Origin of the sequence: Pseudomonas shirazensis (assembly GCF_050496565.1) — a bacterium.
In the GTDB taxonomy this organism is placed as follows: Bacteria; Pseudomonadota; Gammaproteobacteria; order Pseudomonadales; family Pseudomonadaceae; genus Aquipseudomonas; species Aquipseudomonas shirazensis_A.
The window spans coordinates 56,220-112,790 of the sequence record NZ_JBNWAE010000016.1 but is presented as its reverse complement, the minus strand read 5'-3'; the positions used below and the strand labels follow the sequence as shown (position 1 = coordinate 112,790).

Here is a 56,571-nt window from a genome sequence, read left to right as displayed (position 1 = left end):
TTATCCACATCATTCTCAAAGGTTGCGGCATCCAACTGCCTGCCTGACCCGGACTTATGCCATCTACCCTGCTCGACCTCTGCGAGTTTCGCGAAGAAATCCGCAAGAGCCGCTTCATCACCCTCGCCGGCCCGATCAACAGCCCTGCCGAAGCGCAGAGCTTCATCGAGCGCCACAGCGATCTCGCCGCCACCCACAACTGCTGGGCCTGGAAAATCGGCGGGCAATACCGCAGCAATGACGACGGCGAACCCGGCGGCACTGCGGGCCGGCCGATCCTCGCCGCGATCGAGGCGCAGGACTGCGATCAGGTGGTGGTACTGGTGATCCGCTGGTACGGCGGTATCCAGTTAGGCACCGGCGGCCTCGCCCGGGCCTATGGCGGCGGCGCCAACAAATGCCTGCAACAGGCGCCCAAGCGCCTGCTGGTGCAGCGCAGCGTATACACCTGCAGCTGTAGTTTCAGCGAATTGGCCTTGGTCAAACTGCGCCTGGCTGAGGTTGACGGGTTGGTCGTGGATGAACAGTTCACCGCCAATGGCGTGGACCTGAAACTTGCATTTGGCCCTGCCCATCTGCCAGCACTGCAGCAGCAACTGGCCGACCTGAGCCGCGGCAGAATTATCCTCAGCGCGTGACCGGCTAAACGTGCGTGACCTGCTGAAACTGTAGGAGCGGCCTTGTGTCGCGAAAGGCCAGCGCAGCCGGCCCGGCAATATTGGCTGCGAAGCTGAGAATTTGGCGCCGCTACGCAGCCCTTTCGCGACACAAGGCCGCTCCTACAGGGACCGCGTGATTGCCCACAAGTACTGTGGGCCTGCCTGTGGATAAGCTTGGGGCAGTCCGATCCAGGCCACGAATTACAAGGCGCTCAGAGCATTGATCATATTTTGATCACAGTTTGTGTCATAGCGCTGAAAAGCACCGCATTACAGTAAGTTATCCCCAGCCTGCGATGAAAATTTGGCCTCCAGCAGGCAAGACCTGCCCCGCCCGCTTGCGCACAAATACTGTGGAGCAGCCTGTGGATAAACCGTTAGCCACTGGCTCGGGCCCTGACGGCGCAAGGCCCGCAGCCTGCTGATCATTTTTTGCACAACCGTGCATCGGCTGCCACACGCTGGCAAACTGCAGCGACTACGCTGGCAGCTCTGGTGATGGCTGCCCCAGCACGCGCTACCTCTGAAGGAGTACAGGAATGACCGCAACCAAGACCGCCCTGATCATTGGCGCCTCGCGAGGCCTGGGCCTTGGCCTGGTGCAGCGCCTGCACGAAGATGGCTGGAAGGTAATCGCCACCGTACGCGACAAGGCCAACCCGGGCGACCTGGGCAGCATCGTCGGTGTGCACATCGAAACCCTCGAGATCAACAACACCGCCCAACTCGACAGCCTCAAGCAGCGCCTGCACGGCGAGACGCTGGACCTGCTGTTCGTCAACGCCGGGGTCATGGGGCCGCTGCCGCAGGATCTGGAAGCGGTCAGCGAAAACGACATCGGCGCCTTGTTCATGACCAATGCCGTGGCACCGATCCGCATCGCCCGCCGCCTGGCCGGGCAACTGCGCGAAGGCAGCGGCGTGCTGGCCTTCATGAGTTCGGTACTGGGCAGCGTGAGCATCCCTGATGGCGGCGAGATTCCGTTGTACAAGGCCAGCAAGGCCGCCTTGAACTCGATGATCAACAGCTACGTCGGCGAACTGCAGCGCCCCGACCTCGCCGTGCTGGCCATGCACCCTGGCTGGGTAAAAACTGCAATGGGCGGCGAAAACGCCGAAATCGACGTGTTCACCAGCACCAGCGGCATGCTCAAGCAGATCAAGGCGCACAGCGGCAATGGCGGCCTGCGCTTCATCAATTACAAGGGCGAACCACTGGTCTGGTGAATTGAAAGCTGCGGGGCGAGGCAGTAGACTCGACGCCTCGCCCCCGCGGCGAACCTGGATCAGCAGACAGGGCAAAACTGAGCTGGCTTACCTGAACCCACTTTCAGAGGAGCCGGCACCATGCCTGCGACCCGTACCTGGTTGAAATCCCCCCTTGCCATCTTCACCGCCAACGACAGCGACGCGCGCGGCGGGCTGGTTATCGAAGACGGCAAAATCGTGCAACTGCTCGCCCTTGGCGAAAGCCCTAGCGCACCCTGCGATCAGGTGTTCGACGCCCGCGAGCACGTGCTCCTGCCTGGCCTGATCAACACCCATCATCACTTCTATCAAACCCTGACCCGCGCCTGGGCGCCGGTGGTCAACCAGCCGCTGTTCCCCTGGCTCAAGACCTTGTACCCAGTCTGGGCACGCCTGACTCCAGCCAAGCTCGAGCTGGCCAGCAAGGTGGCCCTGGCCGAGCTGCTGCTGTCGGGCTGCACCACCGCCGCCGACCACCACTACCTGTTCCCCCAGGGCCTGGACAACGCCATCGATGTACAAGTCGAAGCCGTACGCGGGCTGGGCATGCGCGCGATGCTGACCCGCGGCTCGATGAGCCTGGGCGAAGACGACGGCGGCCTGCCGCCACAGCAGACCGTGCAACAGGGGGAGGTGATCCTGGCCGACAGCCAGCGACTTATCCACAGCTACCACGAACGTGGCGAAGGTGCGCAGATCCAGATCGCCCTGGCGCCCTGCTCACCGTTCTCGGTAACCCCGCAAATCATGCGCGCCAGTGCCGAATTGGCCGCAGAGCTGGACGTGCGCCTGCACACCCACCTGGCCGAAACCCTCGATGAAGAGGAGTTCTGCCTGCAGCGCTTTGGCCTGCGCACTGTGGATTACCTGGACAGCGTCGGCTGGCTGGGCCCGCGTACCTGGCTGGCGCACGGCATTCACTTCAACCCCGACGAAATCGCCCGCCTCGGCGCTGCCGGTACCGGCATCTGCCATTGCCCAAGCTCGAACATGCGTCTTGCTTCGGGGATTGCACCCACGGTGGATCTGGAAGCTGCCGGCGCCACGGTTGGCCTCGGCGTCGATGGCTCGGCCTCCAACGATGCCTCGAACATGATCCTCGAGGCGCGTCAGGCGCTGTATCTGCAACGGCTGCGCTATGGCGCCGAACAGATCACCCCGGAGCGGGCCCTGGGCTGGGCCACCCGTGGCTCGGCGCACTTGCTGGGGCGCAGCGACATTGGCCAGTTGGCGGTTGGCAAACAGGCCGATCTGGCCCTGTTCAAGCTCGATGAGCTGCGCTTCTCGGGCAGCCACGATCCGCTGTCGGCCCTGCTGCTGTGCGGCGCCGACCGTGCCGACCGGGTCATGATCGGCGGCAAATGGCGCGTGATTGACGGCCAGATCGAAGGCCTCGACGTCAAAGGCCTGATCGCCGACCACCGCCAGGCCGCAGCGCAACTGATCGCCGGTTGATATCTACAGGGCCAGGCCGGGCGCATTGCCCGGCCTGGCCCTGTAGAATGGCGGCAACCGTTCCTGATCGAGATCACACACATGTACGACTGGCTGAACGCCTTGCCCAAGGCGGAACTGCATATGCACCTGGAAGGCTCGCTCGAGCCCGAGCTGCTGTTCGCCCTGGCCGAACGCAACAAGATCGCCCTGCCCTGGGCGGATGTAGAAACCCTGCGCGGCGCCTATGCCTTCAACAACCTGCAGGAGTTTCTCGACCTCTATTACCAGGGCGCCGATGTCCTGCGTACCGAGCAGGACTTCTACGACCTGACCTGGGCCTACCTGCAACGCTGCAAGGCGCAGAACGTTATCCACACCGAACCGTTCTTCGACCCGCAGACCCACACCGACCGGGGCATCCCCTTCGAAGTGGTCATGGCCGGCCTGAGCAAAGCACTGAAGGATGGCCGTGAACAACTTGGCATCAGCAGCGGGCTGATCCTCAGCTTCCTGCGCCACCTCAGTGAAGAAGAAGCGCAAAAAACCCTCGACCAAGCGCTGCCGTTCCGCGATGCATTCATTGCCGTGGGCCTCGACAGCTCGGAGAAAGGCCACCCGCCGAGCAAGTTCCAGCGCGTCTTCGAACGCGCCCGCAGCGAAGGCTTCGAAGCCGTCGCCCACGCCGGCGAAGAAGGCCCGCCCGAGTACATCTGGGAAGCCCTCGACCTGCTCAAGATCAAGCGCATCGACCATGGCGTACGCGCCATCGAAGATGAACGGCTGATGCAGCGCATCATCGATGAGCAGATCCCGCTTACGGTGTGCCCGCTGTCCAATACCAAACTCTGTGTATTCGAACACATGGGCCAGCACAACATCCTCGAGATGCTCGAGCGTGGCGTCAAAGTCACGGTCAACTCCGACGACCCAGCCTACTTCGGCGGTTATGTCACCGAGAACTTCCACGCGCTGCACACCCACCTGGGCATGACCGAAGATCAAGCCCGACGCCTGGCGCAGAACAGCCTGGACGCTCGCCTGGCCTGACCGGCAACGGTTGCCGCCAGCTCAACCCACCAGCAAGGACGGCTCTGCGCGAGCGATACGGTTGATCTGCTGGATACCCAGCGGTGAAATCTGCAGCCCGCGCGCACCGTCCTGTTCCTGCAGCCAGCCAGACTGCAGGAACAACGTCAGCAAGGCCTGCCCCAGGCTGCCGCCCAAATGCGGCCCCTGATCGCTCCACTCATTGCAGTGACAAATCACACAGTTGCTCAGTGGCCGCTGGGCCAAAGCCTCGATATACACGCCGACATTGGCCAACTGCGTGCGGCCTGCAAAACTCACCCGCAGCTCACCGTCGTACCCTTCCAGCCAGCCGGCAGTGACCATTCGTTGCAGCAATTCAGCCGCCAGCTCACCGCCCATATGCCCATTGCACAGGCGCGCACGGCGCATCGACAGCGGCACCTGCAGCGGTTTGACCTGGGTTACCCGCGGGCGCAACTCATTCAGATGCAGGCTGGCCAACGCCTCGACCGCCGCCCCCACAGCAGGCGTCGCCAGACGGAAATAGCGTTTGCGCCCACGGGCTTCCAGCCGCAGCAAGCCTGCCGAGGAGAGCAGGGACAAGTGCGCACACGCTGAAGACGAACTCACGCCGGTCATCACCGCCAGCTCGTCGGCGGGGCGGGGCGTGCCATCGATCAACGCCCATAACATGGCGCTGCGCTTGGGATCGGCCATCAGGCTGGCGATCTGGCTGATACTGCTGACTGCTTTCATAAGGTAACTCCCTGCTGAATCATGTCTGGGTCCATTGGCCAAACACGCCAGCGCGCCGACCTGCTCATGGTCTTGGCATAGCATTCCCTGGCAGGGAAGTCCCTCTCGCTGGCGCTGGCTGCTGGGGCCAGTATAAGCCGGGCAAAGTCCCGCGATAGCGCTTCCCGGTTCCTCTACAGACGGGATAGGGCGGTGGGTGGGGCGACCCTCGACGCATTCACCAGCAGTCCAGTCCTGGCCAGCCAGATCCACCCAGCAGGGTCGGGCCAGTCTGGCCAAGGCCACAAGCGCCCTTAACGCGAGCTGAAAAGAGAAATATCCTCAGACGCTGCCGACAGCGCCTTTCCGCAAATATGGCAAACAAAAGCGAAGGATCCACTGTGGTTGCGCGTCAGCACAACTAGACACGACTTGTGGGAAAGGTCTACAGGCGACCATCAGTCCGGAGCGACCCAAGGTTTGGTGGCACCTGGGGGCAGCAGCGCTAGACTGAACCGACACCTGTTCTGAGGAGGTATGCGATGAAGATCGTCGTCAGTACATCTGAGCGTCACCCCAACTGCCCCTGGCAGGTTCGGCTCGACCAGCACGTGGTGAGCTTTCGCAGTGAGAGTGAAGCGCGGGCCTTTGTCGCAACATTGCGCAAGCGCCTGCAGGCCCCGCACTCGTTCAGCCTTGACGCCTGGCCTGCAAGCGCCGAGTCAGCGTCGCAACACTGACCACCAGAGCCCCGCACAAGCTGATGACCATGGCCATCGGCACCGCACTGCCATCGTGCAACAAGCTGACCAGCGCCGCCGCGCCTGCGGCGACGCTGAACTGCAGGCAGCCCATCAATGCCGACGCGCTGCCTGCGCGGTTGCCCTGACCACTCATGGCCAGTGCCGAGGCGTTGGGGATGATGCAGCCCAGGCTGGCAATACACACGAACAACGGCAGTAACAGTGGCCACAGCTGCGTTGGTTGCAACGCTGCCACGCCGAGCAGGGTCAGCGCCGCCGCCAGGTACAGCCACACCGCTCGCCCAAGCAATACTGACGGGCCGCGCTTGGCCAACAACCGTGCATTGACCTGAGCAACAAGAATGAAACCCGCCGCGTTGGCACCGAACAGCCAGCCGTAATGCTCTGCCGGTACCCCATACAGCTTGATGAACACGAACGGCGAGCCAGCAATGTAGGCAAACATGCCTGCAATGGCGGTGCCGCCGGTCAACGCGTGGCCGATGAATACTCGGTCAGTAAACAGCCGCAGGTACTGACGAAACGCCCCCGACAGCGGCTGGCGCGGCATGTCCGCCGGCATGCTCTCGGGCAAGCCGAAGCTGATCGCCAGCAGGCAGCCTGCGCTGAACAGGCTCAAGGCCAGGAAGATCGACTGCCAGCCCGCGAGATTGACCAATACGCCGCCCAGCATCGGCGCAAGAATTGGCGCCAGGCCCATCACCAGCATCAACTGCGAGAAGACCTTGGCCGAGGCAACCGGGTCGCACTTGTCACTGACAATCGCCCGTGCCAGCACCATCCCGGCGCAGCCACCCAAGGCCTGGACGAAGCGCGCGACAATCAAGGTATCGAGGTTGGGCGCATAAGCGCAGGCCAGTGAGGCCAGGGTGAACAAGGTCACCCCGAACAGCAGCGGGATGCGCCGACCAAAGCGATCGGCTACCGGGCCATAGGCCAGCTGGCCCAGCGACAGGCCAAGAAAATACGCAGCCAGAGTGGTCTGGATGTGTTTTTCGTCGGTCAGAAACGCCTGGGCCATGGCCGGAAACGCAGGCAGGTAAAAGTCGATCGCCAGCGGCCCGAACGCACTCAAGGCGCCGAGAATCAGCACGTAACGCAGGTTCATCAGGAATCCATTAGCAGGCTAAGCAAGCTGCCAAGTCTACCTGCAAAGGCGGATTCTGGCGAAAACCTTTGTGACAATTCCCTGCCCAGACGCGGCACCGGTGACACTCAGCTGCAAACTCGATCATCGGCACCGCAACACGCCAGCGTCGTCAGGCCGGCTGCGCCTCGTAACCTTCCAAACGGATGGCGGCAAGAATCTGTTCGCTGGACAACTGGCTGTCGACAGTCACTTGCTTGGCAGCCAGATCCACCTTCACCTCGGCCTTGGCATCCTGCCCCTGCACCGCCGAAGTTACTGCTTTGACACAGTGGCCACAGGTCATGCCTTGTACATTGAATACTTGCATTGGTGAGTCTCCTTTGTGGGTTTGCCACAGTTTCAAGCTTGCCATCGGGTCAAGGTCAAGTTCTGCCGCCATCGGCCGGACTGGCAATCCGCGCCTGGCTCAGCCAAGCTGCGCCTTTGACGGTTTATCAAGCAGGAGATTGTTCATGATCAGGCCAGCATTGAGCCTTGTCGGCTTGCTCGCCGCGTTGACCGTGGTGCCTGCGGCCAGCGCCGCTGGCAACTCGGACTACAGCGTGCTGATTATTTCGCGCGAGCGGCTCGAGGTGGCGACCACCTGCGAGATCGGCGTTTACCTCAATGACCAGCTGTCCGGGCGCGTGTTCCAGGAACAGTCGACCTCGTTCAACCTGCCGCCCGGCCCGGTGGATATCCGCTTGCGCCTGTTGCCGGGACAAGCCCCGGGTTGCAACCCCGGCCTGGAGAACCAGCACAATCAGCGCCTGAACCTGCAGGCCGGACAGATCAACAAATACCGCATCGCCATGGACCACAGCGGCCTGCACCTGACCCGAGCCAGCCTGGACTATTGACCTTGACCCTGTGGCAGGGTTGATGCTGCAGGCCTGTCCAAGGAGGCGAGCCATGTCTGCATCCACTGTTTTTGACCTGCCCATCAGCGGCATGACCTGCGCCAGCTGCGCCGGACGTGTCGAGCGCGCCCTGCGCAAGGTGCCCGGCGCGGCGCAGGTTAGCGTCAACCTGGCGACCGAGACCGCCCGTGTCGAAGCTCCAGCGCAAGCCCTGCCTGCGCTGGTCGAGGCTGTACGTCAGGCCGGCTACGAAGCATCCATGCCGGATGCCGCTGCGCCCGACCCTGATGATGCCCAGCGCCATTTGCGCAATGAGCGCCTGGCCGTAGCCGCTGCAGTGCTGCTGGCGCTGCCACTGGTATTGCCGATGCTCCTGCAGCCGTTCGGCATACACTGGATGCTGCCGGCCTGGGTGCAGTTCGCCTTGGCTACGCCGGTGCAGTTCATCCTCGGCGCACGTTTTTATAAAGCGGCCTGGAAAGCCGTGCGCGCAGCCGCCGGCAACATGGACCTGTTGGTAGCGCTCGGCACAAGCGCCGGTTACGGCCTGAGCCTGTACCAATGGGCAACGGCCCCTGCCGGCGTCGAGCCGCACCTGTACTTCGAGGCCTCGGCAGTTGTCATCGCCCTGGTGCTGCTCGGCAAATACCTCGAAAGCCGTGCCAAGCGCCAGACCGCCAGCGCCATCCGCGCCCTCGAGGCGCTGCGCCCGGAGCGTGCCCTGCGCGTGCTCGATGGGCGTGAGGAGGACGTGCCGATCAGCCAACTGCGCCTGCACGATCTGGTCCGGGTCAAACCCGGCGAGCGCTTTCCGGTCGACGGCGAAGTCATCGAAGGCAGCAGCCACGCAGACGAGGCGCTGATCAGCGGCGAGAGCCTGCCGGTACCCAAGCACCCCGGCGACCCGGTCACCGGCGGCGCCATCAATGGCGAAGGCCAACTGCTGGTACGCACCCTGGCACTGGGCACCGAAACGGTCTTGGCGCGGATCATTCGCCTGGTCGAGGATGCCCAGGCAGCCAAGGCGCCGATTCAGAAACTGGTCGACCGGGTCAGCCAGGTGTTCGTCCCGGCGGTGCTGGTGATCGCCCTGATCACCCTGCTCGGCTGGTGCTGGTATGGCGCGCCGCTGGAAACCGCGCTGATCAACGCCGTCGCCGTACTGGTCATCGCCTGCCCGTGCGCGCTCGGTCTGGCGACGCCTGCAGCGATCATGGCCGGCACTGGCGTGGCCGCCCGCCACGGTATTCTGATCAAGGATGCCGAAGCGCTGGAGCGCGCCCATGCCGTCAACCGCGTGGTGTTCGACAAGACCGGCACGCTGACCTCAGGCAGCCCGCGCATCGTCCACAGTCAGGCCGCCGTTGCCGATGAAGCGCAATTGTTGCGCCTGGCCGGGGCACTGCAACGAGGCAGTGAGCACCCGCTGGCCAAAGCGGTGCTCAGCGCCTGCAGCGAACAAGGCCTGGACGTGCCACCCGTCAGCGACAGCCAGTCTCTGACCGGGCGCGGCATCGCCGGCGTGGTCGAGCAACGCCAGTTGGCCCTCGGCAACCGGCGCTTGCTCGAGGACAGCCAGTTGCAACCCGGCGAGCTTGCAGACAAAGCGCACGCCTGGGAAGCCGAAGGCCGCACCCTGTCGTGGCTGATCGAACAGGCACCGCAGCCGCAGGTGCTCGGTCTGCTGGCCTTTGGCGACAGCCTCAAACCCGGTGCCGCAGAGGCCGTCCACAGCCTGCGCGCGCGCGGCGTCAGCAGCCACCTGCTGACCGGCGACAACCGCGGCAGTGCCAAGGTGGTCGGCGACGCGCTGGGCATCGAGGATGTCTACGCTGAAGTACTGCCGGCCGACAAAGCCGCTACCGTGACCACGCTAAAACGCGACGGCGTGGTGGCGATGGTCGGTGACGGCATCAACGATGCCCCGGCCCTGGCCGCCGCCGACATCGGCATCGCCATGGGCGGTGGCACCGATGTGGCCATGCAGGCCGCCGGCATTACCTTGATGCGCGGTGACCCACGGCTAGTGCCGGCAGCCCTGGAAATCAGCCGCAAGACCTACGCCAAGATCCGCCAGAATCTATTCTGGGCGTTTATCTACAACCTGGTCGGCATCCCGCTGGCCGCGTTCGGCCTGCTCAATCCAGTGCTGGCAGGCGCGGCCATGGCCTTGTCGAGCGTCAGCGTTGTGAGCAATGCGCTGTGGCTGAAAACCTGGAAACCCGACGACGATCAGCAGGAGGCACCATGAATATCGGCCAGGCTGCCCGCCTCAGCGGGCTGAGCAGCAAGATGATCCGTTATTACGAGTCGATCGGCCTGCTCAAACCGGCGCAACGCAGCGACAGCGGCTATCGCCTCTACCAACAGCAGGACCTGCACAGCCTGGCCTTCATCAAGCGCTCACGCGATCTTGGCTTTTCTCTGGAGGAAGTCGCCAGGCTGCTGACCTTGTGGCAAGACCGTGAACGCGCCAGCGCCGATGTCAAAGCCCTGGCCAGCCAACACATCGATGCGCTGAACACGCGCATCGAAGAGCTGGTCAGCCTGCGCGACACCCTCAGCCAGCTGGTTGCCGATTGCCACGGCGATGACCGCCCCGACTGCCCGATCCTCAAGGACTTGGCCAGCGGCAAGGCCTGCTGTAGCTGACAACACCCTGCCCTGCCCAGTTTTGGTATGCCGTATTAGCCCAATCACGACCGAATCGTCGCCAAACGCGACGCCAGCCAATAAATACAGGGATTTGACCTCTATAAATCACCCACGCTGCCGATGCCCTGAAGTGCCTGTTTCATGCGTCGATAACAAATACTCCGGGAGCGTGGATGAACATCAAACAAAAACTGACTTGGGCGTTTGCCGTGATCGCCGGCTTGCCCATCGTCCTCGTGGCTACCCTGGTAGTGGTCAACCTGCGCGGCGAGGCCCGCGATGATTTTCTCGACAACAGCAGCCGAGAGATTCGCCAGGTCAGCAATGCGATGAACATCTTCTTCCAGGGCATCGACCAGAACGTCAACTACATGGCCGCGCAGCCAATGGTTGCCGCCACCGGCAGCGAGCTGAACAAGTACACCAGCGCCAACCCGTCCTACACCCTGGGCGAGCAGGACGCCAAGGTGCTCGACTTCTTCACCCGCCTGGCCGACGCCCACCCGGCTTACGCCTACCTGTCCTACGGGGTCGCCGACGGCGGCTACGTCGGCTGGCCTGCCGGGCAGAAGTTCGTCAATTACGACCCGCGCCAGCGTCCCTGGTACCAACTGGCCATGGCCAACCCCGGCAAGACCATCCGCACCGGCGCCTATTACTGGGCCGCCGATGACGCCGTACTGGTCAGCACCGTGCGCACGGTAACCAACCAGCTGGGCAACCCCGGCGGTGTGGTCAACATCGACGTGTCGCTGAACGGCCTCACCGAAATCGTCAAGAAGATCAAGCTGGGCGAAAGCGGCTACCTGATCCTCATGGAAAACAACGGCAACGTGATGGTCGACCCGCGCGACGCCAGCCACAACTTCAAGCAACTGAGCAGCTTTGGCGGCGGTTACGCCGAGCTGGCCAAGGCCGGCAAGGGTTTGGTTGAAGTCGAGATCAATGGCGAGCGCTACATGGCCAACATCTACCCGGATGAAACCCTCGGTTGGACCTTCATTGGCCTGATCCAGGAAGGCGAAGTGATGCAGACCACCACTCGCCTGACCTGGCTGATCGGCACCATTGCGCTGGTCCTGGCCGCGTTGTTCGCAATCGTCGGTGCCGCGTTCGCCAAGCTCATCGTGCGCCCGATCAACAGCGTCAGCAGCGGCCTGGAAGACATCGCCCAGGGCGAAGGCGACCTGACCCGCAGCCTGGAAGTACGCGGCCGCGACGAAACCGCGCAACTGGCCGGTTGGTTCAACCAGTTCCTCGGCGCGATTCGCAGCCTGATCCAGCATATCGGCGCTGCCGCCGGCAAGATTCTCAGCACCTCCAGCAGCTCGACCCGCGTCTCCAACGACATGGCCGAAGCGGCCGGGCGTCAGCGCGAAGCGGTGGACATGGTGTCTACCGCCTTCCATGAAATGGTCGCCACCGCCAACGAAGTCGCCCGTTCCTGCAGCCAGGCGGCGCAGTCGGCCGATAGCGGCCAGCAGCAGGCGCGTGAAGGTCAGCAGCAGATCGATGCCGCGGTGCAGAGCGTTGATCGCCTGAGCCAGGAGATCGAGCAATCAGCCCAGTCGATCCAGCAACTGGAGCGTGACAGCAACGCCATTCAGTCGATTCTGGGCACCATTCGCTCGATTGCCGAGCAGACCAACCTGCTCGCGCTCAACGCTGCCATCGAAGCCGCCCGGGCCGGGGAACAAGGCCGCGGCTTTGCTGTGGTGGCCGACGAAGTCCGCGCGCTGGCCAAGCGCACGGCCGACTCCACCGCCGAAATCGATGGCCTGCTTGGCAACCTCGCCAGCCGCACCGCTGAAGTGGCCCAGCAGATGCACGCCAGCCTGGATGTCTCGCAGCAGTCGGTCAGCCGGATTGGCCTGGCCCGCGATAGCTTCGGCCAGATCCGTGAGTCGGTCGACGTGATCCGCGACATGAACACGCAGATCGCCACCGCCGCCGAAGAGCAGCATCAGGTCGCGGAAGACATCAACCGGCACATCAGCCAGATCCACGGTGATGCGCAGTTGGTGGCAGAACTGGCCCAGGCCGCGCGGCAGGACTCGGAGAGCCTGGCCGGCCTGTCGAACGAACTGGACAGCCTGGTCCGGCGCTTCCGCACCTGATCAGCCGGCCCGCGCCTGCTCGCCGTCAGAGCAGGCGCAGTTCGCCTGGAGTGAAGCCGAACATCTGCTTGAACGCGGCGATGTAAGCTGAGGTCGAGTCATAACCACAGCCCAGCGCCGCTTCGGTGACATTCTCCCCCGCCTCCAGCAACGCCAGGGATGACAGCAGGCGCATGCGCTGCCGCCATACCCGAAAACTCAGGCCGGTCTCGCGCTGCAGCAAGCGCATCACGGTCTTCTCCGAACAGCCCAACTGCAGCGCCCAGTCTTGCAGGGTCTGCGCCTGATCCGGCGCGGCAATCAGCTGATTGCACAAGCGCAGCAGGCCGGAATGACGCGGCAGCGGCAAACTGAAGCCGACTTCCGGCAGCCCGCGCAACTGATCGAGCAGCACCGCCACCAGGCGCGCCTCTGCGCTGTCACCCTCTGGATAATGCGCGGGCAACAGGCAGAACTGCTTGATCAGCTCACGCGCCAGTGGCGTGACTTCAAGTACCCGGCATTGCTCGCTGGCCCACGGGCAGGCATCGCGGCGCACATACAGGCTGCGCATCTCGGCTTGCATCGAGGTGGCGACATCGTGCTCAAGGTCAGCCGGGATCCACACGCCCCACTGCGGCGGCGCGAAGTAGCTGCCGTCGCTGGTATAGACGCTCAAGACTCCACTGATGGCGTAGGAAAACTGCACCCAGTCATGCCGATGGCGAGTGGTCCACGAGCCGGCGCCGAGGCTCTCGGCGCGGGCATACACAGGGCGTGGCAGGCGCTCCAGAGTGGGAATGGGGCGCGGGGCAGTTAGTTGTCCGTTGCTCGGCATGGCGTAGATCTTTTTGTTCTGATCAGACAAGCCTAACAGGTTTGCCCGAGCAGACAGCCCCGCCTCAACGCTCGACAATCATGGTCACGCCCTGGCCGCCCGCCGCGCAGATCGAGATCAGGCCGCGGCCCTTGCCGGCCGTTGCCAGCAGCTTGGCCATATTGGCCAGCACCCGGCCGCCGGTCGCGGCAAACGGATGCCCCGCTGCCAGCGAGCTGCCTTTAACATTCAGTTTGCTGCGGTCGATTGGTCCCAGCGCCGCGTCCAGCCCCAACCGCGTGCGGCAGTACTCGTCGTCTTCCCAGGCCTTGAGCGTGCACAGCACCTGCGCGGCAAATGCCTCGTGGATTTCGTAGTAGTCAAAGTCCTGCAAGCTCAGACCATTACGCGCCAGCAGGCGCGGTACGGCATACACCGGCGCCATCAACAGGCCTTCCTGACCTTTGACGAAGTCGACCGCCGCGCTCTCGCCATCGACCACATAGGCCAGCACCGACAGGCCTTGCTCGGCAGCCCATTGCTCGCTGCCCAGCAGCACCAGCGAGGCGCCGTCGGTCAACGGCGTCGAGTTGCCGGCAGTGAGCGTGCCGAGGCCGCTGCGATCAAACGCCGGCTTCAATTTGGCCAACTGCTGCAGGCTCAGCTCCGGGCGCAGATTGTTGTCACGGCTCAGGCCCAGGTATGGCGTGAGCAGGTCGTCGTGCCAACCTTCAGCGTAAGCCGCAGCCAGCTTCTGATGACTGTGCAGGGCCAACTCGTCCTGTGCCTCGCGGCTGATCTGCCAGGTCTGCGCCATGCGCTCGCAATGCTCACCCATCGACAACCCGGTGCGCGCCTCGCCCATGCTTGGCAATGCTGGCTTGAGGTCGGCCGGGCGCAATTGCAGAAACGGTTTCAGGCGCTCGGCCAGGTTTTTGCCACGATTGGCCTGCAGGAGAATTCGCCGCAAGCCTTCACTGACCGCGATCGGCGCATCCGAGGTGGTGTCGACGCCACCGGCAATGCCACTTTCGATCTGCCCAAGAGCGATCTTGTTGGCCACCAGCAAAGCAGCCTCAAGGCCGGTGCCACAGGCTTGCTGGATATCGTAGGCCGGGGTTTGCGCCGACAAGCGTGAGCCGAGCACACATTCGCGGGTCAGGTTCATGTCGCGTGAATGCTTGAGCACCGCCCCGGCGACCACTTCACCCAGGCGCAGCCCGTGCAAACGGTAGCGCTCAAGCAGGCCTTCGAGGGCAGCGGTTAGCATCGCCTGGTTGCTGGCCTTGGCATAGGCGCCATTGGAGCGGGCGAACGGGATTCGATTGCCACCCAGAATTGCGACCCGGCGAGATGAACGCATGCGGTTATTCCTCCTGAAACAATTTGATCCGTACAGACTAGGTGTTTTTAACCCGGTCGAACGACCGTTACATAAACTTGGTCCACACTTGCATGCTTGCCTTACGGGAGACCTGCAATGACTGACCGCTACCTCGGCTTCGCCAACTCCAACCTGGGCCGTCGCCTGGTCGACGCTCTCGGCCTGCCGCAACCAGCACCGCTGGAACGCTGGCAGGCTGGCCGCCTGCGCCCCGTCGAAGGCGCGCTGGTGTTGGGCGGCGGGCCGCTGGCCAATCGGGTCGAAGCCATTGCCGCTCGGCTCACTGACGAACTCTACAGCTTTGCCGGCGATGGGCTGCAAGCGCAGCCTTGGGTGGCGGGCCTGGGGCCCAAGCTCAAGGCTGTGGTATTCGACGCCAGCCATTTGTCCGACAGCGATCAGCTCTGCCAGTTGCGCGAGTTTTTCCAGCCGCTGCTGCGTAGCCTGGCGCCCAGTGCCCATGTGGTGATTCTGGGTCGCGCTCCGGAGAGCCTCAGCGATCCGCTGGCCAGCGTCGCCCAACGCGCACTGGAGGGCTTCAGCCGTTCGCTGGGCAAAGAGCTGCGCAACGGCGCCACCGCGCAGTTGCTGTATGTCAGCGAAGAGGCCGACGAGCAGTTGGAAGGCGCGTTGCGGTTCTTCCTGTCGCCCAAGAGCGCCTTTATTTCTGGCCAGGTGTTGCGCCTGCAAGGCTGCGCCAGCCAGGTGCAAGACTGGACCCGCCCGCTGGCCGGGCGCCGCGCCCTGGTCACCGGCGCTGCCCGTGGCATCGGCGCGGCGATTGCGCAAACCCTGGCTCGGGATGGTGCTGAAGTAATCCTGCTCGACGTTCCGCAGGCCCGTCAGGACCTCGAAGCACTCGCTGCGCGCCTGGGTGGCCGCGCCCTGGCGCTGGATATCTGCGCCAGTGACGCCGCCGAGCAGTTGCTGGCAGGCTTGCCCGAGGGTATCGACATCGTCGTGCACAACGCTGGCATCACCCGCGACAAGACCCTGGCCAACATGACCCCGGATTACTGGGATGCAGTCATGGCTGTCAATCTCAAGGCACCGCAAGTGCTGACCCAGGCGCTGCTGGACGTCGGCGCGCTGGGCGACAACGCCCGGATCATCCTGCTCGCCTCGGTCAGCGGCATCGCCGGCAACCGTGGCCAGTCCAACTACGCCGCCAGCAAGGCCGGCCTGATCGGCCTGGCCCAGGCCTGGGCACCGATCCTGGCCAGCAGCGGCGCCAGCATCAATGCCGTAGCGCCCGGGTTTATCGAAACGCACATGACCGCCTCCATGCCGATGGGCCTGCGCGAGGCTGGCCGGCGGCTGAGTTCGCTGGGCCAGGGCGGGCGCCCGGAAGACGTTGCCGAAGCGGTTGCCTGGCTCAGCCAGCCCGGCTCCGGCGCAGTCACCGGCCAGGCCCTGCGGGTATGTGGCCAGGCCTTGATGGGAGCATGAGCATGACGCGCCAATGGCAAGACCTGCACAGCCCCGATTCCAGCGCCAGCCTGTACCTGCGGGCCTTGAGCAAGCGCAAGATCAGCGGCGACCAGTTACCCACCAGCGGCTTGCGCTGCTGGTTGCGGGTGCAGCCTGACAATCTCGCGGCCTATCGCCGGCTGTGTCACTTCACCGACAACGGCCGCTTGCCGGCCACCTATCCGCATGTGATGGCCTTCACCCTGCAACTGCAACTGCTGACTGCGGCAGATTTCCCCTTCCCGCTGCTGGGGCTGGTTCACCTGCACAACAGCATTCAGGTGCTGCGCCCGCTGGGCGGCATCGACGGCCTGCACTTCGCGGTGTATGCCGACAACCTGCAGCCCCACCCCAAGGGCGGCACCTTCGACCTGATCACCGAAGCCGAAGACGGCCTCGGCCTGCTCTGGCGCGAAACCAGCCGCATGCTGGTGCGTGGCCTCAAGCTTGAAGCAGCCGCCAGTGAGACGGTCGAGGCCGAGCCTGCCAGTGAGCTTGTCGAGGTCAGCCGCTGGTACGCCGACAGCGATATCGGCCGGCGCTACGCCAAGGTCTGTGGCGACTACAACCCGATCCACCTGAGTGCGCCAACCGCCAAGCTGTTTGGCTTCCCCAAGGCGATTGCCCACGGCATGTGGAGCAAGGCCATGGCCATGGCGGCGTTGGCCGGGCATCTGCCGGCGGCCGGCTATGCGTTCGACGTGGACTTTCTCAAGCCGGTGCGCTTGCCTTCGGAGGTGGTGCTCAGCGCCAGTGGTGCGGGCGCGCAAGGCGAGTTACGTTTGGATGGCCACGCCGGGCTGCTGCATATGCTTGGCCGCTGGCGGCCGATTGCGCCGAACTGATCGGCAAACTTGCTTTACGTCGGGGCTGGCCGGAAGCTATGCGCCATTAGGAGAGCCCCGATGAACTTGCAAGAACTGACCGCACGCCTGCACCAGATCCGCGACAACAACGACTGGCGCGGCTTTCACAGCCCGAAAAACCTGGCCATGGCCGCCAGCGTGGAAATGGCCGAGCTGGTAGAAATCTTCCAGTGGCTAACTGAAGACCAGTCGCGCCAGCTCGCCCCTGAGCAACTCGCCCATGCCGGCCAAGAGGTCGGCGATGTGGTCCTCTATCTGCTGTTGCTGTGCAGCGAGCTGGGCCTGGACATGGAGCAGGTGGTGCGGGCCAAGCTGGCTGACAGCGAAAGGCGCTTCGCCCGATGAACGACCGCCATTTCGATCACCTGGCCACGCGCTTCGCGGAAAAAATCTACGGCGGTGCCAAAGGTGCCATCCGCTTGGCTGTGCTGCAGGCCGACCTCGCCGAAGCCTTGCCGGATCGCCCGCTGCGCATCCTCGACATCGGCGCCGGGCTTGGCCATATGGCGCTGTGGCTGGCTGAGCGCGGGCATCAGGTGACCCTCGCCGAGCCGGCGGCACCGATGCTCGATGGCGCCAGGGCCCGCTTTGCCGAAGCCGGACAGACCGCGACTTTCATCCAGGCCCCCTGGCAAGATCTGCTCGGCCAGTTGACCGAGCCTTATGACCTGGTGCTGTGCCATGCTGTGCTCGAGTGGCTGGCCGAACCCGACACCATCTTGCCGGTGCTGCATCAACTGACGGCGCCGGGTGGCTGGCTGTCGCTGGCCTTCTACAACCGCGATGCACTGGTTTACCGCAACCTGCTCAAGGGCCATTTCCGCAAGCTGCGCAGCAATCACCTGGCTGGCGAAAAGCAGAGCCTGACCCCGCAAAAACCGCTTGATCCGCGCGAATTGCGAGCGCAACTTGAAGACCTGTGGACGGTCGAAACTGAAAGCGGCGTCCGTGTGTTCCACGACTACATGCCCAAGGACTTCCAGGACAAGGCCGAGCTGCTCGACCTGCTCGAGATGGAGCTGGCTCACCGCCGCCACCCAAGCTTCGCCGGCCTGGGCCGCTACCTGCATTGGGTGTGCCGCCCGCTCTGACTGCACCGCGCCAGGAGGAACCATGTTCAACCGTCTCGTCTGCCTGGCCCTGGTTTCCTTAGCCCTGGCCGCCTGCCAGGGCAGCAACCCTTATGTGGCCAGCGGCAAGCCGATCCCGCCCGCCCCGGCCAGTGCAGCAACCACCTTTGATCGCAGCGCCTACCCAAGCGCGCCGCGCGACTACGGCCGCTACCGCAGCTGGGGCTGGCGCAATGGTCAGTTGCCCAGCGGCACAGCCAACGCCGATCCGGCACAACTGGCCGATGCCGTCAGCGGCGCGCTCGATCAACACGGGCTGCGCCCGGCGCACAATGGCCAGGCGGATCTGTTGGTCAGCGCTGACCTGCGCCTGGAGCGACGCCTGCGCCAGGTCCGCGATTACGACTACGATCCTTACTACGGTGGCGCGTCGTATGGCGGTATCGGTTATGGCGGTTACCGCAACGGCTACGGCGCCTACGGCAGCGTGCCGATCGTGCGCACCTACCAGGTCGAGGTGATGGTGGTGCACATCGCCTTTTTCGATGCCCGCGACGGCCAGCCAGTCTGGAGCGCCAGCGCCGAAAGCGGCGCCGACAAGGACTCACCACGTGACCGCGAGAGTGCCCTGCGCGAATCCGTGCACAAGGCACTCAACGGCTATCCTCCCAGTTAACGCTTAACGGAGTAACCACCATGCTGCGCCGTCTCGTTGTGTTGTCCCTGGCGTTGCTGCTCGGCGCCTGTTCGAGCAATAACGTTCAGCAGGATTTCGATGCCAGTCGCGATTTTGCCGGCTATCGCACCTGGGCCTGGCAGGAACCGGCCCTGCAATATCGCCCGGATGATCCACGGATTAAGAGCGACCTTACCGAGCAGCGGATTCGCCAGGCGGTCGAGCAGCAGCTCGATCAACGCGGCCTGCGCCTGGCCCAGGGCAACGCTCGCGCAGACCTCAAGCTGCGCGCCTACCTGATCGTCGAGCAGCGCCAGCAGCAGATCACCACCAATTATGGCGGTGGCTGGGGCGGTTACTGGGGTGGCTATTGGGGCGGGCCGATGTACAACGAAACGCGTAACGTCGACTACAAGGTCGCGACCATTCAGGTCGACATGTTCGACGGCCGCGATGGCAAACTGGTCTGGCGCGGCAGCGCCGAGCAGATCATGAACCGCTACCCGCCGAGCCCGGAAGAGCGTAACCAGGCGATTCAGAAGACCGTCGACCAGGTCCTCAGCCAGTACCCACCAGGTCGCGCCAAATAGCCCTGATCGCCACAACCTCGCCTGGCCGCTCCTACAAGGACCTGTAAAGTCAGTGGCTGCGTTGTTCACCTTGACTACACTCCTGACACCGCCGCCACGCTGCATGGCTGAAGGTCGGCAAAGGAGTGCCTGTGGGTACGCGTTCTGCCCTGCGCCAACGCGGCGCAATCGGCCTGATGGCGGCGATGACGCTCGGCCTGGCGTTGCTGTTTCTGTTGTTGGTGGTCGACAGCGGCAGGCTCTATCTTGAACAACGCAAGTTGCAGCGAATTGCCGACATGGCCGCGCTGGAAGCCGCCGGCCAATCTGCCGTGTGCACGGGCAACGGGCCAAAAGCCACCGCGATCGCTCGCGCTGCCGCAACCCGCAACGGCCACTTGCCGGCGGACCCACTGCAGGCCCTCTGTGGTTACCTGCAGACCGGCGCCAACAGCGTGCGGGCCTTTACCAGCAACAATGCCCGGGCCGAAGTGATCAAGGTCGATGTCAGCCATACCGCCACCACCAGCATTGCCGGCGGCGTGTTCGCGCTGGTGCGTAATGGGCAGCTGCCGGCCACCTCGACCTTGCGCGCCAGCGCCGTGGCGGCCAAGCCCCTCCCCGCGCAGGCCATGCTGCGCATTCGCACTACCCTGGTTTACCTGGATTCGCGTCAGTCGAGCTTGCTCAATGGCCTGTTGAGTGCGCTTGGCAGTACTGCGCAACTCAGCCTCGCCGGCTGGCAGGGCATCGCCGACACCAACATCAACCTGCTCAAATACCTCGACCAGTTGGCCATCGACCTGCAGGTCAAGGCCGGCGACTACCAGCAACTGATCAACGCCGACGCCACCTTGAGTCAATTGCTCAAGGCCGCCGCCAAGGTCTTGCAGCAAGGCGGCGCTGCAGCGGATGTAGTGACCAATCTGGGCAATCTGGCGGCCGGCAGCGCCAACGGTACCCTGCTCAATCTGGGCGAGTTGCTGAACATTCAGAACGGCACCGCCCAAGCCGGACTGGATGCCAACGTCCAGCTGTTGCAGCTGGTGCAGGGGGTGATCCAGCTGGCCGCCAAGGACAGTGCGGTAACCGCCGACCTGCCGCTCAGCGTGCTGGGGCTGGTCAATGGGCGCGTGCGCATCAAGGTAATCGAGCCGCAGCAGATCTCGTCCATCGGCGACCCGAGCAAGGATCAGCTCGCCGTGCATACCGCGCAGGTGCACGCGCTTATCTCGCTAGACCTGCCACTGCTCAGTGGCATCGCCGGGCTGCTCAATGCAGTGCTCGACTTGGCCGCGCCACTGACCAATATCCTCAACAACCTGCTCAGCCTCAATCTGTCTGGCACGCTGCAATCGGTTGGCTGCGCGCTCGGGATACCGTGCAAGGTCAGCGACATCAAACTGCTCGACGACAAGCTGCACATCGACATCGGCCTGGAAGTGGCCGAGGCCAGCGCAATGCTCACGCCCACTGCGGCTGATGCGTTCAGTTGCTCACCCAAGAGCCTGAAAACAGCGTCGCGCAAATCAGCGGTAAAAATCGCGGTCGGCAAGTTCGATACCCCTGAGACCTTCTTCACCCAAGGCACCACAGCAGTCAAGGCGCTGCCGCTGATTGACATCGGCACCAACAATTGCAGCCGCCTGCTGGTCTTGCCGCCGTCGTGCGGCACCCGCGTGCCGTATGCCGGTGGCGGCATCGGCGTGCGGGTCAACAGCAAGGTCCTCGGCAGCGGCCCGCTGGACCTGCCATTACTGTTCAAAGGCAGCAGCGAACCGCCAAACATCGGCCTGCCGCCGGCCTATCTGCCGTTGGCGGACACCCAGGTGGTCGCCAGCCTCAGCGACACCCTGATGGGGGTTCATCTGGAGGCCTACAAGCCCACCAGCAACAGCGGCCTGGGCGACATTCTGGTGCTGACCGCCGGCCTGCTCGACGGCGTCAAGCTGCTGCTGGAGCCGGTGATCAAAGGCCTGCTCAGCCCCCTTCTCGATCCGTTGGTCAACGCCCTGCTGAAGGTACTCGGGATCGACCTCAACAACGCGGCCGTGGGCGCCAACCTGACCTGCGCCGGGGGCCGCGCTCAGCTGATGCTGTGACATGGCAAGCGAATACAGAAGCAGGCACCATCGCCTTGGTTGCTCACCTGCAGACTACCGCCCATGGCGCTGACGATGCCATGACTGACCGACAGGCCAAGGCCGGTACCGACGCCGGCAGGTTTGGTGGTGAAGAACGGTTCGAAGATGCGCTCATGCAACTGGGGATCGATGCCGCCGCCGTTATCCTGCACCCACAGCACCACGCTGCCCGGTTCAAGGCTCTGGCGCAGGCTGATCGTCGCGTCGCGTCGCCCCAGCCCAAGCAAGGCATCGCGGGCGTTGACCAGCAGGTTGATCAACACTTGTTCGAGCTGGTCCTGATGGCCGAGCACCTGCGGCTGTTCATCTGGCAGGCTGACCTGCACGCTCACGCCTTTGCTGCGCAGGCCTTCATCGAGCAACGCCACCGCTGCGGTCACTGCGGCCCAGGCCGGGAACCAAGCACGCTCTACCTCCGAGCGCCGGCCGAACACGCGCATATGGTCAACCAGCCGCGCCACGCGATCGGTCTGCGCTTCGATCCGGCGCAGCTTCTCCAACAGGTAGTCGGTTTCAGCGAGGCCGTTTTCCACTCGCTTGATGGTGTTGACGGTGGCCATGCGGATGACATTGAGCGGCTGATTGATCTCGTGCAGCAGGCCGGTCGCCAGTTCACCCAAGGTCGCCATCTTGGCCCCTTGCAGCAGTTGCTGCTGGCTGCGCCGCACTTCGGTGTTGTCGCGCCCGACGGCCTGGACTTCCAGCAACTGGCCGTGCTCATCGAACAGACCACGGTCGGCCCAGATCCACCAGGCGTGCTCGCGGCCGGGCAGTTGCAGGCAGATTTCGCTGCTGCTCAGCGGCTGCTCCGGGGTCAGCTGCCGCAGCCGCTCGACAAACGCTGCACGCTGCGCCGGTGACAACCACTGCCCCAGATCCATCCCTGCCAGTTGCTCCGGCGTGCATTGCAGGTAGTCGGCCAGTGGCCGGTTGCCGAACATCAGGCTCAGGTCAGGCCGGTAGCGGCAGATCATCGCAGGGGAGTCTTCCACCAGCACCCGATAGCGCTCTTCGCTCTGGCGCACGCGCTCAGCCGCTTCGGTGGCCTCGCTGACATCCAGCCACAGGCCGACCACCTCAAGCGGCTGGCCGAGGTCATCACGCAGCAAACGTGCTTCATCGAGAATCCAGTGATAACCGCCGCGGCTGTCGCGCAGGCGCACGCGGCAGCGGGCCTGGCCCTCGCGCAGCAGGTCGCGGGTGCGTTGCAACCACAGCGCATGATCATCCGGGTGCACGGCCAGGCCAGGCTGACGCGCCTGCTCGCTGTCGGCTGCCCAGCCGAGCATGGGCTGCAAGCTGGCGCTGAAGAATTCGCTGTGCAGCGCGCCGTCGCTGCAGCGCTGTACATAGATCACTGCCGGCGAGCTGGCTATCAGGTTTTCCAGGCGTGCCCGCGCGGCGCTGGTTTGCAGCTCCTGGGCCTTGAGCGCACTGATGTCGAGGATGAAGCCGCGCAACTGGCGGCCTTGGAGTTGCCCTGCCCAATGCAACCAACGTGGCGCGTCAGGGCCCAGCAGGCGCAGGCTAATGCTCAGCTCGCGGCCAGCCCAGGCTTGCTCAAGCGCCAACTGCACCGGCTCGCGGTCGGCAGGATGCAGCCGCGCCAGCCATTGCTCCAGGCTCACTTGCGCAGGCAGCTCAAGGCTGGCGGCAAGGCTTGGGTCGAACTGCAGCGGGCCATTCAGCGACCACTCCCACCAACCTGCGCCCAACTGCTGCTGCAGCTGCTGCAGATGCCGCGCCTGATGCACACTGCGCGCGTGGTGCAGGTGGCCCAGCAGCGGTTGCAGCAACGCCTGCACCAGCGCCTGTGCTGGCTCACCGTGCAGCGGCGTGGCGACGCCTGCGCACAGCAGCCAGGCTTGCACCTGTGGCCCTTGCCGATAGGGCAGCAGGCATAAGCCGGGGTCGGCACACAGCGACTGCAATTCGGCAGACGCAGGGCCATCGAGCAAGCCCAGCGCAGGCAACTGCGCCAGCCATGGCTGCAAGCGGCTGGTCTCGGGCCAGGGCCAGGTTGCGTCGCTGCGAGCGTAGCTGCGCCACTGCTGATCGTCGCGCAGCAGCAGTTGCAGTGAGGCCGCCTGCCAGTGCTCGGCCAAGCGCTGTAGTTGCTCACTGACGGTTTGCTGCAGATGCGCTTCACTGCAGTCGCGCAGGGCACGGCTGATGTCGGCTGCAAGCTGCTGCTCGACCTGTTGCTGCTGCGTGCTGGCATGTTCGTGCAGCAGGTCACCGATATCGAACAGCTGCAGCATCCAGCCCTCGCTCTGGCGCAGCAGCCAGCCGCGGGTGTGCAATGGCTGGCCAAGCACGCCATGAAAATCCAGGTCCAGTGGCTGCCCCTGCCAATCGGCCGGCGCCCCTTCGATCACCAGCCAGCTGCGCCGCTGCAGGTAATCGTGCAGCCGCCCAGCGCCCGGCGCGGGCAAGGCGAGCACGCTGCGCAGCGGGCCGGCCAGGCGCAACACCCGCGCTTGGTCGTCCAGCCACACCTGCAGGCCGATCGGCATCGGTGGGTGATAGTCTGCGGCCGGCTCGGCCGCCGTGCGCCAACGATCGAACAGGCCGCTCATAATTGCAAGCTCGCTTCGGCCTTGAGCCGCGTCGGCAGGCGCGGCACCTCGCCGATCAAGGGCAAGCGCAGCACCGGCACCAGTGCGGTGAGGCGCTCCCGGGGATAGTCGATGGTCACCGTCAGCAGCTTGTTCGCCGCCAGGCTCACCTGGGCATCGGTGGCCGAGCGAAAGCCCAGTGCCGCCGGCATCCACGCCAGCTGCTGGTCGATGGCCTGCCGGGCAACGTTTTGCACATCACTGGCATACGAGGCACTGGTAGGGTCGAGGGCCACACAGCGGCGTACCGCCTCGCTGCTGGCCTGATTGAACGATTGCAGCATGAGCATCGGCAGCGCATAGCTGACCAGCCCGTAGAACACTGCAAAAAACACCATGAATACAGCGACAAATTCGATGGCTGCTGCGCCTTTTTGCCGTCCCGCCGGGCCTGCTTGCATGTTCGCGTCTACCCTGACTATGAAACCTGCCTCTGAGCATAGAAGTGTTCAACGAATAGGGATGGCGATTTGCCAATGCACAGCATAGTTGTCTTGATGTGGCTGGCCTTGTGTACTGAACAGGATGTCCGTGAACGGCAGATTTCCAACACGCTCACCCTGGGTGTGGCCGCCTGCGCCCTGGCCTGGCTGTTCGCCACCGGCCAGAGCTGGATCGGCGCGGATGCCAGTGACGCCGGCTGGGCCCTGGCCATCGTCATGCTGCTGACCCTGCCCGGCTATATGCTCGGGCGCTTCGGCGCAGGCGACGTCAAGCTGATGGGCGCGCTGGCCCTGGCCACCAGTCACTACTACGTACTCGGCACCTTCATCGGCGCCGGCGTGGCTGTGTTGCTCTGGCTGCTGACGCGTCGGCGGCTGTGGAGCCTGCTCAATCCCAAAGTGAAAAAACGCTTGCAGACCCTCGCCGAACAGGTCGGTGACAAGCAACCATTTGCTCCGTACGTGCTGGTTGGCTTCCTTCTGGCATCTGTATGGATCCAATAGCACTACCTGCTGTCGCATAAGTTGTACAAGCTTTGTACATAGTCACGAGGTCAGACTACTTTCTATAGCGTAAGCAGGTCTGGCATTGGAGCGACACGGATTGAACAGGGAGTTGATCGTGAACAAATCGGTAAGCGAGGTGAAGGTGCTGGTAGTCGACGACCAGCCGGTAATCGTCGAAGAGCTGTGTGAGTTTCTCGAGAATCAAGGCTACACCTGTTTTGCCGCCCACTCGACGGCGGAGGCGCTGGAGCGCTTTCAGGCCGACGATGGCATTGGCCTGGTACTCAGCGACCTGCACATGCCGGAGCGCGATGGTATCGAGCTGATGCGCGCCCTGAAGGAGCTGGCTGGTCGCCAGCGCATGTTCGAGGCCATCATGCTGACCGGCCGCGCCGACAAACAGGACGTCATCCGCGCCCTGCGCGAAGGCTTTGCCGACTACTACCAAAAACCCATGGACCTCACCGAGCTGCTGGCCGGCGTGCGCCGGCAGGAACAGGCCCTGCTGGAACGGCGGCGCAATTTCCGCGAGCTGGGTACGTTGAATGAGCGTCTGCAGTATCTGGCCGACTCGATCGACGACCTTTATCAGGACCTGGAAAAGGCCCGCGGCCAAGGCGTGCACCGCCGCGCTGGCGATGCCCCGGAAGGCGAAAGCGAGCTGCCAGCCGTGTTCGAAAAGCTCTCGCCGCGCCAGCTTGAAGTGGCCAAGCTGGTGAGCAAGGGCAAGACCAATTACCAGATTGCCTGTGAGCTGGGCATCACCGAGAACACGGTAAAACTGTACGTGTCGCAGGTGCTGCGCCTGACCCACATGCACAATCGTACCCAGCTGGCCCTGGCGCTGACGCCGCGGGCATCACCGCTGCATCAGCGCTTCACCACCCACTAGTTTTTCTCGGAGCTGACCTTCTCCCAGCGGAAGAAGTCCGGGATCTGGTACTTGTAGCTGTCCAGCCAGCGCTGCATGGACTGGTCGCGTTCGCGAGCAGTCTGCTGCTGGGGTCTGCTCGACGCCTGCTGATTGCTCGACTGCACCCGCAGCAGTGCCTCGGTGGCAGTCTCGGCTGGCGGCGGATAGGTGGTTTCAGCCGCCAGGACGTCAATCGGGAAGGCGATGCAGGCAAGCAGGATCAACGATTTGAGCATGACGACTCTCTCCTTATAGGCCGGCTACCGGCGCCGCTCGCGCTGGCGATTAGCTCAGTGGCGCGCGCGCAGTGGCTTGCAGCTGTTTGGCCCGCGCCTGGGCCTCGGCGAACTGCTGCGGCTTGAGGCGCAACCGGGCGACCAGATCAGCCGCCTGCTGCCAGTTGTCCTGCAGCAGCGACAAGGTCACCAGGTTGACTGCCGGCAACTGGTTGTCATCCTTGAGCTCCAGCGCCGTCAGGAACTCGAAACGCGCCTGTTCGTGGCGGCCCAGATTCATCAGCACCACGCCCAGGTCATTGCGCACCTTTTCATCGGTCGGTGCCAGGCGCACGGCACGCTGCAGGTTCTGCAGCGCCTGCACATCATCGCCGCGGGCCGAGGCCAACTGGCCCAGGCCATGTTCGCCCTCGGCCGCCAGGCAGCCGCCGAGCAGGCTGCGGTACAACGGCTCGGCTTCGCTGCGGCCAAGCAGGCGCGACACCTTGGCCTTGCGCAGGCGCACCTGGGCAAGGCTGTCAGGCAGCTCCTGCAGGTGCGCCAGGCTCGCGTGCGGGCGGCCTTCATTGAGCATTTCATCGGCAAGGTTCAACGCCAGTTGCTGGTCAGCGTCCGGCTTGGTGCAACTGTCACTGGCGAACATCTGTGCCAAACCGCCAGGCGCCTGCCCGGCGCAACCACTCAGGGCGAGCACGCCCAGCAGTACCATCAATCGCTTCATCAGCCCTCCCCTCACGAGCCCAATGCCCGTGCCAACGCAGTCAAACCCGGCCCCGCCAGCACGATCAGCAAAGCCGGGAACAGAAACACCATCATCACTGCCGACATCTTTGCCGACATCTTCGATACACGCTCTTGCAGGCGTGTCAGGCGCCGGTCATCGAGCAGGGTTTTCAGCGCCAGCAGCGACTTCAATGCACCGCTGCCCTGTACCAGCAGCTGGCGCAGAATCACGCAGGTGTCGCTGAACTCGTCGACGGCCAGCAGGTTCGCGGTTTTCTCCAGCTCGCTGGCCAGGGTCAGGCCGGAGTCGACCCGTTGCAGGATCAGGCGCAACTCTTCGCTGATCTGCGGCACCAGGGTGCGGCCCTCCTGGCTCAACACCCGCAGCGCCTGCTCGACGGTCAGCCCGGTCTCGAAGAGGATGCGCAGCAACGGGATCAGCAAGCTGACTTCATGGGCGATCCGCTGCTGACGACGCGCGGCGGCCACCGCCAGAAATCGCTTGGGCAGCAGATAACCCACGCCCAACGCGCACAGCGGCAGCACCAGCCAGTGGCCGGCCCAAACCCCGTCCACGCCATGCTGCAGCAGCAGCGCCACCACCACCGCCAGCAGCGGCAGACCCAGTTGCACCGCCGCAAACAGTGCGCGCTGGCGGCTGCGGCGCCAGCCCAGGCGATCGAGCAAGGTCTGGGTTTCGCCATCGAGTTTTTGCAGGCGCCGGCCCAGGCCACTGCTACCCAGCCATTGCAGCCAGTCACCAAAACGTTCTTGCTGCGCCAGCTGGCCCTGCAAGCGCCGGGCAATCAGCAAGCGCGTGCGCAGCCGGCGCAGCAAGTGCGCAGCCAGCAGGCCGCAGCCGGCCAACAGGCACAGCGCACACAACAGCCAGGCCGCGCTCACAGGCTCCTCATCATGCGCCATAGCACCAGGCAGCCGAGCAGCTGCAGGGCAAACGCCAGCAACAACAGCATTTGGCCCTGACTGTCGCGCCACATCCCCAGCAGGTAACTGGGATTACCGAGCAAGAAATAGCCGACCATGGTCAGCGGCAGCGCGCCGAGGATGCACGCCGTCACGCGGGTTTCGCCGGTCATGGCCTTGAGCTGGCGTGCGCCCTGCTCACGCTCGCGGATCAACTTGATCAGGTTTTCCATCAGCTCGCTGGCATTGCCGCCGTACTGCTGATTGATGCGCAGGCCCATGGCAAACAGGCGCAGCTCGGCCTGATCGTACAGCTCGGCCAGCTCGCTGACGGCAACGTCCAGGCTCACCCCCAGGCGCACATTGCGGCGCACCCGCTGCATGGCCGACTGCAACGGCTCGCGCGTACCGTCGATACCGCCGAGCACAGCGTCATTGAGGGTGCGGCCGGCCTTGAGGCTGCGCACGCTGTAGTCGAGCAGACCGGGCAGTTGCTCGATGATCAAACGCACTCGACGCCGATAGCGCCAGCTCAGGTACAGCCGGCCCAGCACAGGCACACTCAGCGCAAACATCAGTGCCGCCGTCCAGCCCGCTGCCAGTTGCGCGACGATGACCCCGGCCAGCCAGCCCAGCAGCCACGGTTTGGGGTTGAACTGCGCGGTGTCGAAACCTGCACGTTGCAGCAGCGGATCGAACCAGTCGCGGCGTGCCTTGCCGCTGCGCACCAGGCGAAAAGCGCGGCCCAGACGCAGCAAGGTGCGCTCTTCGCCGCGCTTGTACAGGCCCTGGCGCAACAGCAACAGTGCCACCCCCAGCAGCAGGGGCGACAGGGCCAGCAGCAGCGCCCCGCTCACAGCACACCGTCATTGCGCAGCTTGGCCCCGGCGGGGTTCGGCGCATCGCGCAAGAACACATCGCCGCCACGCCGGTCGAGGCGGAACAAGGTGTTGGTGACGTAGACGTCGTCGCGCACCCCGACCACTTCCAGCACCTCGCTGACACAGCGCCGGCCATCGGCCAGGCGGGTCAGCTGGATGACCACGTCGAGCGCGGCGCAGATCATCTGGCGCAGGGTCTTCTCGGCAATCTGCCGGCCACTCAGGCCGACCAGCGTCTCCAGCCGCAGCAAGGCGTCCTGGGCAGTGTTGGCGTGCACCGTGCTCATCGAGCCGTCATGCCCGGTGTTCATCGCGGTCAGTACGTCGAGCACTTCGCCGCCACGGATCTCACCGAGCAGTATGCGGTCAGGCCGCATGCGCAGGGCGTTGCGGATCAGCTCGCTGGACTTGATCTCGCCATGCCCTTCGACATTCGGCGGGCGCGTCTCCAGGCGCACCACATGGGGGTGATGCAGTTGCAGCTCGGCCACATCCTCGATGGTCACCAGACGCTCCTGCGGGGCGATCATCTGGCTGAGGATATTCAGCAGGGTGGTCTTGCCGGTACCGGTACCGCCGCTGACGAGGATATTGCAGCGCCGGCCCACCGCCCGTTCGAGGAAGTCGAAGATGGCCTGGTCGATGGCCCGGGTGGCAAGCAGGTCGGCGCCCTTGAGCATGTCGCTGCGAAACTTGCGAATCGACAGGCACGGCCCATCCAGCGCCACCGGCGGGATGATCGCGTTGACCCGGCTGCCATCCGGCAGGCGCGCATCAACCATTGGCGATGATTCATCCAGGCGCCGCCCGAGTGGCGCAAGGATGCGCTGCATGACCCGCTCGACATGCTGCGCGTCGATGAAGCGCAGGTCGGTCAGTTGCAGCAGACCGGCGCGCTCGACAAATACCCGGTGCGGCCCGTTGACCAGGATTTCGGTCACGCTGGGGTCGCGCAGCAGCACTTCCAGCGGGCCATAGCCGGTCAGCTCGTCGACCAGTTCCTCGGCCATGCGCTCCATTTCATAGCGCGACAGGGCCAGGCGCAGGCGCGCGACATAGTCACCGACCTGCTCGTAGACGAACTGGGTCAGCGCCGGTCGGGCGCCTTCGAGCAGGCTGCGACCGCTGTCTTCGATGCTGTCGATCACATGCCGGTGCAGCGCGCGCTTGAGCGCCTGCGGTTCGGCCGCAGCATGGCGTGGCCCACCGAACAGCTCGTCGCCGCTCATTTGCTCCACCACAGGCGGCGCAGCCAGGTCAGGGTCGGTCGCTCAAGGCTCTCGGAGCGATGCGCCAGGCGCTCGCCAAGGCTGTGCAAGGCTTGTGTGAGGGCCTCGCGCGGGGCCAGCTCGAACAGGCTCAAGCCCTGATTCTTGGCGTTCAGGCGCAGCTCCGGGCTGTACGGCAGTGCCTTGAGCAGCGGCAAGCCATAGCGCTTGGCCAGGGCATCGGCATCCGGCGCCAGGTTGCGTAGGTAGCGGTCGACCAGCAGGCTGGCGTGCTCCAGCTTGATGCCGCGGTCGCGCCATTGATCGAGCACTTCCAGGTTGCGCCGGCAGTCGAGGATGTTCTGGTCGGTATACACGATCAGCTTGTCGCAGTGGCTGATGATGGTGCGCAGAGCTTCGCTGTCGGCCTGCCCGGTCAGGTTGACGACGATATGCTGGAAGTGCTGGCGCAGGGCGCTGAGCAGCATGTACAGCTCGGCGGCGCTGGTGTTGCGCAGGGGTTCGTCGGTATCGGCGTAGGCAAGGATGCGCAGGCCACTGTTGTCGCGGCTGAAGGCGCTGTCGATCAGCGCCGTGTCGAGGCGACGCAGGTGGCGCAAGGCATCGCCAAAAAAGAACGAGGCTTCCAGCCCGAGCAAGGCCAGGCTGTCGCCACGCGGCAGGCCCAGGTCGAGCAGCAGGGTCTGCTGGCCGCTGTCCTGGACTACCCGCGCCAGGTGGGTGGTGAGCAAGGCGCCGTCGGCTCCGCGCTGGGCGCCATAGAGCACAGTGAGGCCGCCAAGGCTTGGGTTGCTGGACACCGCCGGCAGGCGTTTGCCGAGCCGCCGCACCAGCCCGGCAACTTCACTCGAGCGCGAACCGTAGGCAACGAAGTCTCGCGCCCCGGCGCGCATGGCGTGCAGCACCAGCTGGTTGTCCATGCCGTCGCCAAGGGCAACGATGGCCAGCATCGGCTTGGCCTCGAGTACGCCTTCTATCAGCGCGCACTGGTTGACCAACTGCTCACGGTCCAGGCCGATGAACACCAGGTTGCTGAAGGTCACGTCGACCAGTGCCAGCAGTTCATCGAGGCTGCCGCCACTGGCGCCGATGACCTGGCCGAGCGGCGCCAGGGCGCCCTGCAACCAGTGCAGGTCTTCTTCGTTACGGGTGATCGCCAGGAAGGTCTGGTTGAGGCTGTCAGTCATCGTGATAACCCGCTTCGGCCGTCGAAGTTGCCGTTTTCCATGAAAAACAACCGGCCCCAGCTGGGGTCGTAACTGCGCAGACTTTCGCCGGGCAACTCCGGCAGGCGGGCGTTGGCGGCCAAGGGCTGGACCAGGTGGGGGGTGACGATCATCAGCAGCTCGGTCTCTTCGCGCACCAACGCCGACTGACGAAAGAACGCACCAAGCACAGGCAGGTTGCCAAGCCCAGGCAGCTTGTCGACAGAAGAGCGGGTATTGCTGCTGACCAGCCCGCTGATGATGAAGCTCTCGCCATCGGCCAGGGAAATGCTGGTGTCGGTACGCCGCACACTCAGTCCCGGCACCAAGGTACCGGCGATATTCACGGCATTGTTGTAGTCCAACTCGCTGACCTCAGGCGCCACCTTGAGGGTGATGCGATCGCGGCTGACCACCGTCGGCGTCAGCGCTAGGCGCACGCCGAACTCCTTATACTCGATCGACACGTTGTCGCTGCCGGCGCTCGGCACCGGAATGGGGATTTCGCCACCGGCGAGAAAACTTGCGGTCAGGCCGCTGAGCACGGTCAGGCTGGGGCGGGCCAGGGTGTAGGCGAACCCACTGTTTTCCAGGGCGCTGATGGCTGCCAGAAAGCGGCTGCTGCCACCACCCCAGACGATGTTGAAGACATTGTCGTTGAGCGGGATCAGCGGCCGCGCCACCGGCACGTTGCCCGGCGAGACATTGACGCCCGGCACACTGCCTGGCGAGCCGATCAGGCTGTTGTTCGAACCACTGAAGAACAACCGCGCGCCGGCTTCCTTGTATTTGCTGCGATGCACTTCGACAAAGCGGATGTCGGCCTGCACCTGGATCGGCAGTTGCTCATCCTGCGCGGGCAGCGCCATGTCCACCGAGGCGTTGCCCTTGACGAACAGCATCGCCCGGTGCGGCGCCGCCGCGCAGGCCGTCCACAGCATCAGGCTGGTGCTGCCAGGTGCAAGCGCCGTCAGCAATACCGCGCGCGGGCCACTGGCCTGCACGTCGGCCACCTTCGGTTCGCCGATCGCCACACGGCTGATGGCCAACGGCAGGCGCAGTTCCTGCTGCAAGCCTTGGTCCATCTCGATCACCGAAGGCAACTCGGCCACCGCTGCGCAGCCTTTGTCGGCCGCCTGTGCCCAAGGCACGGCGCCGACCAGCGTCAACGCCAGGCACAACGGAGTGAATAACCGCGAGGAACTACGCATGGCTGCATCCTTGCTGGGTCAGGGGGTGTTGGCTGGCGCTTGGTTGTGGGCGCCACGAATGATCTGCATGCCGGCTACAGCGCCACTGGGGGCGGCCTTGGCTGGCGGCACCTGCGACAATTGACTGAACCGGAACAGCTCGCGGTTGGCGCTTTGCAACTGTGGTTCGGCCTGGCGCTCGGCCCAGTAACCGGCCAGCAGCTGCTCATCGGCGCTGCGCACCGCCAGGCGCAAAGTGCCGGCCTGGGCGGCTAGCATCAATCGGCTGGCCAGCGCCTCGGGCACGGCCAGGGCCACGGTGCGGGTGCCACCGGTGCCCAGCGCATCGCGCCGCGCTTGCTGCTCATCGGCGCTTTGCGCAGGTCGGCCGTCATTGGCCAGGCCGGTCTGTTCACCGACGCTGAGCACCCGCAGCGCGGGCAGCACGACTTGCGCCGACGCCTGTGGATTGTTGTTTTCTTCGCGCAGAAACAGCAGCACATCGACGTAATCGCCCGGGCGCAACTGCCCTGCCGCGCCGATCACATCGTCTACCGCCAACGCGACGGCGCGCTCATGCCGACGGATCATCCGCGCCAGCGGGCCACCGCTCTGAAAACTTTGTTCATCCAGCCACAAGCCCTGCGGCAGGGGTCGCGCGCTGCTGCGCCCAAGTACCTGTTCGAGCTGGCTGAAGGCGCCAGCAGGGACCACCTGCAAACGCTCGATCAGCACATCTTCAGCCCTAAGTGGTGTGTTGGCCGGCACCTGCCGAGCCATAATCACGATGGGGAAACGCGTAGGCTCCGGCACGGCTACCGGCGCCGGAGCAGCAACTGGCGGCGCGCTGGTCTCGACCACCGGCGGTGCGTCGACAGACTCGGCCGGGCGGCTCAGCATCAGCCCCCAATAGCCGGCGAGCAGCGCTGCCAGCAAGAACAGACCGGCGAGGATCATGGTCAAGCGACTGCTCATTAACGCTCCCCCGTCCCTGGAAAACTATGATGGCCAAAAGTAACTATTTCGCTATTGCACGGTAGCGCAGGGCGGCTATTTCGCCATGAATACGGGGGGGAATTTGCAGCCGACAAATTGACGCTTAACAAAAACAGGGATTTAGGGCGGCTGCTCAAACCTAATACTTTGTAGTTAACGCCTTCTTACATTTGCAGGTCTGCACAGTTTGACGATGCTCTGATGGCAAAGGGGTATCACTGCACGCCGCCCCGCCATCGGCGCCCACCGCGCAAGGAGATGTGCCATGTTGCTGTTGAAGATCTATACCCGCTGCAAAACCTTTATCGAAAGCAAGGACGGCGCCTCGGGTATCGAGTACGCAGTGATCGCGGCGATGGTGGCCGTGGCCCTGGCCGCGTTCGTCACGCCGATATCGACCCAGGTAACAGCGTTGATGACAACCATCCAGACTGCAATTACCCGTTGAGTAGCCCAACCCTCAATTCTGCTGCGCACTCTCAAGCGACCAGGAGCGATCCATGCTGACTTCTTCCTTGCGTCAACAGATTCTTCTGGTCGACGATGAGGAAGAGGCCCTGCTGGAGCTGGCCGAGCTGCTCGAGAACGAGGGGTTCACCTGCCACACCGCCAACTCGGTCAAGGCCGCGCTGGTGCTGCTCACCCAGCATCCGGACATGGCCCTGGTGATCACCGATCTGCGTATGCCCGAGGAGAACGGCATCGCCTTGATCAAACGCCTGCGCGATCACACCGCAAGGCAGCACCTGCCGGTGATCGTGATGTCCGGGCATGCCGATATGGACGATGTCAGCGACCTGCTGCGCCTGCATGTGCTGGACCTGTTCCGCAAGCCGATCTATCACGCCCGCCTGCTGGAAACCCTGGACAACCTGTTCCCCAAGCCACGCATGCAATCGGTCGGCTAGAGTCGCGACAGATGATTCATGCGGGCCCACGCGGCAAGCTGCTCAGCACTCAGCCACCGGCATCTACCTGAAATTCGACCCGCGCCGTCTCGCCGCTTTCATCGAGCACGCTCAGTTCGACCCGCCCGACCTGTTCGAAGCGCACCAGCAGGCTGTCCTGGCCGGAGGTTTCGCCCAGCGGCTGGCCGTTGCGGAACCACCAGCGTTGGCCACCACCTCCAAGTGCCGATACATAGAGCTGCAACGGCTCGTTGCTGGTCCGTGGATGGCGCAGGTTATCGCCGTTGCGCACGCCGACGATCGACAGCGGCGGCGCGCTGGCTGGCACCTGCGGCGGACAGCTCGGGTCAATTGCCGGCAACCGCGCTGCACGCCGTTCGACCCGCGCCAGCCAAGGCTCCAATGGTGCTGGCCACAGCGCGATCTGTTGCGCGATGGCACCTGGGCAACTGGCATCTACACGCAACCCCTGCGGGTTGACCCAGACCGTGTCGCGCAGGCCGAGGCCGAGCGGCTGGTCTGCCGCCTGCAAGGTCGGCGGCGTGGTGCCGTCGAGGGTCCAGGCGAAGCGCTGGCGCCGGCAGTTCGGGTCTTGGCGCGACATGGGCTGGCCAAGCGGCCAGCAGATCGCAGCCAACCCGACCGACGCCGGCACCTGCTCCACCGGTGGGCGGATACCGCGCTGGCTGTCGCGGTTGCTCAGCAGATCGTGCACTTGCAGCATCAGCGGCGCCGCCGAGGCCAGGCCGAACTGGCCCGGCACCGGGGTACCATCGGGGCGGCCAATCCACACCCCGATCAGGTAACGCGGGCCGACCCCGACCGACCAGGCATCCCGAAAGCCATAGCTGGTGCCGGTCTTCCAGGCCAGTTGCGGGCGCTGCACCAGTTCGGCGTGCGGGTCGCGGTCCGGCCGCGCCTGGCCGCTGAGAATCCGCCGGATGATCCACGCCGCCCCCGGCGATAGCAGCCGCCGTTCGAGCAGCGGATCCTGTGGTTGCAGGCGTACCTGGGCGCTCTGCCCGGCCCGGGCCAGGGCTGCATAACCGCCGACCAGATCTTCCAGCCGGCTGCCGGCGCCACCGAGGATCAGCGACAGGTTGGGCTCGGCCAGCGGCGGCAGTATCAACGGCATGCCGCCCATGCGCATCTGCGCAGCAAAACGCTTGGGGCCGTAGGCTTCGAGCAGTTGCACGGCGGGCAGGTTGAGCGATAACGCCAGCGCCGAACTGGCCGACACCGGGCCGCTGAAACCCATCGAGAAGTTGCCCGGCCGGTAGTCGCCATAGCGCCGCGGCACATCCTGCAAAAGGGATTCGGAGTGGATCAAGCCATCGTCCAGAGCCATGCCATACAGGAACGGTTTCAAGGTCGAGCCGGGCGAGCGCAGGGCGTGCACCATATCCACATGACCAAAGCGGCGAGCGTCGCCGATGTCGATCGAGCCGATGTAGGCACGCGTTGCCATGGTTTGTGTCTCGACCACCAGGATCGCCGCCGAGGTGCGCTCCGGCAGGCGTGCGCGCCAGCCCAGCAGCAGGTCTTCGAGCCGGCGCTGCAGCGAGGCATCCAGGGTGGTGCGGATCAGCGGCGGGCTGTTCGCCGTGTTCAGTCGCCGTGCCAGCAGTGGCGCCAGTGCCGGCTCCTGGCGCGGGGCGAGCAGCAACGGCTCTTCACGGGCCTCGGCGACTTGCTGGGCTGACCATACCTGGTACTCGCCTAGGCGCTGCAAGACCTTGTCGCGGGCCTGCTGCGCACGCTGCGGATGACGGTCCGGGCGCAGCCGGCTGGGGGCCTGGGGCAGCACCGCAAGCAAGGCCGCTTCGGCTGGGGTGAGCTGTTTCGGTGACTTGCCCAGATAAGCCCAACTGGCCGCGGCAACGCCTTGCAGGGTGCCGCCAAAGGGCGCCCGGTTCAGGTAGATCTGCAGGATCTGCTGCTTCGACAGGTGCCATTCCAGCTGCAACGTGCGCCACAGTTGCCGCGACTTGCCGGACAGGGTCCGCTCATGCGGATCGAGCAGGCGCGCCACCTGCATCGACAGGGTGCTGCCGCCGGACACCACCCGGCCACCGCTGAGGTTGAGCCAGGCAGCCCGCGCCAAAGCCAGCGGGTTGACCCCGGGATGGCGATAGAACCAGCGGTCCTCATAGGTCAGCAGCGCTTGCAGGTACAGTGGCGACACTTCATCGGGGCTGACCGGATAACGCCATACGCCATCGGCATCGGCGAAGCGCCAGAGCGGCGTACCATCCTCGGCCAGGACCACCCGGGCGAGGTCGTCGGCCGGCAGCGGCAGCGGCCAGATGCGATCGGCCAGCCAGAGCAAGGCGACCAGCAGCAGTGCACCGGCAATACTGGCTTGCAATACACGCAGCGCACGATGGCGCGGGCGTATTAAGCTTGGCATGGGGAACCGACCTGGCCAGGTAATGGCCAAAGCCTTGGAATGATCATCAGGACGCGACTATGCATGTAGAAGGTTTTTTTGAATGGCTGGGGCAGGCACTGGGGGCGGTGATCCGCTTCATTGTCGATGGCTTGAGCGGGCTGTTCAATCTGCTGGCCAATGCCGGCGGCAATTTCATCGACGGGCTGGCGCGCACGCTGGGCATGGATACCTCGCTGGTCAGCATCCTCGCCTTGATCGTCGGTTTGCTGCTGTTGTACTCGGCAATCCGCGCGTTCATGCGCGCCTCGGTCATTGCCGGGATCATCTGGCTTGTGTTGGGGTTGTGGGTTATGAGCTGGATCATTCATTGACTGGAGATTGCCGGGAGGGCTGCGCCCGCCTTTCCGACCGGTCCGGCGCCCCGGCGAGGCCGCTCCTACACGGACCGCGTAAGCCGTCCGTGACCTGTGGGAGCGGGTTCACCCGCGAAGGGCTGCAAAGCAGCCCCGGCGATCTCGAGCAAGGCGTAAAAATCCGCTTCAGCGCCCCTTGACCGTCATATCCCCCTGACTCTCACCCACCGCCTGCAGATTCGGCCGATACATCGACTCAACCTGCGGCGGCGGCACCCGATAGGTACCCGGAGTCACGGCACGGGCCAGATACAACAGGTGGGTAGTGCCGTAGCTGTCCAGCTTCAGCGCAGCGACATAGCGGTCATCACGGTACTCCTGATGCACCACGCTGGCGTTCTGCATCGACTCGCGCCATTCCTTAACCGCACTGCTGGCGTTGTCCAGGCTGGCTGCGCTCTGCGCCAGGTTCTGGTTTTCCAGCTCAAGGCCCGCCGGCAACAGGTCAACCACCAGTGCATCCGGCACCTGGGTCGAGGCACGCAGGGCCAGGTGCACCAGCACCAGCTCACCGCTACGCAGATTGCGCAGATCCAGCGGCTGGCCATTCATGCCCAGATACTCGCGGCGGATCTCCATACCGTTACTGCTGGCCGGCGGCGCCTGGCGTGGGTAACCGGACAGGGTCAGTTGCTGATAAAGGGTTTCACTGCCCTGGTTCTGCAAGGTCAGCGGCGATGCCAGCAACGGCCCTTCGAGCTTCATCCCTGACTCAACGTTGTTGAACTCGCGCACCTCACCGGCGCTGTCCAGCCGCGCCTGCCACTTGCCTTCAGGTTTACCCAGCAGGCCGCGGCCGGCGAGGAACAGCGCATTGCGCTCCTGGGTCGACAACCAGCGGTTGGCGGCCAGTTCGTCAGACAAGGCAAACAGGCGCTGATCAACCTGATTGGCGGCCAGGTTGTTTTCCTGGAGCAAGGCGAGGATCAACGCTTGGTCGCGCACGGCACTGCCGTAGTCGGCCATCCAGCCCTTGCCGCGGCTGATCGCCAGGCCCGCTTGCAGCGCTTGCTGCGCACGTGGCTTGTCGCCCATCTTGTCCAGTGCCACGGCCAACTGCACCAGCGGCAGGCCGGAACGGGCATCGCTACGGCGCTCGAACACTGCGCGCAGGGCACCCAGCGGCGCCTGCTGACTGCGCGCCAGTACCAAGGCGGCGTAGGCTTGCACGGCAAAGCGGGTGTGCTCGGCGTTGTCGCTGTAGTTGACCTCGATCAGGTTGCGCTCCTGCAGATACCGCAGCAGCCGCTCGTTGGCCTTTTTCAGCGCTTCGGCCGGCACGCCATAGCCCTGCTCGCGAGCACGCAGGAGGAAGTCGGTAACGTAGGCGGTCAGCCAGTATTCTTCTTCACTGTCGGAGCTCCACAGGCCAAAGCCACCGTTGTAGCGCTGCATGCCCAACAGATGCTCGATGCCCATCTCGATCTTGCGCTTGCGCACATCGGCGGGCTCGCCCTTGATGCCGAGGCGCTTGAGGCTTTCGGCATCGGCGTAGAGCGACGGGTAAAGGCCGCTGGTGGTCTGCTCCAGGCAGCCATAGGGGTAGGCCTCGAGCGCACGGATCTGCTCGGCCAGGTTCAGCGGCGGCCGGCTCGACAGGGCCAGGCTCGCCTCAAGGCCGGCCGGCTCGAACTCAGCAAGATCGCTCTCCGGCAGGCTCCACGGCTGATCCTTGAGTGCCACGCGGTAGTGTTTGAGCATCGCCGGGTAAGCCGGGCGCACGCCCAGTTTCCACTCACGCTCAAAGCTGCTGGCGGCTTCACCCGGTAGTTGCAGGCCGTTGACGCGCACGCGCAGGGTGCCCTGGCCGAGACCGCCCAAAGCCTGCACCGGAATCATCAGCGTTTTGCGCTGGCCCTCGGCCAGGGCAACATTCTGCTGACTGCCAGCCGCCAGGCTCAACTGGCCTTCGCCGTTGAGTTCGACCGTCAGCTGCTGGGCGCGCCCGGACAGGTTGGCCAGATCCAGCGCCAGGCTGGTGCGGTCACCACCGGCGAGGAAGCGCGGAGCGGACAGCTCGGCGATCAGCGGCGCGGCGACCACGGTCTTGCCTTCGGCCATGCCAAACTGCTCATCGTTCCAGGCCTGGGCCATGATCCGCAGTTCACCGTTGAAGTCGGGGATATCGACCGTTGCTTCGCCCTCGCCCTTGTCGTTGAGGGTCACCGGCAGGCTTTGCTGGGCAACGATGGTCACCGTGGTATTGGGGCGCTTGCCGCCCTTGGCCAGTGCGGCGTCACCACCAAAGGCCAGGCTGGCCAGACGGCCCTGTCCGGCTTCGATCAACTGGCCGTAGATATCCAGTTGGTCAGCGCCGTAGGCCTTGCGCCCGAACAGGCTGGCGAAAGGATCAGGGGTCTTGAAGTCGGTGATATTGAGGATGCCGACATCCACCGCGCTGAGCAGCACATGCACCTGTTTGGGTACACTGCCGTCAGCAGCAGTGGCCTTGAACTTGACCGTCAAGGGCTGCTTGGGACGCATCTTCTCAGGCGTCTGCACGGTCAGGGCCAGCTTGCGCTCGGCCCGATCCAGCGGCAGGTGGAGCACGCCGACCGCCCGTTTTGGCGTGGCGTTGGCCTTGCGCTCACCCGGGCGAATCACCAGCGCACTGATGTACAGGTCGTGCCGCGCCCACTTCTTGTCCAACTGCACGTCGAAGGTCTTGCCTTCGGCGGGCACGTCGATTTCCTGCCACCCCAGCGGGCCATCACTGGATTCGATCATCAGGTAGCCGCTGCCGGCTGCAGGCGGTGTGACCGTGACCTTGGCCGTGGCGCCGTCGGCATAGGACGGCTTGTCCAGCGCGAGCTTGACCTGATCCGGGCGCACCGCGCCGCCCTCGGCATTGTCCTGGGCGCGGTAACCGGCCCAGAAGCGTGCACTGGACACCAGCCCGGTCTGCGGGTCTTCAACCTCGACCCGGTACGGGCCCCACTCGACCTGGAAGTTCAGCTTGGCGGTAGAGCCGGCTTTGACGCTGACGGTCTCTTCGCTCTGGGTCAGGTACTTCTCGTTGTAGTTGTAGCTCCAGCCATCGCTCTGCGAGTAGTTCCAGTAGTAGTCACGGCGCTCACGGATCAGCCGCACCTTGAGGTCGTCGGCGGCCAGCTTGGCCCCGTTGCGGTCGGCTACCAGCACTTCGAATTCGACCGGGCCATCGCCGTCGGTTTCTTCACCGTCGAACAAGCCGCGCAGGCCAGGCAGGCGTTCGGCCGGCCAGATCGGTTGCTCAAGGCGGCGGGTAATCGGTCGGCCGCCGGACTCCTGCAGGCTGGCCTGCACGCTTAACTGCAGCGGCGAACGGGCTTCGCTCCAGCGGCTTTCGATGTCGATGGTGGCCTTGCCGGCCTGGTCGAGGGTGACTTCGTCCAGCTCCAGATCCTGACTCAGCTCGGTTTCGGTGATCGATCCGAACTGGTAGCCGGGCAACGCCGGCACGGCTTCACGCAGCGGCCGCAGGTAGGCCTGGCCACTGAGGCGGTTGCCAGCTGCTGGGGCGCCATACAGGTAGCGGCCATTGACCTTGATCTGCGCGGTCTGCTCAGGGCTCAACGGCGTAGCGCTGCCCTTGAGTTCAAGCGCCAGACGCTCGGGCAGGAAGTCTTCGACGAGAATCTCGAATACCTGTTTACGGCCACCGCCGAGGTCGAGCAGCAACTGCCAGCGACCTGTCGGTGCCTCGCTCGCCAGTTGCAGCTGGTATTGATAGAGGCCATTGGCATCGGCCTCCCAGACGAACTTGCGGCTGACCTGCTCATCCGGCCGGCGCACCTCGACGCTGACTGGCTGCGCCTTGACCGGTTTGCCATCCTGATCACGCAGCAGGCCATTGAGCAGCACGGTTTCGCCCGGGCGATAGAGGTCACGCGGGCCGAACACGAAGAACTGCAGCGGATTGGCCTGCGGCCCGGTGATGTCGAACTCGGCCAGGTCAAGTGCGGCGGTATTGAGCCGCAACAGAGTGGTGTGCACGCCCTGGGTGGCGATCAGGGTATCGGCCTTGTCGGTGATCGGCAGCTGGGCATGGCCATCACTGTCGGTCTTGGCCTGGGCCAGCAGCTTGCCCTTGTCGTCGTGCAGTTCGAGGTTGACGCCATTGAGCGCCTTGCCGCCTTCCAGCGCCTGGGCAAACACATCCAGGCGGTCACGGTAACGGTGCGCCGAGACGCCGATATCGCTCAGGGTGAACAGGGTGGCTGGCTGAGAATAATCGTAGGTCCCCGACGCACGCATCACCGCCAGGTATACGCCGGGCTCCTGCAGCGGCTTGATCCCGGCAATTGGCAGCAACACCGTCTCGCGGGTGTTGCGGGCAGGGTTGAGGTCGAAGCGCCCGCCGTAGACCAACTCGGCCATGTCCAGGGTTTCTTTGGACTGGTAGTAGTACAGGCTGCTGTTGCGGCCCCAGTTGGCCAAGAAGGTCGAGAGCATCTCCGGCTTGATGCGGAAGAACTCGACATCGACCTTGTCGACGTTCAGAGCGATGACCGGCAAGCCCTCGGCCAGGCGCGTCGGCAGCAACGAGCCACGGCTGGCAAAGCCGATGGTGGCTTGCATGTCGCGGGTTTCCAGGCGGCTGACCGACTCGGCTGCAAGGCTGTTGCCATTCACCGACAGCAAACCCTTGTCCAGTGTCAGCACCAGTTTTCGCTGCGGCTCAAGATGGCGCAGGCGCAACTCCATCTGGTTGTCGGAAAGCTCCCAGGCGCCGTCGACCTTGCCTTTGACGGTGTCGACCAGGTGCACCTTGCTGGCGAAGTCCTGCTTGGCATCGAGCGGCGCCGAGAAACTGATCGACAGCGCGCTGGCGCCGTCGAGCTGGGTTTCCGAGACATCGAGCACGGTCAGTTCGCGGCCTGCATAACGCTTGGCGAGCACGGCAGGGTCTTCCCGCTTGGCCGCCTTGGCTGCGGCCGGCGCGGTTGCCGCAGGCTTTTCGACAGGGGCCGCGGTGTCCTTCGACGAGGAATCACAGGCACTGAGCAATGCCAGCGCGCAGGCCAGCAACAATCCTTTGTTGAACATGGAGAGAAGACTCTTGGGCAGCGTGTTCTTGAGGGCTGCAACTATAGCGCAACGGCTGGCGGCTTACCTGCTGTCGCGTGGTAACTGCGAGCTTGTTCGCACAGGCGGTCGGGCAGCTCGCTAGAATAGCCTCGGCGGCGCGTCCGCCAACCTCAGCTTTGATCGCAACAGGAGTCCGTATGCCCCCGCTGTCCGCCGACTGGCGCCACCGCCTGACCCACCGCAAGGTCTGGGCGCTGGCCGCACCGATGATCCTCTCGAACATCTCGGTGCCGTTGGTTGCATTGGTCGACAGCACGGTGATTGGCCACCTGCCGCATGCGCATCAGCTCGGCGCAGTGGCCGTGGGCGCCACCTTGTTCACCTTCATGGTCGGTTTGATGGGCTTCCTGCGCATGGGCTCCACCGGCTTCGCCGCCCAGGCCGCCGGGCGCAACGATGGCGCTGCACTGCGCCAGGTGCTGGTGCAAGGGCTGCTGCTGGCGCTGGGCTTTGCGGCGCTGATTGGGGTGTTGGCACTACCCTTCAGCCAACTGGCGTTGCAGGTGATCAACCCCAGTGCGGCGCTGCATCAGTCCACCGAAGATTTCTTCCACACCCGTTTGCTCGGCTTGCCGGCAGCCTTGGCCAGTTACGCCTTGGTAGGCTGGTTTCTCGGCACGCAGAACGCGCGCGCACCGCTAGCAATCCTGCTGACCACCAACCTGCTCAATATCGCCCTCAACCTGTGGTTCGTGCTGGGGCTGGACTGGGGCGTGATCGGCTCGGCGCGGGCTTCGGTGATCTCCGAATGGTGCGCCGCCCTGCTCGGCCTGGCCCTGACCCGGCCGGCGTTAAGCCGCTATCCTGGGCAGATCGCCTGGGCAGCGCTGCGCCGCTGGCAGGCGTGGCGGCCGCTGCTGTCGGTCAACCGCGACATCTTCCTGCGCAGCCTGGCGTTGCAGTTGGTGTTTTTGCTGCTTACGGTGCAAGGCGCACGCCTCGGTGAAGCGACCGTGGCGGCCAATGCCCTGCTGCTCAATGGCCTGTTGCTCACCGCCTATGCGCTGGACGGCCTGGCCCATGCGGTCGAAGCGCTGTGTGGCCACGCCATCGGCGCCCGCGACAGGCAGACCCTGCGTCGCTCGCTGGTGGTCGCGGGGGGCTGGTCGTTGATTGTCAGTATTGGTTTTGCCGGGCTGTTTCTGCTCGGCGGGCATTTGTTCATCAACCTGCAGACCGACATCGCCAGCGTGCGCGAGGCGGCCTATCCGTACCTGCCGTACCTGGCAGTGCTGCCGCTGATTGCCGTGTGGAGCTATTTGCTCGACGGCCTGTTCATCGGCGCGACCCGCGCGCGTGAGATGCGCAATGCGATGCTGCTGAGCTTGCTGCTGGCGGCGCCGTTGGCGTGGATGGCCAGCGGGTATGGCAACCATGGGTTGTGGCTGGCGTTCCTTGGGTTCATGGCGTTGCGCGGGGTGACTCTGGGGTGGGTTGGCTGGCGATTGGAGCGAGAGGGGCGGTGGTTGCGGTAATTTAGGGGCGATTTTCTACGGCCAATTCGAGGATGGCCATATCCACCGGGGCGTTGGCCGATAAAACAAGGGGCCGCTCCGCGGCCCTTCGCGGGTGAACCCGCTCCCACAGGACTGTATGTGATCCCTGTGGGAGCGGGTTCACCCGCGAAGGGCCGCAGAGCGGCCCCTTTTGTACATTACGACGACAGGTACGAAGACCGGGTCAGGCCCAGGCGCAGGGCATCCAGATACTGGGTGCGTTCGCGGGCGGTGATCTTGGCGCTGGCCACCTTGTCGCGGTAGTGAGTCATCAACTCCTCCGGCGACAAGTGCACGTAGCGCAGCATGTCTTCGATGGTGTCGTGGGTCTCGATCCCGGCGTGGTAGGCGCTGCCGTCGGCGTTCTGGTAGATGTTCACCGAGTCGGTGTCACCGAACAGGTTGTGCATGTCGCCAAGGATTTCCTGATAGGCACCGACCAGGAAGATCCCCAGCAGGTAGTCTTCACCCTCGTTGATACCATGCACCGGCAGGCTGGTTTCGATGCTCTGCTCGTCGACGTACTGGTTGATCTTGCCGTCCGAGTCGCAGGTCAGATCCTGCAGCACGGCGCGGCGCAGTGGCTCTTCATCAAGACGATGCAGCGGCAGAATCGGCAGCACCTGGCCAATCGCCCAGGTGTCCGGCAGGCTCTGGAATACCGAGAAGTTGCAGATGTACTTGTCGGCGAGCTTGTCGTTTAGCTCGTCGAGCACCTGGCGGTGCGAGCGCTGACGGGCCTTGAGCGAGTTGTGCAAGCGGCGACACACGGCGAAGTAGCACTGCTCGGCGAGGGCCTTTTCCGACAGGGTGAGTTTGCCGTCGGCGTACTGCGCAGCCACGTCGCCCATGTAGTGGGTGGCGCGCCAGTAGGTCTCGGTGACCATCTCGATATCAGTCGGGCCGAGCAGGTCGACCAGCCATTGCACGGTCTCGGGCAAGGCTTCCTTGTTGTCGACGGTCGGCACTTCGTCGTTGTGCTTCTCGACGTCGGTCACCTGCACCACCAGCATGGCGTGGTGCGCAGTCAGGGCGCGGCCGCTTTCGGAGAAGATGTGCGGATGCGGCAGGCCCTGCGCATCGCAGAACTCCTTGAGCATGCCCACCACCACAGCGGCGTAATCGTCGATGTCGTAGTTGATCGAGCTGGCATTGCGCGAGTGGGTGCCGTCGTAGTCGACCCCAAGGCCGCCGCCAACGTCGATATGGTCAACAGGCAAGCCCAGTGAACGCAGCTCGCCGTAGTAACGGATCGCTTCCTTGAAGCCGTGCTGGTAGTCGGCCAGGTTGGCGATCTGCGAACCCATATGGAAGTGCAGCAGGCGGATGCCCTGGTCCAGGCCCGCAGCGCGGAAGCGCTCGACCACCGACAGCAGCTGCGCCGCCGACAGACCGAACTTGGACTTCTCACCGCCGGTATCGGCCCACTTGCTCGACGCCAGCGACGACAGGCGCACGCGCAAGCCGACCTGTGGCTTGACCTTGAGCTCGGCAGCCTCTTCGATCACCAGGGCGACCTCGGACTCTTTCTCGATGACGATGAACACGTTATGGCCAAGCTTCTGGCCCATCAGCGCGAGGCGGATGAACTCACGGTCCTTGTAGCCGTTGCAGACGATGGTGCCGCCCTTCGGTGCCAGCGCCAGCACGGCCAGCAGCTCTGGCTTGGAGCCGGCTTCAAGGCCGATCGAGACGTTCTGGGTGGCGATGATGTTCTCGACCACCGCTTCCTGCTGGTTGACCTTGATCGGGTACAACGCGGTGTACTCGCTCTGGTATTCCAGGCGCGCGATGTTGGCGTCGAAAGCGCCGGTCAGCTGGCGGACGCGGTCTTGCAGGATGTCCGGGAAACGCACCAGCAGTGGCAGCGAAAGGCCGCTCTGGCGCAGCTCGTCAACCTGTTCGAACAGGTCGATGGGGGCACTGTCGGGGCCGTTGGGGCGCACTTCGACGCGCCCGGCTTCATTGATGGCGAAATAACCAGCGCCCCAATGGCGGATGCCATAAACACTGCGGCTGTCGGCCACGGTCCACTGGCTACCATCGTCTTTGCGTGTGCGTCGTACGGACATTCAAGTCCCCTGTAGATAAGTCGAAGACACTGCCTTGGCAACAAGGCGACGGCAGTGTAAAAGCGAAAAATGACGATTCGTCCATGCCAGGGGTAGACCCTGGTTACGGAATCGAGTTTAGAAAGCTCGGGGGAAAAAATCGCCTGGTGATTCAACCACCGGACTTTTTCGCCTTGAAGCCTTGCTTGGTCAGCTCGGCCAGCAACAGCTCGACGTGGTCGCCCTGGATCTCGATAACGCCGTCTTTCAAGGCACCACCGGTGCCACAACGCCGTTTGAGGCTGGCGGCCAGCTCTTTCAAGGGTTCGAGCGCCAACGGCACCCCGCTGATGGTGGTCACCGTCTTGCCGCCGCGGCCTTTGCTTTCGCGGCGCACACGGGCAATACCGTCACCTTCGGGGATGGCTTGCTGCTTGCAGATACAGGCGTCCGCCGGCTGGCCACAGTCGGGGCAGTGCCGACCGGCATCGGTGGAATAAACGAGACCGCTCAAGGCGGAAAAGGAAGAAGCTTTCTTGGCCACTTTTGTTCCTCTTGCTGAGGACAAAAACTGGTCGATTCCGTTGCCTGGAGCCGACCGCGAAGCCCCACTCTGGCAGGGGCGGCGCTACTGACGCAAAAGCTGCGACAGCCCGAAAAGGGCGCGCAGTGTAACGATAATTGCGCCGCTTGCTAAGTACTGGATTGCGCCATTTTGCGCAGGTTTTACGACCTCGCGCAGCTACCTTGGCGCAGACTGGCTCAAGCCTGCCTGATAGCGCTGCAACGCAACCAGCGAATCCGGGCAGTAAGGCAAGCGCTGACGCTCGTCGTCGACCTGCGCCAGGCTGACGAAGCGCGCCTCGCTGACCTCCTCCGGCTGCAAGCGTAACGGCCCGTCCCAGACCGCCGAAAACACGCCGCACCAGAGCCGATTGCCTGGCTGGTCAAAATAGAACCGCTCATGAAAGCGCAGCTCGACACCGGACACCCCAAGTTCCTCGGCCAGCTCGCGGGCCGCTGACTCGGCATAGCTCTCGTCGGGCGCCACCATGCCGCCAGCGGCCACGTCCCAGTACCCCGGGTAGGCCGCCTTGCTCAGGGAGCGGCGGTTGATGCAGAGCAGGCCGGCACTGTTGAACAGCAGGATGAACGTGCAGCGGCCGATCAGCCCTGCCTCACGCAGTTGCGCCCGCGGCATGGCGCCGAGCAGTTGATCATGCTCGTCGACCCAGGCGATCAGTTCGAGGTCCGAGGCCGCCCGATGGGCAGCCTCGGCTGGGGTGATGGTCATCCTCAGCCTTGCGACAGCAGCTGACGCAGGTCAATCACCGCGGCGTTGGCCCGCGAGATGTAGTTGGCCATCACCAGCGAGTGGTTGGCCCACATGCCGAAGCCGCTACCGTTCAGCACCATTGGGCTCCACAGCGCTTCCTGCGAGGCTTCCAGCTCACGGATGATCTGGCGCACGCTGACCGTGGCGTTCTTCTTCGCCAGCACGTCGGCGAAGTCCACTTCAATGGCGCGCAGCAGGTGCGACAGCGCCCAGGCCTGACCGCGTGCTTCGTAGAAGACGTTGTCGATCTGCATCCAGGGTGTTTCTACCAGCTCTTCATCAAGCTGCGGCACCTGGCCAGCCACCACGGCTTCAGTCTTCAGGGTGCTGTTCAGCTTGACCCGGCCAACGCTGGCCGACAGCCGCTGCGACAACGAACCCAGACGGGTGGCAACATCACCCAGCCAGTTGTTCAGGTTATCGGCACGGGTATAGAAGATCGCGCCTTTGTCGCCCGCGGCCAGACGCGCCTGATAACGCTCGAGCGACTTGATGCCTTCAGAGAACTCGGACTCGCTCGAAGGCAGAATCCAGCTCTTGTTGTCGAAGTTGAAGCGCGGCTCAGCCTTGGCCAGGTCGGCGTCTTCGGTCGACTGCGACTGCGAACGGGCGAAGTCCTTGCGCAGTGCCCGCGACAGGTCGCGCACCTGCACCAGCACGCCATATTCCCAGCTCGGCATGTTGTCCATCCACAGCCCAGGCGGGAAGCGGTCGTTGGAAATGTATCCACCCGGTTTGTCGAGCAGAGTGGCGGCAACGGTTTTCAGGGTCTCGACGGTGGTATAGCCAATGACCATCTTCTGCCCGCTGCGCTCGGCGCTGGCCTGGGCATTCTGCTGCACCGGGAACAGATCAGGCTCCTGGCTCCAGTACCAGCCAAGGCCGATACAGACCAGCAGGTACAACCCGATCACAACCCCAAGAGCGCGGCTCCAGAGGCCGCCAAAGTAGCTACGAGCTGAGCGCCGACGGGATTCGCTACGCTCACGAGGCTCGGCAGTGGCCTCACGGTTTTTCCAGTCCAGCATGGCATTGTCCTTAATCAGTCACGACGGTTCAGAGCTTGGACCTCAGGCTACGGCCAGGGTGCCACGGCAAGCCCACATCGACCCACTATAAAGCAGACACCGGCTTGCGCATAAGCGACCGGGCGGTCAGCAACTGAATAACAGGACCAGACGCAATGTTGACCTGGTACACGCGCAGCTTGCGGAAGTGGTGCTAGCATACAGCCATCATCGAAGCTGCATTCCCCATAACAAGTAGTCAGCCATGATCCAGTCACCACAGCCCAGCCACGAGCGGCCCAAGCGCAGCAGCGATCATGTCGACGACGTGCCGCTGCCGCCATTGCGCAAACCGGTGTATATCCTGCTGCAGGATCACGACCGCGCCGAACGCCTGGCGCAGCAGCTGGAATTCTTTGGCCTGGGGGTGCACGCACTGGCCACTGCCGAGGCGTTTTGCGCGGCGATGCGCGAGCGCTTGCCGGCGGCGATAGTCATGGACGTCGACTTCAGCGGCCCGGGCTGTGGCCTGCAGCTGGCGGCGCAGGCCCAGCTGGGGATGGATCAGCCTGTGCCGCTGCTGTTCTTCAGCCTGCACGAAACCGACACGCCGACGCGCCTGGCCGCAGTGCGCGCCGGTGGTCAGGCGTTCATGACCGGTACGCTGGAAGCATCGAGCCTGCTGGAAAAGGTCGAGATGCTGACCAACGCCACTCAGTACGACCCGTTTCGGGTACTGATCATCGACGACTCGCGCACCCAGGCACTGCATACCGAGCGCGTCCTCAACAGCGCCGGGATGATCACCCGCAGCCTGACCGAGCCGATCCGCGCCATGGCCGAGCTGGCTGACTTCCAGCCCGACCTGATCATCCTCGACCTCTATATGCCCGACTGCACCGGGCCGGAGCTGGCCAAGGTGATCCGCCACAACGACCGCTATGTCAGCGTGCCGATCATCTATCTGTCGGCCGAAGACGACCTGAACAAGCAGCTCGATGCCATGAGCGAAGGCGGTGATGATTTTCTGACCAAACCGGTGCGTTCACGCCAGCTGCTGACCACAGTACGCAACCGCGCCGTGCGCGCGCGTCATCTCAAGGCGAGGATGGTCCGCGACAGCCTGACCGGCCTTTACAACCACACGCATATCCTGCAACTGCTGGAAGACTGCAGCTTCCGCGCCCGCCGCGAACAGCAGCCGCTGAGCTTTGCCATGCTCGACATCGACCACTTCAAGAAGATCAACGACCGCCACGGCCATCCCATGGGCGACCGGGTGATCAAAAGCCTGGCGTTGTTCCTCAAACAACGCCTGCGCAAGACCGATTACATCGGCCGTTACGGCGGTGAGGAATTCGCCATCGTGCTGCCCAACACGCCGCTGAGCGCGGCCTACAAGGTGCTCGACGAGATCCGCCGGCGCTTTGCCGAGATCATCTATCCGGCCCAACCCCACGACCTGCACTGCACCTTCAGCGCCGGCGTGGTGCAACTGGATCAGCAGCATGATGCGCTGAGCATGGCCAGTGCCGCCGACGAAGCGCTGTACCGAGCCAAGCATGCCGGGCGCAACTGCGTGGTGCGGGTAGACCCCGCGTAAACGGCGCCAGGCCCGATCAAGGCAAAAGGCCACAATTCTCCAGCGCAGCACCCTGCCCCGTCATCACCACGTCATGAAACCGCAATAACTTCAGGCACCTCCCTCTGTCCACGCTGCCGGAAGCCTGCGCCATGCGCCTGAAGTGGTTGACCAATTTCAACACCCTGTTGCTCGTTGCCGTGTGCATCGCCCTGGGCGCCACCCTGTGGTGGTCACAGCGTGCGCTGGAGCGCCCCTATCAGCTGATGGAACGCTACCTGGGCCTGTCGCAGCAGTTTCAGAACCGTGTCGAGCGCGACACCCAGGCCTACCTGGTCAGCGGCGATGCTGTGCGCCACGCCGCCGCCGTGCAGGGCAATCAGCAGGTGCAGGCGGCGCTTGCTGACTGGCCGGCAGCCCTGGCCGAGCAACTGCGCCCAAGCCTCGCCGAGTTGCAGGCATTTACCGGTAACCAGCTGCTGGCAGCCGGCAAGCTGGCGGGTGATCCGCAAGCGTTGCTGCTGCAGGCCGAGCGTGAACTGGGCGGCACTCTCGAACAGCTGGCTAGCTACGCTCAAGGCAGTACCAGCGAGCAGGCCCAGCGCTACCTGGCGCCCTTGCTGGACGCAGCGGTGCATTTGGGCCGCTTGTCGCTGGCCCGTGACAAGCTGGTCAGCAGTGGCCGCGCCGAGCTGGCCGAAGAAGTCGAGCGTGAACTGCAGCTGGTACGTGTTCAGGCCGAGCAGATTGCGGCGCGGCCACTGCTGGGCGTGACCCGCGCGGCCGAGTCCGGCGCTGACGACTTCGCCGCGCTGATGGGCCTGCAAAGCCAGGCCGGCGAGCAGCGCGAAGATGTCGCCGTGGCCCTCAAACGCGATCTGCAGAGCCTGCTCAGCCGCTATCCCGCCGAACTACAGCGCACCCGCGAGCAGATCGAGCAGCGCGCCACTCTGGCCAACAGCACCCGCGAGCGGCTCTATGCGGTGCAGCACGCGATTGCCGGGCTGGAGCCGCAAGTGCGCGCCCAGCATGCCAGCATCGCCGCCGAGGTACGCATCATTCAGGGCGTGATGATCGCCTCGATTCTGCTCATCGCGCTGCTCATCGACACCCTCCAGCGGCGCTTGGCAAGCACCCTTGGCAGCCTTGCGCCGGCGCTGTCGCGCTGGGCCGAAGGCGATTTCGCCCAGCCCATCGCGCTGGGCAAGACCAACCGCGAGCTGCACGACATCGAAGATTCGCTCAACCACCTGCGCCAGTATCTGGTGCAACTGGTGGCGACCTTGCGCGCCAACGCCGAACAGGTCGCCGGCAGCAGTCATGCCCTGGCCGGCATGAGCAGCGGTCTGCACCACGGCGCCGAACGCCAGGCCGGTGACACGGCGCAGATCCGCGATGCCCTGGGCGAGCTGGAAGCGACCATTCAGCAAGTGGCAGACGATGCCAGCGCTGCGGCCCAGGCCAGTCGCGCTGCCGGCAGTGCCGTCGAGCACGGTCAGCGGGTGATCGGCCAGAGCCTGTCCGGGCTGCGTACCTTGGTTGATGAAGTCCAGGGCAACGCGCAGATGATCGAACAACTGGCGCAGGAGTCGGCGACCATCGGCGGTGTGCTCACGGTGATTCGCTCGATTGCCGAGCAGACCAACCTGCTTGCGCTCAACGCCGCGATCGAAGCAGCCCGCGCCGGCGAGATGGGCCGTGGTTTTGCCGTGGTCGCCGATGAAGTACGTTCGCTGGCGCAGCGCACCACCGGCGCTACCGGCGAAATCCAGGCACTGATCGACCGCCTGCAACTGGCCGCGCGCGACTCGGTGAATGGCATGCGCACCCAGCTCGAGCATGCCGAGGCCACTGCCAGCCAGGCGCAGACGGCAGATGGTGCGCTGGATGAAATCGTCACGGCAATCCGCACCATCGCCGACACCGCCGGGCGTATCGCCGATGTAACGGCGCAACAAACCGGCGCCGTGAGCGACATCCGCGACCACAGCGAACGCATTCACCTTTTGGGCGAGGCCAACCTGCAGCGCATCGGCGAAGGCCGTGAACAAGGCGAGCAATTGCTCAAGCTGGGCGGTGAGCTGAACACTGCAGTGGCTGCATTCCGCCTCTGAGCAGGCCCGGCGGGCGCCCCCAATGCCCGCCAAGTCCGCTATCATGCGCCCACGTTCGACCTCGCGAGTCCGCCATGCGCCGCCTGTTTTTCCTGCTGTTTCTGCTGCTGGCCAGCCCGGCTTTCGCCGCTGGCCTGCTCGACAACCGCCCCAGTGCCACCCTCGGTGCCTCTGCCCTGAGTAACAACAGCGACTTTTTGCCGGTGCATGAAGCGTTCAAGTTGAGCCTGGTCAGCAGTGATGCGCAGAACATCACCCTGCGTTTCGTCGCCAGCGACGGTTACTACCTCTATCGCCACCGCTTCCAGTTCCGCAGCGAGCCTGCCGATGTGGCCCTGGGCACGGCGCAGATTCCGCCCGGCGAGGCGAAGCACGACGAGTTTTTCGGTGACGTCGAGGTGTACCACGGCGTGCTCGATATCGTCGTCCCGCGACCTGCCGCTGACAGCCGCGGCTTTACCCTGCTGGTGGGCTACCAGGGCTGCGCCGACAAGGGCCTGTGCTATCCGCCGGAAACCGCACGGATTGCCATCGATGCGGTTGGTGCAACCAGCTCGCCAGGCAGCGCGCCCGGCTGGGACTGGCAGGCGTTGCTGCTGTTCTTCCTCGCCGGTGTCGGCCTGACCTTCACCCCCTGCGTGCTGCCGATGCTGCCAATCCTGTCGGGTGTGGTCTTGCGCGGTCAGGTCGGCGGCTGGCGTGGTTTCAGCCTGTCGCTGGCCTATGTGCTGCCGATGGCGGTGTGCTTCGCCACCCTCGGCGCGCTGATGGGCGTGTTTGGCGCGGGGCTGAACCTGCAGGCGCGGCTGCAATCGGCCTGGGTACTGGTGCCGTTTGCGCTGTTCTTCGTGCTGTTTGCCCTGGCCATGTTCGGCCTGTTCGAGCTGAAGCTGCCGCAAGCCCTGAGCAATCGCCTGGACCGCGTGGCCAATCGCACCCAGGGCGGCTCGCTGCTCGGTGCAGCGGTGCTCGGCGTGCTCTCCAGCCTGCTGGTTTCACCCTGCGTATCGGCGCCGCTGGCCGGCGCCCTGCTGTACATCAGCGCCAGTGGCGACGCCTTGGGCGGTGCGCTGAAACTGTTCGCCCTGGGCCTGGGCATGGGCGCCCCATTGCTGCTGATCGGCACCGGCGGCGCGGCCTGGCTGCCGAAGAGCGGACCGTGGCTGAACACCGTCAAGAATGCCATCGGCGTGCTGTTGCTGGGCCTGGCCATCGGCCTGCTCAGCCGAGTTTTGCCGGGGCCGCTGACCTTGCTCTTGATCGGTTTGCTGGCGGCGGGCGTGGCGCTATTCCTCGGCGCCCTGGAGCTGGTGGTGAAAACGCCACGCGAGCGCCTCGCGCAATTGGCCGGCCTGGCCTTGCTGGTGTACGCCCTGGCGTGCTGGTACGGCGCCCTCAGCGGCCAGGGTGACCCACTGCGGCCACTGCCCAGCGCTGCTCCAGCCGCTGCTGCAGGCGCAGTCAGCGCCGACGCCTGGCAGACCATCACCACCCCGGCGGCGCTTGACGCCGCCCTGGCTGAAGCCTCGGCCACCGGCCAGCCGGTGCTGCTCGACTGGTACGCCGACTGGTGCATCAGCTGCAAGGTGATCGAACATGAGGTGCTCAGCGCTCCACAGGTGCAGGCGCAGTTGGGCGCCTTCAAGCTGCTGCGTTTCGATATCACCGAAAGCAATGCCGAGCAGCGCAGCCTGCTCGACCGCTATCGCCTGTTCGGCCCGCCGGCACTGCTGTTCTTTGCCGCAAACGGCAGCGAAATGAGCAGCGATCGTGTGGTTGGCGAAATAAACGCCGGCGATTTCGCGCAGATCCTCACCCGCGTGCGCGGCCAACTCGGGCTATAACTTCCTGCTGACTGCGCTGCTCGCCGCCTGCGGTGACCAAATTTAAACATCTGGTCACATACTTTGCGCGAATCTCGGGCAACGTGCTGGCTATTGCCGGGAACTGGACACACCTACTCGCTTTGCGGCATAGTCGCCGCGCATGTCGTATTGCCCTACAAGACCAAGGAACCCGCAGATGGCTACCCTACTGGTGCTGCACGGCCCCAACCTCAACCTGCTCGGTACCCGCGAGCCGGGTCATTACGGTGCCGCCACCCTCGCCCAGATCAACCAGGATCTGGAGCAGCGTGCCCGTGCCGCAGGCCACCATCTGCAGTACCTGCAGAGCAATGCCGAGTATGAGCTGATCGATCGGATTCACGCCGCGCGCAACGAAGGCGTCGATTTCATCCTGATCAATCCGGCTGCTTTCACCCACACCAGCGTCGCATTACGTGACGCATTGCTGGCGGTGAGCATCCCATTCATCGAAGTGCACCTGTCCAACGTGCACAAGCGTGAACCGTTCCGGCATCACTCCTACTTCTCCGATGTTGCGGTAGGGGTGATCTGCGGTCTCGGCGCCAGCGGTTATCGGCTGGCCCTGGAGGCCGCTCTGGAACAGCTGGCTGCAAGCGCACAGCCCTGATGAAACAAGGCCTTGGCCCCTCTGGGCCGAGGTCATAGAGAAACGTTTTCGACACGTTTTCAACTTACGTCCCCGACCGAACCTTGGGAGTTGCTGATTAATGGATATCCGTAAAGTCAAAAAGCTGATCGAACTGCTGGAAGAGTCCGGCATCGACGAACTGGAGATCAAGGAAGGCGAAGAGTCCGTTCGCATCAGCCGTCACAGCAAGACCCCAGCTGCTCAGCAGTACTTCGCGCCACAACCGATGGCTGCCGCTCCAGTAGCTGCGCCTGCTCCGGTTGCCGCTGCCGCCCCTGTTGCCGACGCCGCGCCAGTGCTCAAAGGCACCGTGGTCCGTTCGCCAATGGTCGGTACCTTCTACCGCAAGCCATCGCCGACCTCGCCAAACTTCGCTGAAGTCGGGCAGAGCATCAAGAAAGGCGACACCCTGTGCATCGTCGAAGCGATGAAGATGATGAACCACATCGAAGCCGAAATCGGCGGTGTCATCGACGCCATCCTGGTGGAAGACGGTCAGCCGGTTGAATTCGACCAGCCGCTGTTCACCGTCGTTTGATCCTCGGAGAGCCAACGATGTCTGCGAAGCTGGAAAAAGTCCTGATCGCCAACCGTGGCGAAATCGCCCTGCGTATCCTGCGGGCCTGCAAAGAGCTCGGCATCAAGACCGTCGCTGTGCATTCCACGGCTGACCGTGAGCTGATGCACCTGGGTCTGGCGGACGAATCGGTCTGCATCGGCCCTGCGTCGTCCAAGGATTCCTACCTGCACATCCCGGCGATCATCGCTGCCGCCGAAGTGACCGGCGCTACCGCCATCCACCCAGGCTACGGCTTCCTCGCCGAGAACGCCGACTTCGCCGAGCAGGTCGAGAAGTCCGGCTTTGCCTTCATCGGCCCGAAAGCCGCCACCATTCGCCTGATGGGCGACAAGGTCTCGGCCAAGGCAGCCATGATCGAAGCTGGCGTACCGACCGTACCCGGCTCTGACGGCCCACTGCCGGAAGATGAAGAAGAAGCCCTGCGCATCGGCCGTGAAGTCGGCTACCCGGTGATCATCAAAGCCGCTGGCGGCGGCGGTGGTCGCGGCATGCGCGTGGTGCACAAGGAAGAAGACCTGATCGCGTCGGCCAAGCTGACCCGTACCGAAGCCGGCGCTGCGTTCGGCAACCCGATGGTCTACCTGGAGAAGTTCCTGACCAACCCACGTCACGTGGAAGTCCAGGTACTGTCCGATGGCCAGGGCCAGGCGGTTCACCTCGGCGACCGTGACTGCTCGCTGCAGCGCCGCCACCAGAAGGTTCTCGAAGAAGCGCCGGCTCCGGGCATCGACGAGCAAGCGCGTCAGGAAGTCTTCGCCCGCTGCGTCAAGGCGTGCATCGACATCGGTTACCGTGGTGCCGGCACGTTCGAGTTCCTTTACGAAAACGGCCGCTTCTACTTCATCGAAATGAACACCCGTGTTCAGGTCGAGCACCCGGTTTCGGAGATGGTCACGGGTATCGACATCGTCAAGGAGATGCTCAGCATCGCCGCTGGCAACAAGCTGTCGTTCACCCAGGATGACGTGGTGATCCGCGGCCACTCGCTGGAATGCCGGATCAACGCTGAAGACCCGCGCAAGTTCATCCCGAGCCCAGGCACCGTCAAGCACTTCCATGCCCCAGGCGGCAATGGCGTGCGGGTCGATTCGCACCTGTACAGCGGCTATTCGGTTCCGCCGAACTATGACTCGCTGATCGGCAAGCTGATCACCTACGGCAAGGATCGCGACGAAGCCATGGCGCGCATGCGCAATGCCCTTGACGAGATCGTGGTCGACGGTATCAAGACCAACATCCCGCTGCACCGCGACCTGGTGCGTGATGAAGGTTTCTGCAAAGGTGGCGTCAACATCCATTACCTCGAGCACAAACTGGCCAACCAGGATTGATCTTGAAGTGATGCGCTGAAAAACCCCGGCCCTGTGCCGGGGTTTTTTATTGCCGCTCGCGCCTCGCTTGCCTCGCCACGCGCACAAACCGCACACACTGAAGTAAACTGCCCTACTTCGCGCAGCCCAGTCGCTGCCCCCACAGATTTTTTAAGGTGCCCGCCATGCCCTGGCTGCAAGTACGTCTGGCCATCAGCCCGGAACAAGCCGAAACCTACGAAGATGCCCTGCTCGAAGTAGGCGCTGTCTCGGTAACCTTCATGGACGCCGAAGACCAGCCGATCTTCGAGCCGGACCTCAACACCACGCCGCTGTGGTCGCAC

Annotated in this window: 51 protein-coding genes and 1 pseudogene (2 of these 52 running past the window's edge); 31 read left to right on the top strand and 21 right to left on the bottom strand. The window is 64.3% G+C overall.

Annotation, left to right across the window (positions count from 1 at the left end):
• From ACQZ2L_RS20875 to ACQZ2L_RS20855, 5 genes are all read left to right on the top strand, one after another.
• Nucleotides 1-47: the 3' end of a TetR/AcrR family transcriptional regulator gene (locus ACQZ2L_RS20875; protein ID WP_101316172.1), read on the top strand. The gene continues 616 nt to the left of window position 1, outside the view; 47 of the gene's 663 nt are visible here — the last part of the coding sequence; the start codon falls outside the window, past its left edge; the stop codon is at nt 45-47.
• Between the two features lie 9 nt (nt 48-56).
• Nucleotides 57-638 carry an IMPACT family protein gene (locus ACQZ2L_RS20870; protein ID WP_430327664.1) on the top strand — a complete coding sequence of 194 codons (582 nt, stop codon included), beginning with the start codon at nt 57-59 and terminating at the stop codon, nt 636-638.
• 560 nt (nt 639-1,198) lie between these two features.
• Nucleotides 1,199-1,885, top strand: coding sequence for an SDR family oxidoreductase (locus ACQZ2L_RS20865; protein ID WP_430327663.1), 687 nt, complete (start codon nt 1,199-1,201; stop codon nt 1,883-1,885).
• Nucleotides 1,886-2,005: 120 nt separating this feature from the next.
• Nucleotides 2,006-3,361, top strand: a complete 1,356-nt coding sequence (locus ACQZ2L_RS20860) for an 8-oxoguanine deaminase (protein WP_430327662.1) — start codon at nt 2,006-2,008, stop codon at nt 3,359-3,361.
• 81 nt (nt 3,362-3,442) lie between these two features.
• A complete protein-coding gene (locus ACQZ2L_RS20855; protein ID WP_430327661.1) occupies nt 3,443-4,390 on the top strand; it encodes an adenosine deaminase in 948 nt (315 codons plus the stop codon).
• 21 nt (nt 4,391-4,411) lie between these two features.
• Here the strand turns inward: ACQZ2L_RS20855 and ACQZ2L_RS20850 are convergent, their stop codons facing one another.
• The gene (locus ACQZ2L_RS20850) at nt 4,412-5,128 is read right to left on the bottom strand and encodes an ArsR/SmtB family transcription factor (protein ID WP_430327660.1); all 717 of its coding nucleotides are present in this window, start codon (nt 5,126-5,128) and stop codon (nt 4,412-4,414) included.
• 521 nt (nt 5,129-5,649) lie between these two features.
• Between ACQZ2L_RS20850 and ACQZ2L_RS20845 the strand changes: the two genes are divergently transcribed.
• On the top strand, nt 5,650-5,847 hold the full coding sequence (locus tag ACQZ2L_RS20845; protein ID WP_430327659.1) for a hypothetical protein: 198 nt from the start codon (nt 5,650-5,652) through the stop codon (nt 5,845-5,847).
• Here ACQZ2L_RS20845 and ACQZ2L_RS20840 read toward each other — a convergent pair.
• On the bottom strand, nt 5,798-6,979 hold the full coding sequence (locus tag ACQZ2L_RS20840; protein ID WP_430327658.1) for a multidrug effflux MFS transporter: 1,182 nt from the start codon (nt 6,977-6,979) through the stop codon (nt 5,798-5,800). The genes ACQZ2L_RS20845 and ACQZ2L_RS20840 overlap by 50 nt on opposite strands.
• A gap of 151 nt (nt 6,980-7,130) precedes the next feature.
• Nucleotides 7,131-7,328: a heavy-metal-associated domain-containing protein gene (locus ACQZ2L_RS20835; protein ID WP_430327657.1), complete on the bottom strand. Its 198-nt coding sequence runs from the start codon at nt 7,326-7,328 to the stop codon at nt 7,131-7,133.
• 145 nt (nt 7,329-7,473) lie between these two features.
• Here ACQZ2L_RS20835 and ACQZ2L_RS20830 point away from each other — a divergent pair, with 145 nt between their 5' ends.
• The 5 genes and pseudogenes from ACQZ2L_RS20830 to ACQZ2L_RS20810 all read left to right on the top strand — a co-directional run bounded on the left by ACQZ2L_RS20830 (nt 7,474) and on the right by ACQZ2L_RS20810 (nt 12,632).
• The gene (locus ACQZ2L_RS20830) at nt 7,474-7,860 is read left to right on the top strand and encodes a hypothetical protein (protein ID WP_430327656.1); all 387 of its coding nucleotides are present in this window, start codon (nt 7,474-7,476) and stop codon (nt 7,858-7,860) included.
• Nucleotides 7,861-7,912: 52 nt separating this feature from the next.
• Entirely contained in the window at nt 7,913-10,111 is a 2,199-nt protein-coding gene (locus ACQZ2L_RS20825; protein WP_430327655.1) for a heavy metal translocating P-type ATPase, read from the top strand.
• Nucleotides 10,108-10,512: a Cu(I)-responsive transcriptional regulator gene (gene cueR / locus ACQZ2L_RS20820; RefSeq protein WP_430327654.1), complete on the top strand. Its 405-nt coding sequence runs from the start codon at nt 10,108-10,110 to the stop codon at nt 10,510-10,512. The genes ACQZ2L_RS20825 and cueR overlap by 4 nt, the downstream gene beginning before the upstream one ends.
• Before the next feature lie 176 nt (nt 10,513-10,688).
• A pseudogene (locus ACQZ2L_RS20815) lies at nt 10,689-11,774 on the top strand (cache domain-containing protein); the annotation flags it as partial.
• 90 nt (nt 11,775-11,864) lie between these two features.
• Entirely contained in the window at nt 11,865-12,632 is a 768-nt protein-coding gene (locus ACQZ2L_RS20810; RefSeq protein ID WP_371411600.1) for a methyl-accepting chemotaxis protein, read from the top strand.
• Between the two features lie 25 nt (nt 12,633-12,657).
• Here the strand turns inward: ACQZ2L_RS20810 and ACQZ2L_RS20805 are convergent, their stop codons facing one another.
• Together ACQZ2L_RS20805 and ACQZ2L_RS20800 are read right to left on the bottom strand one after the other, a co-directional pair.
• Nucleotides 12,658-13,449, bottom strand: coding sequence for an AraC family transcriptional regulator (locus ACQZ2L_RS20805; RefSeq protein WP_430327653.1), 792 nt, complete (start codon nt 13,447-13,449; stop codon nt 12,658-12,660).
• A 64-nt stretch (nt 13,450-13,513) separates the two neighbouring features.
• Nucleotides 13,514-14,791, bottom strand: coding sequence for an acetyl-CoA C-acetyltransferase (locus ACQZ2L_RS20800; protein ID WP_430327652.1), 1,278 nt, complete (start codon nt 14,789-14,791; stop codon nt 13,514-13,516).
• Nucleotides 14,792-14,908: 117 nt separating this feature from the next.
• Here ACQZ2L_RS20800 and ACQZ2L_RS20795 point away from each other — a divergent pair, with 117 nt between their 5' ends.
• From ACQZ2L_RS20795 to ACQZ2L_RS20765, 7 genes are all read left to right on the top strand, one after another.
• Entirely contained in the window at nt 14,909-16,261 is a 1,353-nt protein-coding gene (locus ACQZ2L_RS20795) for a 3-oxoacyl-ACP reductase (RefSeq protein ID WP_430327651.1), read from the top strand.
• A gap of 2 nt (nt 16,262-16,263) precedes the next feature.
• The gene (locus ACQZ2L_RS20790) at nt 16,264-17,127 is read left to right on the top strand and encodes a MaoC family dehydratase (protein ID WP_430327650.1); all 864 of its coding nucleotides are present in this window, start codon (nt 16,264-16,266) and stop codon (nt 17,125-17,127) included.
• Nucleotides 17,128-17,187: 60 nt separating this feature from the next.
• The gene (locus ACQZ2L_RS20785; RefSeq protein WP_314876489.1) at nt 17,188-17,493 is read left to right on the top strand and encodes a MazG-like family protein; all 306 of its coding nucleotides are present in this window, start codon (nt 17,188-17,190) and stop codon (nt 17,491-17,493) included.
• On the top strand, nt 17,490-18,239 hold the full coding sequence (locus ACQZ2L_RS20780) for a methyltransferase (protein WP_430327649.1): 750 nt from the start codon (nt 17,490-17,492) through the stop codon (nt 18,237-18,239). Before ACQZ2L_RS20785 ends, ACQZ2L_RS20780 begins: the two co-directional genes overlap by 4 nt.
• Before the next feature lie 22 nt (nt 18,240-18,261).
• Complete coding sequence (locus ACQZ2L_RS20775; protein WP_430327648.1) at nt 18,262-18,894, top strand: DUF4136 domain-containing protein; 633 nt, start codon at nt 18,262-18,264, stop codon at nt 18,892-18,894.
• 20 nt (nt 18,895-18,914) lie between these two features.
• On the top strand, nt 18,915-19,484 hold the full coding sequence (locus tag ACQZ2L_RS20770; RefSeq protein WP_430327647.1) for a DUF4136 domain-containing protein: 570 nt from the start codon (nt 18,915-18,917) through the stop codon (nt 19,482-19,484).
• Nucleotides 19,485-19,615: 131 nt separating this feature from the next.
• Complete coding sequence (locus ACQZ2L_RS20765) at nt 19,616-21,565, top strand: pilus assembly protein TadG-related protein (protein WP_430327646.1); 1,950 nt, start codon at nt 19,616-19,618, stop codon at nt 21,563-21,565.
• Here the strand turns inward: ACQZ2L_RS20765 and ACQZ2L_RS20760 are convergent.
• Together ACQZ2L_RS20760 and ACQZ2L_RS20755 are read right to left on the bottom strand one after the other, a co-directional pair.
• Nucleotides 21,550-24,186 (bottom strand): PAS domain-containing sensor histidine kinase, encoded by a 2,637-nt coding sequence (locus tag ACQZ2L_RS20760; protein WP_430327645.1) that lies wholly within the window; start codon nt 24,184-24,186, stop codon nt 21,550-21,552. The two genes, ACQZ2L_RS20765 and ACQZ2L_RS20760, sit on opposite strands and share 16 nt — an antisense overlap.
• A complete protein-coding gene (locus ACQZ2L_RS20755) occupies nt 24,183-24,626 on the bottom strand; it encodes a TadE/TadG family type IV pilus assembly protein (protein ID WP_430327644.1) in 444 nt (147 codons plus the stop codon). The genes ACQZ2L_RS20760 and ACQZ2L_RS20755 overlap by 4 nt, the downstream gene beginning before the upstream one ends.
• 75 nt (nt 24,627-24,701) lie before the next feature.
• Between ACQZ2L_RS20755 and ACQZ2L_RS20750 the strand changes: the two genes are divergently transcribed.
• Nucleotides 24,702-25,172, top strand: coding sequence for an A24 family peptidase (locus ACQZ2L_RS20750; protein ID WP_430327643.1), 471 nt, complete (start codon nt 24,702-24,704; stop codon nt 25,170-25,172).
• 112 nt (nt 25,173-25,284) lie between these two features.
• The gene (locus ACQZ2L_RS20745) at nt 25,285-26,067 is read left to right on the top strand and encodes a response regulator (RefSeq protein ID WP_430327671.1); all 783 of its coding nucleotides are present in this window, start codon (nt 25,285-25,287) and stop codon (nt 26,065-26,067) included.
• Here the strand turns inward: ACQZ2L_RS20745 and ACQZ2L_RS20740 are convergent.
• The 8 genes from ACQZ2L_RS20740 to cpaB are packed head-to-tail and all read right to left on the bottom strand — an operon-like array spanning nt 26,064 to nt 33,451.
• The gene (locus tag ACQZ2L_RS20740) at nt 26,064-26,324 is read right to left on the bottom strand and encodes a DUF3613 domain-containing protein (protein WP_430327642.1); all 261 of its coding nucleotides are present in this window, start codon (nt 26,322-26,324) and stop codon (nt 26,064-26,066) included. The two genes, ACQZ2L_RS20745 and ACQZ2L_RS20740, sit on opposite strands and share 4 nt — an antisense overlap.
• Before the next feature lie 49 nt (nt 26,325-26,373).
• On the bottom strand, nt 26,374-27,045 hold the full coding sequence (locus ACQZ2L_RS20735) for a tetratricopeptide repeat protein (RefSeq protein WP_430327641.1): 672 nt from the start codon (nt 27,043-27,045) through the stop codon (nt 26,374-26,376).
• Between the two features lie 11 nt (nt 27,046-27,056).
• Nucleotides 27,057-27,971, bottom strand: coding sequence for a type II secretion system F family protein (locus ACQZ2L_RS20730; protein WP_430327640.1), 915 nt, complete (start codon nt 27,969-27,971; stop codon nt 27,057-27,059).
• Nucleotides 27,947-28,828 carry a type II secretion system F family protein gene (locus ACQZ2L_RS20725; RefSeq protein WP_430327639.1) on the bottom strand — a complete coding sequence of 294 codons (882 nt, stop codon included), beginning with the start codon at nt 28,826-28,828 and terminating at the stop codon, nt 27,947-27,949. The genes ACQZ2L_RS20730 and ACQZ2L_RS20725 overlap by 25 nt, the downstream gene beginning before the upstream one ends.
• The gene (locus ACQZ2L_RS20720; protein WP_150571458.1) at nt 28,825-30,081 is read right to left on the bottom strand and encodes a CpaF family protein; all 1,257 of its coding nucleotides are present in this window, start codon (nt 30,079-30,081) and stop codon (nt 28,825-28,827) included. Before ACQZ2L_RS20720 ends, ACQZ2L_RS20725 begins: the two co-directional genes overlap by 4 nt.
• Complete coding sequence (locus ACQZ2L_RS20715) at nt 30,078-31,268, bottom strand: pilus assembly protein (RefSeq protein WP_430327638.1); 1,191 nt, start codon at nt 31,266-31,268, stop codon at nt 30,078-30,080. The genes ACQZ2L_RS20720 and ACQZ2L_RS20715 overlap by 4 nt, the downstream gene beginning before the upstream one ends.
• Entirely contained in the window at nt 31,265-32,497 is a 1,233-nt protein-coding gene (locus ACQZ2L_RS20710; protein WP_430327637.1) for a type II and III secretion system protein family protein, read from the bottom strand. Before ACQZ2L_RS20710 ends, ACQZ2L_RS20715 begins: the two co-directional genes overlap by 4 nt.
• Before the next feature lie 18 nt (nt 32,498-32,515).
• Entirely contained in the window at nt 32,516-33,451 is a 936-nt protein-coding gene (cpaB, locus tag ACQZ2L_RS20705) for a Flp pilus assembly protein CpaB (RefSeq protein WP_430327636.1), read from the bottom strand.
• A gap of 286 nt (nt 33,452-33,737) precedes the next feature.
• On the opposite strand from cpaB, the gene ACQZ2L_RS20700 reads away from it, so the two are divergent.
• Both ACQZ2L_RS20700 and ACQZ2L_RS20695 read left to right on the top strand, forming a co-directional pair.
• Nucleotides 33,738-33,920 (top strand): Flp family type IVb pilin, encoded by a 183-nt coding sequence (locus ACQZ2L_RS20700; RefSeq protein ID WP_101316110.1) that lies wholly within the window; start codon nt 33,738-33,740, stop codon nt 33,918-33,920.
• Nucleotides 33,921-33,972: 52 nt separating this feature from the next.
• Nucleotides 33,973-34,380, top strand: a complete 408-nt coding sequence (locus tag ACQZ2L_RS20695; protein WP_101316108.1) for a response regulator — start codon at nt 33,973-33,975, stop codon at nt 34,378-34,380.
• A gap of 49 nt (nt 34,381-34,429) precedes the next feature.
• Here the strand turns inward: ACQZ2L_RS20695 and pbpC are convergent, their stop codons facing one another.
• On the bottom strand, nt 34,430-36,790 hold the full coding sequence (gene pbpC, locus ACQZ2L_RS20690; RefSeq protein WP_430327635.1) for a peptidoglycan glycosyltransferase PbpC: 2,361 nt from the start codon (nt 36,788-36,790) through the stop codon (nt 34,430-34,432).
• A 59-nt stretch (nt 36,791-36,849) separates the two neighbouring features.
• On the opposite strand from pbpC, the gene ACQZ2L_RS20685 reads away from it, so the two are divergent.
• Nucleotides 36,850-37,143, top strand: a complete 294-nt coding sequence (locus ACQZ2L_RS20685) for a hypothetical protein (protein ID WP_430327634.1) — start codon at nt 36,850-36,852, stop codon at nt 37,141-37,143.
• A gap of 168 nt (nt 37,144-37,311) precedes the next feature.
• Here the strand turns inward: ACQZ2L_RS20685 and ACQZ2L_RS20680 are convergent, their stop codons facing one another.
• A complete protein-coding gene (locus ACQZ2L_RS20680) occupies nt 37,312-42,213 on the bottom strand; it encodes an alpha-2-macroglobulin family protein (RefSeq protein WP_430327633.1) in 4,902 nt (1,633 codons plus the stop codon).
• A 179-nt stretch (nt 42,214-42,392) separates the two neighbouring features.
• Here ACQZ2L_RS20680 and ACQZ2L_RS20675 point away from each other — a divergent pair, with 179 nt between their 5' ends.
• Complete coding sequence (locus ACQZ2L_RS20675; RefSeq protein WP_430327632.1) at nt 42,393-43,730, top strand: MATE family efflux transporter; 1,338 nt, start codon at nt 42,393-42,395, stop codon at nt 43,728-43,730.
• Nucleotides 43,731-43,909: 179 nt separating this feature from the next.
• Here the strand turns inward: ACQZ2L_RS20675 and speA are convergent, their stop codons facing one another.
• The 4 genes from speA to ACQZ2L_RS20655 form a co-directional block, all read right to left on the bottom strand.
• Nucleotides 43,910-45,823, bottom strand: a complete 1,914-nt coding sequence (gene speA / locus ACQZ2L_RS20670; protein WP_430327631.1) for an arginine decarboxylase — start codon at nt 45,821-45,823, stop codon at nt 43,910-43,912.
• A gap of 151 nt (nt 45,824-45,974) precedes the next feature.
• Nucleotides 45,975-46,346, bottom strand: a complete 372-nt coding sequence (locus ACQZ2L_RS20665; protein WP_101316096.1) for a translation initiation factor Sui1 — start codon at nt 46,344-46,346, stop codon at nt 45,975-45,977.
• Between the two features lie 198 nt (nt 46,347-46,544).
• Nucleotides 46,545-47,096, bottom strand: a complete 552-nt coding sequence (locus ACQZ2L_RS20660; RefSeq protein ID WP_430327630.1) for an NUDIX hydrolase — start codon at nt 47,094-47,096, stop codon at nt 46,545-46,547.
• A gap of 2 nt (nt 47,097-47,098) precedes the next feature.
• Nucleotides 47,099-48,166, bottom strand: coding sequence for a DUF2333 family protein (locus ACQZ2L_RS20655; protein WP_430327629.1), 1,068 nt, complete (start codon nt 48,164-48,166; stop codon nt 47,099-47,101).
• A gap of 244 nt (nt 48,167-48,410) precedes the next feature.
• Here ACQZ2L_RS20655 and ACQZ2L_RS20650 point away from each other — a divergent pair, with 244 nt between their 5' ends.
• From ACQZ2L_RS20650 to prmA, 7 genes are all read left to right on the top strand, one after another.
• Nucleotides 48,411-49,748 (top strand): diguanylate cyclase, encoded by a 1,338-nt coding sequence (locus ACQZ2L_RS20650; RefSeq protein WP_430327628.1) that lies wholly within the window; start codon nt 48,411-48,413, stop codon nt 49,746-49,748.
• A gap of 131 nt (nt 49,749-49,879) precedes the next feature.
• Nucleotides 49,880-51,841, top strand: a complete 1,962-nt coding sequence (locus tag ACQZ2L_RS20645; protein ID WP_430327627.1) for a methyl-accepting chemotaxis protein — start codon at nt 49,880-49,882, stop codon at nt 51,839-51,841.
• Between the two features lie 74 nt (nt 51,842-51,915).
• Nucleotides 51,916-53,685 (top strand): protein-disulfide reductase DsbD, encoded by a 1,770-nt coding sequence (locus tag ACQZ2L_RS20640; RefSeq protein ID WP_430327626.1) that lies wholly within the window; start codon nt 51,916-51,918, stop codon nt 53,683-53,685.
• Between the two features lie 178 nt (nt 53,686-53,863).
• Nucleotides 53,864-54,316, top strand: coding sequence for a type II 3-dehydroquinate dehydratase (aroQ, locus tag ACQZ2L_RS20635; protein WP_103435907.1), 453 nt, complete (start codon nt 53,864-53,866; stop codon nt 54,314-54,316).
• 100 nt (nt 54,317-54,416) lie between these two features.
• A complete protein-coding gene (accB, locus tag ACQZ2L_RS20630) occupies nt 54,417-54,875 on the top strand; it encodes an acetyl-CoA carboxylase biotin carboxyl carrier protein (protein WP_430327625.1) in 459 nt (152 codons plus the stop codon).
• Nucleotides 54,876-54,892: 17 nt separating this feature from the next.
• The gene (gene accC / locus ACQZ2L_RS20625) at nt 54,893-56,248 is read left to right on the top strand and encodes an acetyl-CoA carboxylase biotin carboxylase subunit (RefSeq protein ID WP_430327624.1); all 1,356 of its coding nucleotides are present in this window, start codon (nt 54,893-54,895) and stop codon (nt 56,246-56,248) included.
• Nucleotides 56,249-56,412: 164 nt separating this feature from the next.
• A protein-coding gene (gene prmA / locus ACQZ2L_RS20620) for a 50S ribosomal protein L11 methyltransferase (RefSeq protein ID WP_430327623.1) crosses the window boundary here: on the top strand, nt 56,413-56,571 show its start. It continues 735 nt past the right edge of the window; only the first 159 of its 894 coding nucleotides appear in the window; it begins with the start codon at nt 56,413-56,415; its stop codon lies off the right edge, out of view.

Coding starts and splice junctions, on each gene's coding strand:
- ACQZ2L_RS20870 (WP_430327664.1), top strand. CDS start 57: ATGCCATCTACCCTGCTCGACCTCTGCGAGTTTCGCGAAGAAATCCGC.
- ACQZ2L_RS20865 (WP_430327663.1), top strand. CDS start 1,199: ATGACCGCAACCAAGACCGCCCTGATCATTGGCGCCTCGCGAGGCCTG.
- ACQZ2L_RS20860 (WP_430327662.1), top strand. CDS start 2,006: ATGCCTGCGACCCGTACCTGGTTGAAATCCCCCCTTGCCATCTTCACC.
- ACQZ2L_RS20855 (WP_430327661.1), top strand. CDS start 3,443: ATGTACGACTGGCTGAACGCCTTGCCCAAGGCGGAACTGCATATGCAC.
- ACQZ2L_RS20850 (WP_430327660.1), bottom strand. CDS start 5,128: ATGAAAGCAGTCAGCAGTATCAGCCAGATCGCCAGCCTGATGGCCGAT.
- ACQZ2L_RS20845 (WP_430327659.1), top strand. CDS start 5,650: ATGAAGATCGTCGTCAGTACATCTGAGCGTCACCCCAACTGCCCCTGG.
- ACQZ2L_RS20840 (WP_430327658.1), bottom strand. CDS start 6,979: ATGAACCTGCGTTACGTGCTGATTCTCGGCGCCTTGAGTGCGTTCGGG.
- ACQZ2L_RS20835 (WP_430327657.1), bottom strand. CDS start 7,328: ATGCAAGTATTCAATGTACAAGGCATGACCTGTGGCCACTGTGTCAAA.
- ACQZ2L_RS20830 (WP_430327656.1), top strand. CDS start 7,474: ATGATCAGGCCAGCATTGAGCCTTGTCGGCTTGCTCGCCGCGTTGACC.
- ACQZ2L_RS20825 (WP_430327655.1), top strand. CDS start 7,913: ATGTCTGCATCCACTGTTTTTGACCTGCCCATCAGCGGCATGACCTGC.
- cueR (WP_430327654.1), top strand. CDS start 10,108: ATGAATATCGGCCAGGCTGCCCGCCTCAGCGGGCTGAGCAGCAAGATG.
- ACQZ2L_RS20810 (WP_371411600.1), top strand. CDS start 11,865: ATGGCCGAAGCGGCCGGGCGTCAGCGCGAAGCGGTGGACATGGTGTCT.
- ACQZ2L_RS20805 (WP_430327653.1), bottom strand. CDS start 13,449: ATGCCGAGCAACGGACAACTAACTGCCCCGCGCCCCATTCCCACTCTG.
- ACQZ2L_RS20800 (WP_430327652.1), bottom strand. CDS start 14,791: ATGCGTTCATCTCGCCGGGTCGCAATTCTGGGTGGCAATCGAATCCCG.
- ACQZ2L_RS20795 (WP_430327651.1), top strand. CDS start 14,909: ATGACTGACCGCTACCTCGGCTTCGCCAACTCCAACCTGGGCCGTCGC.
- ACQZ2L_RS20790 (WP_430327650.1), top strand. CDS start 16,264: ATGACGCGCCAATGGCAAGACCTGCACAGCCCCGATTCCAGCGCCAGC.
- ACQZ2L_RS20785 (WP_314876489.1), top strand. CDS start 17,188: ATGAACTTGCAAGAACTGACCGCACGCCTGCACCAGATCCGCGACAAC.
- ACQZ2L_RS20780 (WP_430327649.1), top strand. CDS start 17,490: ATGAACGACCGCCATTTCGATCACCTGGCCACGCGCTTCGCGGAAAAA.
- ACQZ2L_RS20775 (WP_430327648.1), top strand. CDS start 18,262: ATGTTCAACCGTCTCGTCTGCCTGGCCCTGGTTTCCTTAGCCCTGGCC.
- ACQZ2L_RS20770 (WP_430327647.1), top strand. CDS start 18,915: ATGCTGCGCCGTCTCGTTGTGTTGTCCCTGGCGTTGCTGCTCGGCGCC.
- ACQZ2L_RS20760 (WP_430327645.1), bottom strand. CDS start 24,186: ATGAGCGGCCTGTTCGATCGTTGGCGCACGGCGGCCGAGCCGGCCGCA.
- ACQZ2L_RS20755 (WP_430327644.1), bottom strand. CDS start 24,626: ATGCAAGCAGGCCCGGCGGGACGGCAAAAAGGCGCAGCAGCCATCGAA.
- ACQZ2L_RS20750 (WP_430327643.1), top strand. CDS start 24,702: ATGCACAGCATAGTTGTCTTGATGTGGCTGGCCTTGTGTACTGAACAG.
- ACQZ2L_RS20740 (WP_430327642.1), bottom strand. CDS start 26,324: ATGCTCAAATCGTTGATCCTGCTTGCCTGCATCGCCTTCCCGATTGAC.
- ACQZ2L_RS20735 (WP_430327641.1), bottom strand. CDS start 27,045: ATGAAGCGATTGATGGTACTGCTGGGCGTGCTCGCCCTGAGTGGTTGC.
- ACQZ2L_RS20730 (WP_430327640.1), bottom strand. CDS start 27,971: ATGGCGCATGATGAGGAGCCTGTGAGCGCGGCCTGGCTGTTGTGTGCG.
- ACQZ2L_RS20720 (WP_150571458.1), bottom strand. CDS start 30,081: ATGAGCGGCGACGAGCTGTTCGGTGGGCCACGCCATGCTGCGGCCGAA.
- ACQZ2L_RS20715 (WP_430327638.1), bottom strand. CDS start 31,268: ATGACTGACAGCCTCAACCAGACCTTCCTGGCGATCACCCGTAACGAA.
- ACQZ2L_RS20710 (WP_430327637.1), bottom strand. CDS start 32,497: ATGCGTAGTTCCTCGCGGTTATTCACTCCGTTGTGCCTGGCGTTGACG.
- cpaB (WP_430327636.1), bottom strand. CDS start 33,451: ATGAGCAGTCGCTTGACCATGATCCTCGCCGGTCTGTTCTTGCTGGCA.
- ACQZ2L_RS20700 (WP_101316110.1), top strand. CDS start 33,738: ATGTTGCTGTTGAAGATCTATACCCGCTGCAAAACCTTTATCGAAAGC.
- ACQZ2L_RS20695 (WP_101316108.1), top strand. CDS start 33,973: ATGCTGACTTCTTCCTTGCGTCAACAGATTCTTCTGGTCGACGATGAG.
- pbpC (WP_430327635.1), bottom strand. CDS start 36,790: ATGCCAAGCTTAATACGCCCGCGCCATCGTGCGCTGCGTGTATTGCAA.
- ACQZ2L_RS20685 (WP_430327634.1), top strand. CDS start 36,850: ATGCATGTAGAAGGTTTTTTTGAATGGCTGGGGCAGGCACTGGGGGCG.
- ACQZ2L_RS20680 (WP_430327633.1), bottom strand. CDS start 42,213: ATGTTCAACAAAGGATTGTTGCTGGCCTGCGCGCTGGCATTGCTCAGT.
- ACQZ2L_RS20675 (WP_430327632.1), top strand. CDS start 42,393: ATGCCCCCGCTGTCCGCCGACTGGCGCCACCGCCTGACCCACCGCAAG.
- speA (WP_430327631.1), bottom strand. CDS start 45,823: ATGTCCGTACGACGCACACGCAAAGACGATGGTAGCCAGTGGACCGTG.
- ACQZ2L_RS20660 (WP_430327630.1), bottom strand. CDS start 47,096: ATGACCATCACCCCAGCCGAGGCTGCCCATCGGGCGGCCTCGGACCTC.
- ACQZ2L_RS20655 (WP_430327629.1), bottom strand. CDS start 48,166: ATGCTGGACTGGAAAAACCGTGAGGCCACTGCCGAGCCTCGTGAGCGT.
- ACQZ2L_RS20650 (WP_430327628.1), top strand. CDS start 48,411: ATGATCCAGTCACCACAGCCCAGCCACGAGCGGCCCAAGCGCAGCAGC.
- ACQZ2L_RS20645 (WP_430327627.1), top strand. CDS start 49,880: ATGCGCCTGAAGTGGTTGACCAATTTCAACACCCTGTTGCTCGTTGCC.
- ACQZ2L_RS20640 (WP_430327626.1), top strand. CDS start 51,916: ATGCGCCGCCTGTTTTTCCTGCTGTTTCTGCTGCTGGCCAGCCCGGCT.
- aroQ (WP_103435907.1), top strand. CDS start 53,864: ATGGCTACCCTACTGGTGCTGCACGGCCCCAACCTCAACCTGCTCGGT.
- accB (WP_430327625.1), top strand. CDS start 54,417: ATGGATATCCGTAAAGTCAAAAAGCTGATCGAACTGCTGGAAGAGTCC.
- accC (WP_430327624.1), top strand. CDS start 54,893: ATGTCTGCGAAGCTGGAAAAAGTCCTGATCGCCAACCGTGGCGAAATC.